Here is a 46,880-nt window from a genome sequence, read left to right on the forward strand (position 1 = left end):
CAACGGTGTCGTGCTGGCAATCCAGCCAGCGCGCTGAACCTGCCCGCATCAGGCCACGCAGCTCACGCTGGCACGGCAATTATTTTTGCCTGCCAGCGAAACCAAATGGAGCGTTTCCAGTCTCAGGAGGTGTGCCGCAAACCGTTGCGGATCAAGGACCTATATCGTGATATCCCGTCTTGCAAGCCTTTCGCTGATCGCCGTTGTCCTGCTCACCGCAGGCTGCCATAGCCATCGCTACCATGACGACGATGATGGCTGGCGGGACCGCGACCATGAGCACCGTCACCACCATCGGCATGATCGCCATGACGACGACGATGATGACGACGATCGTGATTACCGCGGTGACCGCTACTACCGCTGAAGCGTCTTCTCCCCCAGTTCCGCCGCCTGTGCGCGGCACCTTTACCTGATGATTCCTTCGAGGTTCGTATCATGCGTGTGACTCTGCCTTCCCTTGCCCTTGGCCTGCTGCTGTGCCAAGGCGCTTTCGCCGGTGACGGTACTGCCGCCATTGGCGGTGGCCTGGGTGGTGTTCTGGGTAACGTTGTCGGCCAGCAGATCGGCGGCCGCACCGGTGCGGCCATTGGCGCCGGCCTCGGCGGCGCAGCCGGCAGTGCGGTAGGCGCAAGCAAAGGCAACCGTACCGAAGCAGCCATCGGCGGTGGCCTGGGCTCGGCTGGCGGTTCGCTGCTGGGCGGCGCCGTGGGCGGCAAGACCGGCTCCACCGTGGGTGCCGGCCTGGGCGGCGCGGCCGGTGGCGCCATCGGCAACCACCTGGGCGACAATGGCGGCAGCCACCACCGCCGTCACCGCCACTGATCACGATGACCAAGGGGCCGCAATGCGGCCCCTTCTGTTTTGCCAACCCTGCAGTACATCAATACCCCCTTCAGCACAACCCGGCACACTGCCTGCTACTGTCTAACGTGCCCCCGTGTGAAGGAACACCCCTCCCCATGAACCAAGAGCTGCTCTGGGTCCTCGGCCTGCTGGCCATCGTCATCCTCCTGTTCGTCATCAACCGCCCGCGCATGGACGTGGTCGCGCTATTGGTGATACTCGCCCTGCCACTGTCGGGCATCCTTACCGTGGAGCAGGCCCTGGCCGGCTTCAGTGACCCCAACGTTGTGCTGATCGCCGCCCTGTTCGTCATCGGTGAAGGCCTGGTGCGCACCGGTATTGCCTACCGCATCGGCGAGTGGATGAGCGAGCGGGCCGGCAACAGCGAAGCCCGTTTGCTGGTGCTGCTGATGGTGGCCGTGGCGGGGCTGGGGTCGGTCATGAGTTCCACTGGCGTGGTGGCCATCTTCATTCCGGTGGTGCTGAGCATCGCCGCGCGCCTGCAGCTTTCGCCCAGCCGCCTGATGATGCCGCTGGCCTTCGCCGGCCTGATCAGCGGCATGCTCAGCCTGGTGGCCACGCCGCCCAACGTGGTGGTGCACAGCGAGCTGGTGCGCCATGGCGAAGCGGGCTTCAGCTTCTTCAGCTTCACCCCGTTCGGCCTGGTGGTGCTGGTGCTGGGCATCGGCTACATGCTGCTGACCCGGCGCTGGCTGAATGGCGAGGTGCGCAAGGACGGCCGGGTGGAAAGCCGTCGCACCTTGCTCGACCTGGTGCTGGACTACAAGCTCAGCGGCCGTGAACGACGCCTGCGCATCCGCCCGCACTCGCCATTGATCGGCCATACCCTGGGCGAGCTGGAACTGCGTACCCGGCATGGCGCCAACGTGATCGGTATCGAGCGCCAGCACAAGTTCACCACGCGGGTGATCGCCGCCGACTCAGGCACCGTGCTGCAGCAGGGCGACGTGCTGCTGCTGGACCTGTTTGCCAACCAGGACGACCTGCGCAGCCTGTGCCAGGCCATGCAACTGGAGCCATTGCGCTTCAAGGCCGCCTACTTCATCGACCAGTCCCAGGAGCTGGGCATGGCCGAGGTCTCGCTACCGCCAGGCTCGCAACTGATCGGCAAGAGCATTCTCGAGCTGGCTTTCCGCACCCGCTTCGACCTCAACGTAGTCGGCCTGCGCCGCGAGCAGGCAGCGATCGAGGCGCAACTGGTGGAAGAAAAGCTGCGCCTGGGCGACACCCTGCTGGTGGTCGGCCCGTGGAAGGCGGTGCGCCAGTTGCAAAGCCGACCCAAGGACTTCCTGGTCCTGAGCCTGCCGGCGGAAATCGACCTGGTCGCGCCCGCCCGCAGGCGCGCACCGCAGGCGCTGCTGAGCCTGGCAGTGATGGTCGGCCTGATGGTCAGCGGCGCGGTACCCAACGTCATCGCCGCGCTGATTGGCTGCCTGCTGATGGGCGCAGGCCGCTGCATCGACATGAACAGCGCCTACCGGGCCATCCACTGGCAGAGCCTGGTACTGATTGTCGGCATGCTGCCCTTTGCCCAGGCGCTGCAGAAAACCGGCGGCATCGACCTGGCCGTCGGCGGCCTGGTCAGCGTACTCGGCGGTGCCGGCCCTGGCGCCATCCTGGCCTGCCTGTTTGCGCTCACTGCGCTGATTGGCCTGTTCATCTCCAACACCGCCACTGCGGTACTGATGGCCCCGGTAGCCGTCAGCACCGCCGCGCAATTGGGCATGTCACCCTACCCGTTCGCCATGACCGTGGCGCTGGCCGCCTCGGCCGCGTTCATGACGCCGGTGTCCTCGCCAGTCAACACGCTGGTGCTCGGCCCTGGGCAATACCGCTTTGCCGATTTCGTCAAAGTCGGCGTGCCGTTCACGCTGCTGGTGATGCTGGTGACCGTGTTGATGGTGCCATGGTTCTTCAAGCCGTGAGGCGCCTGGCAATCAATGAAGGCAATTTGGCATTATCCCGACCGATCGCGGCAGATTGACATCAAGTCCCCTGACGAAACACACTGGTGCGTCATTGCCCCAGGTGCTTCAAGCCGTTGTCCTGGATTTCGTTTCCGCTTTGCCGGCCGAGCCCATGGTTTTTCCAACCCGATCGCGCTTGCTGCACCTCGTCATTCTGCTGGCCCTGACCTTCATCCTGACGGTGGGCGGTATCCTGGCCCGGCCGATCGAATCCCTGTCGCTGTTCTGGCCGGTCAATGCGGTGCTGGCCGGGGTGCTGCTGCGTTTCCCCCGGCAGGCGAACCTGACCGCCTTCGCCCTGGTCTGGCTGGCCATGGTAGGCGCCGACCTGCTGTGCGGCAGTGCCTGGGTACCGGCCCTGTGGTTCAACCTGTGCAACCTGGGCATGGTGGCCACGCTATGGCTATTGCTCGTGCGCCTACCTCGCCTGCATCGGCGCATGCGCACCCCGCACGGCGTCATCAGGGTGTTTGCCGCCAGCGCCACCGGCGCCGTGGTAGCAGCCATCATGGCCACGCTGATGGCCGCCCCCTGGTTCGACCAATCCTTGCGCGCGACCTGGCTGGCCTGGTTCAGCGAACAGTTCTCGACCAGTGTGCTGGTGCTGCCCGTGCTGCTCACGGCGCCCTCGGCGCGCGCCTTGCTTGGCGGTGGCGCCCAGGCCATCCGCCTGGCGCCGTTGCTGGTGCTGCTGGCCTCGCTGGCGTTCAGCATTGCCTTCGGCGGCCCCGGGGCCATTGCGTTCCCGATTGCCGCGCTGCTGTGGTGTGCCTGGACATACTCACCCTTTCTGGTTGCGCTGTTGACATTGACTACCGGCAGCACGCTGATCGTGGCCGTGGCGCAAAACCTCATGCATTTCATCGTGCCGCAGAGCGAGCCGGGCGTGACCACCCTGGTGTCGGCGCGCCTGGGCATCGCCATGCTGGTGCTCGGGCCGCTGGTGGTGGCCTGCGTCAGCCAGGCCAACCGCAGCCTCATGGCCCGCCTGGCGCACCAGGCCAGCATCGATCACCTGACCGGCGTGCTCACCCGCAGCGCCTTCACCCGCCGCGCCAATGCCCTGCTGGATAGCCGCCAGCAACACGCCGAGGCGCTGCCGCTGACCCTGATGATGCTGGACATCGACCATTTCAAGGCGATCAACGATGCCCACGGCCACGCCACAGGCGACCTGGTGCTGCGCCAGTTCGCCGGCACCCTGCAAGAGCAGTTGCACGAAGGTGAATTGCTCGCCCGCCTGGGTGGCGAAGAGTTCGTCGTGATCCTGCCGGGGCTGGCGCCCGAGCGGGCCAAGTTCACTGCCGAACGCCTGCGCCGCGCCGTGCAGGAGCTGAAGGTGACGCAAGCCGAGCAGCACCTGCAGATTACCGTGAGCATCGGCGTGGCCGGTTGTGCCGCCGACACGCCAGCTCCCAGCCTGGACGAGCTGCTGGCGCACGCCGATCAGGCGCTGTACCGGGCCAAGGCCCATGGCCGCAACCGCGTGGAACAGGCCGAGGCACAGCGCCAGGTGAGCTGAACTAGCCGGCCAGCAAGTCCCACGACAACTTGGCGATCAGCACGCACAGCAGCACCAGGAACAGCCCACGGACAAAACCTGCGCCCTTGCGCACCGCCAGCCAGGTTCCCGTAAGCGCGCCAAGGATGTTGCACGCCGCCATGGGCAAGGCAATGGCATACAGCACGTTCCCCGAGGGTACGAAAAACACCAGCGCCGCCAGGTTGGTCGCGATGTTCACAACCTTTGCCGACGCCGAGGCGTGCAGGAAGTCCAAGGCGAAGAAGCGGATGAACAGGAAGATCAGGAAGCTGCCGGTACCCGGCCCGAACAGGCCGTCGTAAAAGCCGATCGCACCGCCGATCAGCACTGCCAGGCACTGTTCCTTGCGGCCGATCTTCGCGGGTTTGTGCAAGGTGCCGAAGTCCTTCTTGCAAAAGGTATAGATCGCCATCAGCACGATCAGTACCAGTACCGCCGGGCGCATCACGCTGGGCGGTACCAGCGACACCGTGGCGGCTCCGGCGAACGACATGACAAAGGCGCTGAGCGCCGCCGGCACGATCAGCCCCCAGTCCAGGGTCACCTTGCGGATGAACGAACGCGCCGCGAAGGCCGTGCCACAGACCGATGCCAGCTTGTTGCTGCCGAGCAGGGCCGCCGGTTGCGCCGTGGGCAACACGTTGAACAAGGCCGGAATCTGGATCAGCCCGCCGCCACCGACGGCGGCGTCGATCAGCCCGGCGGCGAAGGCGAACACGGAAAGCACAGCGATATCCAACATGATGCGGTTCCAGGCAGTGAAGACGCCCGCAAGGCTAATCAAAGTGCTGCGCTTGTGGTGAAATGCCGCATTGCGAAAACTGCAACAAGGAACAGCCAATGGCATTGGACATGCTGCGGGAGATACAAGCGTTCGTCAGCGTGGCGCACAAGCGCAGCTTCGTCGCCGCCGCCCGCGCCCTGGGGCGCTCACCCAGCGCAGTGACCCGCGCGGTACAGGCCCTCGAAGACAACACCGGCAGCAAGCTGCTCAACCGCAACGCCAGCGCCGTGACCCTGACCGAAGCCGGTGAGCGCCTGCTGCCACATGCCGAACGCTTGCTGGATGTGCAACGTGATGCGGCTGACGAACTGGCCGCGCTCAGCGGCAGTGCGCAAGGCTGGATTCGCTTCGCCGTACCGCAATTGCTGGGTGAACATATGCTGCCCCAGGTGCTGGCCGAGTTTTCCCGCTGCCACCCGCAGGTCACCCTGGACGTGCAGTACAGCGACGGCGCCCTCGACCCATTGCAAGGCAAGTTCGACTTCGTGGTGCGCGGCGCCTTTCCGCAATCGAGCGAGTTGATTGGCTACCCGCTGTGGGATTACCAGCGCCACCTTTATGCAAGCCCGGCATACTTGGCATTGGCCGGCACGCCACAACACCCCGATGACCTTGAAGGGCACGCCTTGATCCTGCACACCGCGCCGCGCATCCTCAAAGCCTGGCACTTCTGTCGCGACGGCCAGATCACCAGCTTGCGCCCCCGGCCGAGGCTGCGCCTGGACTCAGGCCACGCGGTGTACCACAGCACCTTGGCCGGCGCGGGTATCGCTCGCCTGGCTGCCTGGGCCGGCGAAGCACAGGTGAAGGCGGGCCGGCTGGTGCGGGTGTGCCCACATTATCGCCTGACCTCCAGCAGCGGCCAGGACCCGCAGATGCATGCCGTTTACCCCGCTGGCGAGTTGCCGGCGCGGGTACGTGACTTGCTCGGCGCCCTGCGCCGCGCCGGCATGGCCTGCTGAAACCGTCACGGGACGGCTGTTCAAATTCTGCTCAATTTAACAGAGCCCGCCGCGGGCTTGGCTTGCAGCACTTTATCCACAGACCTACCCACGTTTTTTGTGGACAGATTTCTCAGCGTAAAGAACGACTTATCGTACAAATCGACAGGGTCAACCGGCCAAAAGGAACGGCAGCCAGCCCGCCGTGGAACCGGGCAGGCCGCGCATTGGTGGGATGTGCAGTAATCGAGTTCAGCTTGGCGGGATGGTGCCAAGAATACCTATCAGCAGGGTCAACAGCAGAAAACCACCCAGGAACAGCGCGAGCTTGCCCATCGGAACCTCAACAGTGTGGATGCGGGAATGGGCCTATTGTCCGACCTCGACTGATACGGTTACAGATTCAGGTTTATGGAAAAAAAGCGGATCAGATGACCAACCCAGCAGGTCTCGCTGGACTGCGCAACGGCCTGCAGGGCACTGAAGTTCACGCAGGCTGCCCAGTCATCGACGCTGTGCTAGGGTCAACCGCTCAACCTGCCAAGGAGTACCAGCCTGCCATGACCGCTCTCGCCGACAACTCAGTCCTGCTGCTGATCGACCTTCAGGTTGGCATTCACCACCCACGTCTGGGCCGGCGTAACAACCCGGAAGCCGAACTGCGCATCGGCGAGTTACTGGCTGCTTGGCGTCGTTCGGCGCGCCCGCTGGTGCATGTACGCCACCTGTCCCGCTCGGCGGATTCGGTGTTCTGGCCTGGGCAGGCCGGTTGCGAATTCCAGCCTGCGTTCACGCCATTGGCGAGCGAAACGGTGTTCGACAAGCATGTGCCCGATGCCTTCGCCAACTCCGGCCTGGAGCGCTGGCTACGCACTCGCGGAATCAGCCAACTGATCATCGCCGGGGTCATTACCAACAATTCTGTGGAATCCACTGCCCGCTCGGCGGGCAATCTCGGTTTCGACGTGGTAGTGGTCGAAGACGCCTGCTTCACCTTCGACCAGCACGACTTGCATGGCCGGCTGTGGCCTGCCGAGGACGTGCACGCCCTTTCGCTGGCTAACCTGGCCTTGGACTATGCGCGCATCTTGCGCACGGAACAGGTACTGGCTGGCAGCGCGCTTGCAGGCGGCGGCTAATGCTGCGGTTTGTATCTTTATGTGTACAGACCGAGCCCTGATACACAACCACGCGGCTGCACGCCGAGCGGACACATCATCGATACAGCCATCCTCTTTACTGGGCCCATCAACCCGCACCGATGGTTTCGTCAAGGAGATGCCCAATGCCTGCCCGCCACCCAAGCACCGCCCTGCCACGCCGTTTCAGCCGTACGCTGCTTGCCTGTGCCCTGTTGCCGCTTGGCCTGATGGCGGCAAATATCGCCACGGCTGCGCCACAGAAGGTCCAGCCAGCCGCCAGCGTGACGGATGACTTCGGCCCGCTGAAACACATCAACGCCGGCGTGCTCGACGTGGCCTATGTCGAGCAAGGCCCTGCCGACGGCCCGGTGGTGATCCTGTTGCATGGCTGGCCCTACGACATCCACAGCTTCGAACATGTCGCACCTGCCCTCGCCGCCAAAGGCTACCGGGTGTTGGTGCCTTACGTTCGCGGCTATGGCCAGACCCGTTTCCTGTCTGCCGCCACCCCACGCAATGCCCAGCCCGCGGCGCTGGCCAGCGACGTCATTGCTTTCATGGATGCGCTGCACATCCAACGTGCCGTGCTCGCCGGCTTCGACTGGGGCGCACGCACGGCCGACATTGTCTCGGCACTGTGGCCCGAGCGGGTCAAGGCGCTGGTGTCGGTCAGCGGTTACCTGATCAGCAGCCAGGAAGCCGCCAAGGCTCCGCTGCCCCCCAGCGCCGAATTGCAATGGTGGTACCAGTATTACTTCGCCACCGCACGCGGCCAGGCCGGCTACGAGCAGAACCGCCATGCCTTCGCCAAACTGATCTGGCAAACCGCTTCCCCCAAGTGGGCCTTCGACGATGCCACCTTCGAGCGCAGCGCCAAGGCCTTGGACAACCCCGACCAGGTGGCGATCACCGTGCACAACTACCGTTGGCGGCTGGGGCTGGCACAGGGCGAAACACGCTACGACCCGCTTGAAGCCACGCTGGCCCGCTTGCCCAGCATCGGCGTGCCGACCATTACCCTGGAGGGCGACGCCAACGGCGCCCCGCACCCACCAGCCGAAGCGTATGCGCAGCGCTTTACCGGCAAGTACCAGTACCGACTAATTAGCGGCGGCATTGGCCACAACCTGCCCCAGGAAGCACCGCAGGCGTTCACCCAGGCGGTCGTGGATGCGGATCATCTGTAGCTTGGCGTCTGCAATTGCTACATAACATTTCATAAGCATGGCAGGCCCGGGAGGAAGCCGTGTTGATGGCCAGCCCCGCGCAAAAACGGCAGCGGTCAGCCACGACGGGCTGTTGAGGCGGGCCGGAAAGACATGGCTTGAAACGTGGCTTGTAGGATGTTTTTCCAAACAGCGTAAGAAGATTCCTGCCAGCAAGCATTGCCTGTATGAAACATCAGTTTCTCCTGCAAATTCGAGCTGTTACGGTCCAGTTTTCCTACAACGGCACGGACGCCTACAGCGTGAGAAAAGCATGGACCCGTTCAATGCCTCGGCCCTGAAACTGCAAAAAAATCTCCTCAACCTGCGCCTGGAGCGTGATCGCCTGAGAAGGGAGGGCAACGACAAGGAAGCGGATGAACTCGCAGGATCGATCGCACGGATCGAAGAGACATTGCGCAAGCTACCGGAGGGCATGAAGCCGATGACCTTGCAATAGACGCCGCGAAAGGGGCAGCAGGTCGCCAGACCAGCGCGCTTAGACAAGTGCGCCACCGCCTTTATCCCTACCGTTAGTCGGATATATCCGATGGTTCCAACGCGACGGCTAGCCTTCAGCCTAGCGTCAGGGATAACGCTAAACATAGGGTCCAGGAAGGGCCACTCCGCCTCGTCGTCCCGACGCTCTATCTGCTGAGGAGACGACAATGAAAATAACCTTGAAACGGTTGGCGTGCCTGGGTGCAAGCTTTACCAGCGCGCTCGCCATGGCCGATGCGGCCAGCCCCCCGGTGCTGTCACCTGCGATTCCCTTCGATGTCACCGCCACGCCCCCCTTCACCCTGGACAACCTGCAACACGATTTCGACGTGCTGTCGTGGCAGACCTTCGTCGCCCTGAACTGGCCTGCCAATGCCGACGGCAGCGCCAACACCTCGGTGAAGATCGGCGCGCCGGGGCAGACGGTGTGGGAGTCGTGGAAGGAAAGCTACGAAATTTTCCTGCCCAAGGGCCAGAAGCCGGTCGCCTGGAACCAGAAGGCGCCGCTACCCACCGCCTGCCAAGGCAAGGGGGACCTGCCCGTGCTGCAGCAGATGGGCAAGGTCGCTGGCGTGCTCGACGAGTTCATCCAACCGTTCAAGACCGGCCCACTGGTCGACCAGAGTGGCACCTACACGCGCAACGCGATCATGGTCAACCAGCCAATGTTCGATGACATCGTCAACAATGGCCTGTACAGCAAGGAAGGCCAGCAAGCGTTCCTCGGCAAGGCTGACAACCGCATCGCCTTCGCCTGCGGCTCGCAAAATGCCCGGCAGGTGGGCGCGATCATGGTCAAGTCGGCCTGGAAAGTGCTCGACGGCAGCGACAACCCGGCAGAATTCCACGCCGTCGACGCGCTGGTCTACACCCCCGGCAACGCTGACCCGAACAAAGGCGCGGTGATCCCCGAGTCATGCAGCGCGCAGAAAGTCGGGCTGGTCGGCCTGCACATCGTGCACAAGACCAGCAGTGCCCCGCAGTGGGTGTGGTCGAGCTTCGAACACGTACGCAACGTGCCGGAAAAGACCACGCCGATCAACGAGCGCAAAGGCCCCTACCTGTTCTACGACGCCCAGGCCAGCGACCGCCCGGTGAACGAGCCGCCCGCCCCACCGTGGGACCCGTCGAAAAAGGCCACGCCTTCGCAGATCGTGCGGGAAATTCCGCTCACCGCCGCTACCCACCAGCTCAACGCGCAATGGCAAGGCGCGCTGAAGGGCACGGTGTGGGCCAACTACCAGTTGATCAGCACCCAGTGGCCAACCGACCCCGCCGATGACTGCCAGGTACCGTCGGCAACCAACCCGCTGGGCACGCCTGCGCCGAACTTCCTGGCCAACGCCACGCTGGAAACCTACAACCAGGGCACCACGCCGCAGGCGTCATCCAGTTGCATGGAGTGCCACAACAACGCGACCACTCGCGTGACCCAGTCACCGCGCACCAGCTTCGCCGATTTCACCTTCCTGCTTGAACGTGCCCAATCCACCGGCGCCAAGGAGTGATGCCATGAGCGACCCGAACCTGCAGAATTTCATCGAATTGTCCGCTGCACTCACCGGCCTGTCAGCCGACCGGCTGGCGCCTGCCGTCGACCCGATCAACCTGCCACCGCTGTTCTTCGCCACCACCCAGCAAGGCATGGGCACCGCAGCGTTCAGTAATCTGCTGGAGCTGTACGTCAGCCTCAAGGGCCAACCCCCTGCGCAGATCGCCAGCGCCGTACTCGGCAATTCGGACCCGCAGATCGCCCAAGGCGCGCGCTCGATCATGAAGCTGTGGCTGCTCGGCAGTTGGTACCAGCCGTATGACCAAGGCAGCGCGCACAAGGGCGACATCAGCGTGGTGTCCGACCAGGCCTACAAGCAAAGCTGGGCGTGGAAGATCGCCCAGTCCCACCCCATGGGCTACAGCCAGTTCCACTTCGGCTACTGGGCCGAGCAGCCCCCCACCCTCAAGCAGTTCACCGGTGTCGACGCCAAGGAAGGGCAGCAGCCATGAGCAACGTACAGAGCCAAAGTATCGAAACTGCCGATGTGATCGTGGTGGGCGCCGGTATGGCCGGCAGCGTCATGGCCTACCAGTTGGGCCTGGCCGGCTTGAAAGTGTTGGTGCTCGAGTCTGGCCCGGCCATTCCGCCGAACCGCAGCGAGTACCTGGAGCGCTTCTACACAGCCGTGCTCAAGGCGCCCGAGTCACCCTACCCCCCCGAGCAGACCGAGCAGACCCCGGCCACGCAGTTCGCGCCACGGGCAACCATCCAGGACCTGATAACCGCCGGCAGCAGTGACCCGAACAAGGCGCAGAAGAGCTACCTGGTACAGCAGGGACCGCTGCTGTTCGCCAGCACCTATGAACGGGTGGGCGGCGGCACCATGTGGCACTGGATGGGCACGGCCCTGCGCCTGTTGCCCAACGACTTTCGCATGCGCAGCGTGTACCAGGTCGGGGTCGACTGGCCGATCAGCTACGACGACCTGCAAACCGCCTATTGCCGCGCCGAAGAAGAGATAGGCGTGTCCGCCGATGTCGCGTCGCAGAGCTACCTCGGCGTAACCTTCCCGCCAGGCTACAAATACAGCATGCACGGCATTCCTCCGTCATTGGTCGACCAAGGCCTGGGCAAGGCCGTCGATGGCACCCAGTACCAGGGGGTCACCCTCAAGGTACGGCAAACACCAGCCGGGCGTAACTCGCAGAACGACAACGGCCGCCGGGTGTGCGCCGGCAACACCAGTTGCACGCCGATCTGCCCGATCCAGGCCAAGTACGACGCCACCGTGACCATGGCCAAGGCGCTGGATACCGGCAACGTGCGCATCCTTTACCAGAGTGTGGCGAGCAAGGTGCAGGTCGATGCCAGCGGCGTCACCGGCATCGAGTACATCCAGTACCAGAACGACGGCACACGGCAGAACGGCCTGGCCCAGGGTAAACGCTACGTTATCGCCGCCCACGCGATCGAAACGCCGAAACTGCTGCTCAACTCGGTCGGCCCGCACAGCCCCAACGGCGTGGCCAACAGCAGCGGGCAGGTCGGCCTGGGGCTGTCCGATCACCCGGTATACCTGGCTTGGGGTCTGATGCCTGAAGGCAAGCCGCTGTTCCCGTTCCGCGGGCCGCTGTCCACCTCGGGGATCGAGGACATGCGCGACGGCGCGTTCCGCAGCCAGCGTGCCGCGTGGCGTATCGAGATCGGCAACGAGGGCTGGAACTGGTCGGCGAATGATCCGTACACCACGGTCTGCGATTACATCGACGGCACCAACATCGGCGGCGCCAACCCCAACCTGCAGGCGTTGTCCGGCACGGCACTGGTGCAGCAGCTCAACAGCGTGCTGACCCGCCAGTTCCGCCTGGGCTTCCTGGTCGAGCAACTGGAGCAAGATCCGGACAAGGCGATTTGCCGGGTAGAGGTGTCGAAGACGTTCACCGATGGCCTGGGCCTGCCTCGGCCGCAGATCACCTACGACTTCTCCAACTACACCAAGGAGGGATTCAAGCAGGCGCGCCTGGCCGCCACGCATATCATCACCGAACTGATGGGCGCCACCGAACTGACCGACTTCGCGCCCAAGGTGGGCCCGGGGCCGCAGACGGTGTTCGAGTATGACGGCCAGCACTATCCGTTCTTCGGCGCCGGCCACCTGATGGGCACTTATCGGATGGGCACGGACAGCACCAAATCGGTGGTGAACAAGGACCAGCGCAGTTGGGACCACCCCAACCTGTTCCTGGTCGGTGACGGCGTGTTCCCCACCACCGGCACCGCCAACCCGACCCTGACCATTACCGCGCTGACCTTCCAGGCCGCCGACGTGGTTGCCAGCGACCTGCTCAAGCGTACCGTGCAGGTGCAGGCCAACCAGGCCTGGCAGGGCACCGGCGTGCAGGTCAACGGGCAGAGCTGGCAAATGGCAGTGTGCACCGGTGGGCAGTGGACAGCCAACCCGGCCACCGGGATGGTTGGCGCGGCGGGCAACCCTGGGCTCATCGCCAAGCCCGGCTACACCTTGCCGGGCCAACCGGAAGGAGCGCTGATCGGGCGTATCGGTAACAGCGGCGCGCCGTTCCTGGTCGGCAACCAGGCACAGTTGCCGCGTGGCCAGCAGGGCGAGTTGCAGCTGTGCATCAATGACGACCTGGACGGCCGTTATGGGGCTGGCCTGCGCGATAACCTGGGCAGCCTGGCGGTGGAGGTGCGTTTCGGGTCGGTGTAGGCGCGGTCATCACAACCCCACAGGTACACGTCGATGGCGAGGACCTTCACGCATTACGCGAAGTGGGCCAGCGAGCAAGGGCTGGACGTGGTGGGGTTGTTGAACCTGGCGCTCAGGCTGAGCTGAAGAAACGACAAAGGGGCCGCGGAGGGCCCCTTTCTCTTGCCTGCGATTTCCAGGTGTTCCCGAAACGCTTAACGGATAAGCAGTCGTGAACATCAACTGAATCAGGGAGTTATATGGCGGAAGCGTAGAGATTCGAACTCTAGGATAGTTGCCCATCGACGGTTTTCAAGACCGTTGCCTTAAACCACTCGGCCACGCTTCCAGCTCGTTTTGCGGCCGCCATCATACCGTAATGAAACACGCTGTCAAACTCTCTGTGTCGCGGGTTGCGGCGGCTCTGATAGACTCCAGACATCTGAACGTTCGAAACCACAGGTTCATCAAGGAGTGTCGCCATGCGCGAACAGGATTACGCCGTACACCACGGCCAGCAGGTCGAGCAGCAGGAGATCAGCAAGGTCCTGCGCAATACGTACAGCCTGCTGGCGCTTACCCTCGCCTTCAGCGGTGTCATGGCCTTCGTGGCCCAGCAGATGCGCGTCGGCTACCCGAACGTGTTCGTGGTGCTGATCGGCTTCTACGGGCTGTTCTTCCTTACCAACAAACTGCGTGATTCGGCCTGGGGCCTGGTATCCACCTTCGCCCTCACCGGCTTCATGGGCTTCATCCTCGGCCCTATCCTCAACCGTTACCTGGGCATGGCCGGTGGCGCCGAGGTAGTCAGCTCGGCATTCGCCATGACCGCGCTGGTGTTCGGTGGCCTGTCGGCCTACGTGCTGATCACCCGCAAGGACATGAGCTTCCTCAGCGGCTTCATCACTGCAGGCTTCTTCGTTCTGCTGGGTGCTGTCGTGGCAAGCTTCTTCTTCCAGATCAGCGGCCTGCAGCTGGCGATCAGCGCCGGCTTCGTGCTGTTCTCGTCGGTCTGCATCCTGTTCCAGACCAGCGCGATCATTCACGGCGGCGAACGTAACTACATCATGGCGACCATCAGCCTGTATGTATCGATCTACAACCTGTTCGTCAGCCTGCTGCAACTGTTTGGCATCATGGGTCGCGATGACTGATTGAGCGCTGCCTGAAAAAGCCCGCTTCGGCGGGCTTTTTTGTGGAGTGGGTTGCGGGATGCGCTTCGATCATGCCGCCATCGTGCATGCCACTACCCCAAATCCATCATCACCCGTAGAATGCGCTCCTTTTTTCACCGGGGCAGCTTTCAGCCATGAGCTCACATGAACACAGCCCAGGCGCAGCGGCGCCTGCCAATGAACTGGTGCTTGGCCTGGAAGACAGGCCACGGCCGTTGATCGGTCTGCTGGCAGCGCTGCAGCACCTGTTGGCGATCATCGTGCCGATCGTCACCCCTGGCCTGTTGATTTGCCAGGCGCTGGGCGTTTCTGCACGGGATACCAACCTGATCGTATCGATGTCGCTGGTGATCTCCGGCATCGCCACCTTCGTCCAGTGCAAGCGCTTCGGGCCGTTCGGTGCCGGGCTGCTGATCGTCCAGGGCACCAGCTTCAACTTCGTCGGGCCGCTGATTGCTGGTGGCGCGCTGATGGTCAAGCAAGGCACGCCCGTGGAAAGTGTGATGGCGGCAATCTTTGGTGTAGTCATTGCCGGCTCGTTCGTCGAAATGGGCGTGTCGCGCATCCTGCCCTTCGTCAAACGCCTGATCACCCCGCTGGTGACCGGCATCGTCGTGCTGATGATCGGCCTGACCTTGATCAAGGTCGGCCTGATCAGCATGGGGGGTGGTTTCGGCGCCATGGCCAACGGTACCTTCGCCAATGGTGAGAACCTGCTGCTGTCGGGCGTGGTGCTGGCGATCATCGTCGTCCTCAACCGCATCCCGGTGGTGTGGATGCGCAGCTGTGCCATCGTGATCGCCCTGGCGGTCGGCTATGCGCTGGCGGGCTACCTGGGCCGCCTCGACTTCACCGGCATGCATGAGGCCGCGCTGTTCCAGGTACCGATGCCGCTGCACTTTGGCCTGGGCTTCTCCTGGGCGCTGTTCATTCCAATGCTGGTGATCTACCTGGTGACCTCGCTGGAAGCCATCGGCGACGTTACCGCCACCAGCAAGGTATCGCGCCAGCCGGTCGAAGGGCCGCTGTGGATGCAGCGGATCAAGGGCGGCGTGCTGGTCAACGGGGCCAACTCGCTGCTGGCTGGCTTGTTCAACACCTTCCCGAGTTCGATCTTTGCGCAGAACAATGGCGTGATTCAGCTGACGGGTATTGCCAGCCGCCATATCGGTATCTGGATCGCTCTGATGCTGGTGCTGCTGGGCCTGTTCCCGAGCGTTGCCGGGGTGATCCAGGCAGTGCCGGAACCGGTGCTGGGTGGTGCGGCCATGGTCATGTTCGGTGCCGTTGCGGCATCAGGTATCAATATCCTGGCCAGCACTCGGCTGGATCGTCGTGCCCTGCTGATCATCGCGGTATCGCTGGCACTGGGCCTGGGCGTGGCACAGGTGCCGGAATTCCTGGCGCACATGCCGGCGGCGATTCGCAATGTGCTGGAGTCGGGTGTGGCGACTGGGGGGATTTGCGCGCTGGTGCTGAACTGGTTCCTGCCGGAGGGCAAGGAGCAGGCTTGAGTTCACTCAGGCCTTGCCCGGCTTCTGCAGGAGCGGCCGGCATGGGCCTGGAGATTGATGCGCAACAGAAAGCCCAGCCTGCATGCACAAGCGGGCGCGGGCTTTTTTGCTTTATCATGGCACCATTCCTTTTGCATGAGTTACCCATGAAATTCGCTATCGCGGTGTTCTCCCCGGCCCATGCGCCCTCCTCGCGACGCGCCCTGCGCTTCGCCGAGGCGGTGCTGGCTGGCGGACATGAGATTGCCCGGCTGTTCTTCTACCAGGACGGGGTGCACAGCGCCTCGGCCAACGTGGTCGCACCCCAGGACGAAGTGGATGTAGCCGGCCAGTGGCGTGCCTTTATCGAGACCAGGCAGCTGGACGCCGTGGTGTGCATCGCCGCCGCCCTGCGCCGAGGTGTGCTCGACGAGGCCGAGGCCAACCGCTACCAGCGCCCGGCCGTGAACCTGCCCAAGCCGTGGGAGCTGTCAGGGCTCGGCCAACTGCACGAGGCCGCCCAGGTTGCCGACCGCCTTGTCTGCTTCGGAGGCGACTGAAATGGCCAAATCCTTGTTGATCATCAGCCGCCAGGCACCCTGGAACGGACCCTCCGCCCGTGAGGCGCTGGACATCGCCCTGGCCGGCGGTGCGTTCGACCTGCCGCTGGGCATGCTGTTTCTCGATGATGGCGTTTTCCAGCTTGCGCCGAACCAGCAGCCCGCTGCCGTACAGCAGAAGAACCTCGCTGCCAACCTGCAAGCACTGCCAATGTTCGGTGTCGAGGAACTGTTTGCCTGCAGTCACAGCCTCGCCCGCCGTGGCCTGGCCGCCGAAAGCCTCGCACTGCCGGCACAAGTGCTCGACGATGCGGCTCTGGCCGCGCTGATCGCCCGTTTTGACCAGTTGGTAACGCTGTGATGACAACCCTGCATGTAATTGCCCACTCCCCGTTTGGCGACGAGCGCCTGGCCAGTTGCCTGCGCCTGCTCGGCGCCGACGATGCCCTGCTGCTGTGCGGTGACGCGGTATACGCCCTGCGCAGCGGCAGCGAGCCGTACCGACAATTGCAAGCCGCCGGCCTGGCCGAGCGCCTGTTCGCGCTTGAGGAAGATATACAGGCCCGCGCAGTCGGCAATGAACTGGCCAAGGCTGTGGACTACACCGGCTTCGTCGAACTGTCGCTGCATTACCACAAGGTCAACAGCTGGCTATGAATACGCTTACCGTTGGCGATCAGGCGATCGCCCTGGACAAGGATGGCTTCCTGGTCGACCTGCAGGACTGGTCACCTGCCGCTGCCGAGGCGTTGGCCGCGCGCGAGGGCATCCCGCTGACTGCGGACCACTGGGAGATCCTCGAACTGCTGCGCCAGTTCTACCAGGAATACCAGTTGTCCCCGGCAACCCGCCCGCTGATCAAGTACACGGCGCTCAAGCTGGGCCCGGACAAGGGCAACAGCCCGCACCTGAACCGCCTGTTCAACGGCACCCCCGCCAAACTCGCCGCCAAGCTGGCGGGCCTGCCCAAACCGACCAACTGCATATGACCCAGCCACGCCCACTCACCCTGGAAACACCGGCCGAACACCCGTTCGCCGAATTCGTGCGTATTCTTGGCAAAGGCAAGCGCGGCGCGCGTGGCCTGACCCGCGAAGAGGCTCGCGCGGCCATGACCTTGCTGCTGGAAGACAAGGTCGAAGACGCCCAGCTCGGTGCCTTCCTCATGCTGCTGCGACACAAGGAAGAAAGCGCCGAGGAACTGGCCGGCTTCACCGAGGCACTGCGCGCGCACCTGCAGGCCCCGCGCATCGCCGTGGACCTGGACTGGCCCACGTATGCCGGCAAGAAGCGCCATCTGCCGTGGTACCTGCTGGCCGCCAAGTGCCTGGCCAGCCATGGTGTGCGCATCCTGATGCATGGTGGTGGCGCACATACCGCCGGGCGCATGTATACCGAGCAACTGCTCGGCCTGTTGCAGATCCCCCTGTGCCGCAGTTGGGCAGCCGTTGCCGAGGCACTCGACCAGCATCAGCTGGCGTTCTTCCCGCTGCAGGATTGGGCGCCGCAGTTGCAGCGTATGATCGACCTGCGCAATACCCTGGGCCTGCGCTCACCGATCCACTCGCTGGCCCGGGTCCTCAACCCGCTGGGCGCGCGTTGTGGCCTGCAGAGCATTTTCCACCCCGGTTACCAGGCGGTTCACCGCGAGGCCAGCCGCCTGCTGGGTGACCATGCGCTGGTGATCAAGGGCGATGGTGGCGAGATCGAGGTCAACCCTGATGTCATCAGCCATCTTTACGGCACCACGGCAGGCGAGGCCTGGGATGAAGAATGGCCAGCGCTGAGCGAGCGCCGTCACGTCAAGCCGCCCAGCCTGCAAGCCGAGCATCTGCTGGCCTTCTGGCGTGGCGAGGTTGAAGACAGCTATGGCGAGAAGGCTGTCATCGCTACCATGGCCCTGGCCCTTCGCGGCTTGGGCCAGGGCCGCGAAGAGGCGTTCGCAACAGCCCAAGGCTATTGGCAAGCGCGAGACCAATCGATCTAATCGATTATAAACCCCGGATCTTTACGCTATTTTTTCGAACGATTTGGCCTAGACTGGGCTCCAACGACAAACAACTTTGTTTCAGGAGCTCAGCATGGGCCTTTTGATCGATGGCCGCTGGCATGACCAGTGGTATGAAAATGGCAAGGATGGCACCTTCAAGCGTGAAAATGCCCAGCGCCGCAATCCGCTGCCCGCCCCCGAAGCCGGCCGTTACCACCTGTATGTCTCGCTGGCCTGTCCATGGGCCCACCGCACCCTGATCGTCCGTGCCATCAAGGGCCTGGAACCGTTGATCGATGTGTCGGTGGTCAGCTGGCTGATGCAGGACCATGGCTGGACCTTCGACCAGCAGCAAGGCTCCTCGGGTGACCACCTCGACGCCCTGCAGTACCTGCACCAGCGCTATACCCAGGATGACCCGCACTACACCGGCCGCGTGACTGTACCGGTGCTGTGGGACAAGCAAGCCAGGCGTATCGTCAACAACGAGTCGTCAGAGATCATCCGCATCTTCAACAGCGCGTTCAACGAGCTGACCGGCAATACGCTGGACCTCTACCCCGCGCCGCTGCGTCCGACCATCGAGGCACTGAACGAGCGCATCTACCCAGCGGTGAACAATGGCGTATACCGCGCAGGCTTCGCCACCACGCAGGAGGCCTACGAAGCAGCATTCGACGATGTGTTCAACGAACTGGACTATCTGGAAGACCTGCTCAGCCGCAACCGCTACCTGGCAGGCGAATACCTGACCGAGGCCGATGTGCGCCTGTTCACCACCCTGGTGCGCTTCGATGCGGTGTACCACGGCCACTTCAAGTGCAACCTGCGGCGCCTGAGCGATTACCACAACCTGTCAAACTGGCTGCGCGAGCTGTACCAGTGGCCGGGCGTGGCGGAGACCGTGAACATGGAGCATATCCAGAAGCACTATTACCTGAGCCACAAGACCATCAACCCGAACGGGATCGTGCCCAAGGGGCCGCTGCAGGACTTCAGCCTGCCGCATGATCGCGAGCGGTTGCCAGGCGAAGGGATCTGGCAGGCTTAAGGCATTCGGGGCCGCAACGCGGCCCCGGCGATTTCAGCTGTTCTGCGAACCTTCGAACCAGGCGAGCTTGTCACGCAACTGCACCACTTCCCCGACAATCACCAGGGTCGGCGCATGCACTTCATGCCGGGCCACCAGCTCGGGCAAATCCGCCAGGGTACCGGTGAACACCCGCTGATTACGTGTGGTCCCCTGCTGTACCAGCGCTGCCGGGGTAGTGGCAGCGCGGCCATGGCGAATCAGCTCGGCACAGATGGTCGGCAAACCGACCAGGCCCATGTAGAACACCAGGGTCTGCGCCGGTGCCACCAGGTCATCCCAAGGCAGGTTACTGGTACCATCCTTCAGGTGCCCGGTCACGAAACGCACCGACTGGGCATAGTCGCGGTGGGTCAGCGGAATCCCGCCATAGGCGGAACAGCCACTGGCCGCGGTAATGCCCGGCACCACCTGGAACGGGATACCCTGCCCGGCCAGCTCTTCGATCTCTTCGCCACCGCGCCCGAAAATGAACGGGTCGCCGCCCTTCAGGCGCAATACCCGCTTGCCCTGTTGGGCCAGGTCGACCAGCAGGCGATTGATCTGGTCCTGCGGCACGGCATGGTCGGCACGGCGCTTGCCCACATAGATACGCTCGGCATCGCGCCGGCACATGTCGATGATCGCCGGTGCCACCAAGCGGTCGTACAGCACCACGTCGGCCTGTTGCATCAGGCGCAAGGCACGGAAGGTCAGCAGGTCCGGATCGCCCGGGCCCGCACCTACCAGATACACCTCACCACCCTGCTGCACCGGCGCACCGTCTACCATCGCCTGCAGCAGGCGCTCGGCCTCGGCGCCCTGCCCGGCCAGCTGGCGTTCGGCAATCGGGCCCTGGAACACGGTTTCCCAGAAGCCGCGGCGCTGATTGACGTCCGGGTACAAGGATTTGACCTTGTGCCGGAACCGCGCTGCCAGCCCGGCCAGCTCGCCATAGGCCGATGGAATCCAGGCCTCGAGCTTGGCCCGAATCAAGCGCGCCAGCACCGGCGCGTCACCGCCGCTGGAAACTGCAATCACCAAGGGCGAGCGGTCGACGATCGCCGGGAAGATCACTGTGCATAGAGCCGGCGCATCAACCACATTGACCGGCAGGCTGAGGGCCTGCGCATCAGCCGACACCTGGGCGTTGAGCCCGGTGTCGTCGGTGGCCGCGATCACCAGCCGGCAACCGACCAGGTCGGCTGCCTGATAGCCACGCACCAGCACCTCACCGCCACCTTCCCGGGCCAGCGCGGCCAGTTGGCCGTCGACCTCCGGTGCCACCACGCGCAGCGCAGCCCCGGCATCGGCCAGCAGGCGCGCCTTGCGCAAGGCGATCTCACCGCCGCCGACGACCAGCACGCGGCCGCCCTGCAGCTTGTGGAACAGCGGCAGGTAATCCATTTAGCGGATAACCTCGACGCCGCCCATGTATGGCTTGAGCACTTCCGGTACGCGGATCGAACCGTCCGCCTGCTGGTAGTTTTCCAGCACCGCGACCAGGGTACGCCCCACCGCCAGGCCGGAGCCGTTGAGGGTGTGCACCAGCTCTGGCTTGCCTGTTTCCGGGTTGCGCCAGCGGGCCTGCATGCGGCGCGCCTGGAAATCGCCACAGTTGGAGCACGAGCTGATTTCCCGGTACTTGTCCTGGCTCGGCACCCACACTTCCAGGTCGTAGGTCTTCACCGCGCCAAAGCCCATGTCGCCGGTGCACAGGGCCAGCACGCGGTACGGCAGCTCCAGCAGCTGCAGCACGCGCTCGGCGTTGGCGGTCAGGCTTTCCAGGGCTTCCATCGACTTGGACGGTTCGACCACCTGCACCATCTCGACCTTGTCGAACTGGTGCTGGCGGATCATGCCACGGGTGTCACGCCCGGAAGCACCGGCTTCGCTGCGGAAGCACGGGGTGTGGGCCACCAGCTTCAGCGGCAGTTGCTTGGCATCGAGGATCTGACCCGCCACCAGGTTGGTCAGCGACACTTCGGCGGTCGGGATCAGGTAGAAGTCAGCCTCGCCCTCGCGGCTGATCTTGAACAGGTCTTCCTCGAACTTCGGCAGCTGGCCGGTGCCCTGCAGGGCCGGGGCCTGTACCAGGTACGGGGTGTAGTGCTCCTCGTAACCGTGCTCAGCAGTGTGCAGGTTGATCATGAACTGCGCCAGCGCGCGGTGCAGGCGGGCGATCGGCCCACGCAGCACGGCAAAGCGGGCGCCAGACAGCCTGGCGGCGGCTTCGAAGTCCAGGCCACCGCTGATTTCGCCGAGGGCGACGTGGTCCTTGATGTCGAAGTCGAAGCTTCTTGGCGTGCCCCAGCGGCGCACTTCGACGTTGTCGTCTTCGCTGGCACCGACCGGTACGCTGGCGTCCGGCAGGTTGGGGATGGTCAGCAGGATGCCGTCCAGTTCGGCCTGGATGCCATCCAGCTCGGCTTTACCGGCCGCCAGCTCGTTGGCCATGCGCTCGACGTCGGCCATCAGCGGCGCGATGTCTTCGCCCTTGGCCTTGGCCTGGCCGATGGACTTGGAACGGGCATTACGCTCGGCCTGCAGCTGCTCGGTGCGGGTCTGCACCGCCTTGCGGCGCTCTTCCAGTGATTCGATGCGCGCGACATCCAGGCTGAAGCCACGGGAGGCCAGGCGATCCGCCACTTCCTGAAGTTGGCCGCGTAACAGTTTGGAATCGAGCATATCGTTCTCTCGTTATGTGTAGGTGTTGGTTCAGAATCGGGTCAGGGACAGCCCGGCCCAGGTCGCGAGCAGGCCGCCCACCACGCTGATACCGGTATAGCCCAGCGCCAGCGGCACTTGCCCGCTTTCCAGCAGGCGTACGGTGTCCAGCGACAAGGAGGAAAACGTTGTCAGGCCGCCCAGAAAGCCGACGATCAGCCCGGCGCGCAGCTCGATCGGCACCATCGGCTTGTGCAAGAACAGGCCATACAGCAGGCCGATCAGCAGGCAGCCGACCAGGTTGACCGCCAGCGTACCGAGATAGAAGTGCCGTGGCCAGTGGGCAACCACCCAGTTGGAGGTGGCAAAGCGCAACAAGGTACCGGCAATACCGCCCGCGCTGACAGCGGCAATCAATGCAATCACGGTTTTCTCCGCTGTCTGGGGCTGCTGCGGTCGAGGTCCGCCAGATGCCGCAGCTTCTCGCCGATTTTCAGTTCCAGGCCACGCGGCACTGGCTGGTAGTACTGGCGCGGTTCGAGCGCTTCGGGGAAATAATCTTCACCGGCAGCGTAGGCATCGGGCTCGTCATGGGCATAGCGGTATTCGTCGCCGTAGCCCAGTTGCTTCATCAGCTTGGTTGGGGCGTTGCGCAGGTGCAGCGGCACTTCCAGCGAACCATGCTCGGCAGCCTCGCGCAGGGCGGCCTTGAAGCCCACGTACACCGCGTTGCTCTTTGGCGCGCAGGCGATATAGGTGATGGCCTGGGCCACCGCCAGCTCGCCCTCAGGGCTGCCCAGGCGCTCCTGCACATCCCAGGCTGCCAGGCACAGGCTGAGCGCGCGCGGGTCGGCGTTGCCGATGTCTTCGCTGGCCATGCGCACCACGCGGCGGGCGATGTACAGCGGGTCGCAGCCACCGTCGAGCATGCGCGCGAACCAGTACAGCGCAGCGTCCGGGTTGGTGCCGCGCACCGATTTGTGCAGCGCGGAAATCTGGTCGTAGAACGCCTCGCCGCCCTTGTCGAAGCGCCGACGGCTGTCACCGAGCAGGCTTTGCAGCAGCTCGACGCCGATCTCGCCGCCATCCTCGGCCAGATCCGAGGCGTTTTCCAGGAAGTTGAGCATGCGCCGGCCATCGCCATCGGCCGCGGCCATCAACATGTTGAAGGCCTCGTCGCCAACGCGCAGGTTGCGCTTGCCCAGGCCGCGCTCTTCAGTCAACGCGCGGTTGACCAGCTTGCGCAGCGCCGCCTCGTCGAGGCTCTTGAGCACGTAGACGCGCGCACGTGACAGCAGCGCGTTGTTCAGCTCGAACGACGGGTTTTCGGTGGTAGCGCCAATGAACAGCAAGGTACCGTCTTCCACGTACGGCAGGAAGGCGTCCTGCTGCGACTTGTTGAAGCGATGCACTTCGTCGACGAACAGGATGGTCCGCCGGCCATACTGACCGGCCTGCTGCTTGGCTACCTCGACCGCCTGGCGAATCTCCTTCACCCCGGCCAGCACCGCCGACACCGTTTCGAAGTGCGCATCGCAGAACTGCGCCAGCAACCGCGCCAGGGTGGTCTTGCCCACCCCTGGCGGGCCCCAGAAGATCATCGAATGCAGCGCCCCCTGCTCCAGCGCTTCGCGCAGCGGTTTGCCGCGCGCCAGCAGATGCTCCTGGCCGACGTACTCGTCCAGGTTGGACGGGCGCAGGCGGGCGGCCAGGGGCTGGGCGACGGGTTCGCTTCGAAACAGGTCCATGGCGGGCTCTGGTTACTCCTTGATGACGTCCGCGCCTTGCGGAATGTCGAACTTGAACTTGCTGTCCGGCACCGCCTGGTTGGCCTTGACGCCATTGAACAGGATATTGGTGCGCTGGCCGACGCTGTCGATCAGCTGCATGTCGTTGATCAGGCCTTTGCGGAACGACACGCGCAGCGAGTCGAACAGGGTGTCCTTGGTTTTTGGCTTGAGGGTGAAGTCCATCACTTCGCCCTGCTCCTTCGAGGTGATATCGAAGCTCTGGCTGATCTTCGACACGTCACCGGACAGCAGCAGCGCCGGGGTCTGGTTCAGGCGCACGTCGAGCTTCTTGATGGTCGCCTGCTCCAGGTCAGGGTCCCACAGGGTGACGTTCTTGCCGTCGGAGACCACCACCTGCTCTTGCGGGGCGTCGGTGTGCCAGTAGAACAGGCCCGGGCGCTTGACCGTCATCTTGCCGGAGGTTTCCTGCAGGCTGGTGCCACCGGCATCCAGGGTCAGCTGGGAAAAGTTGGCCTCGATGGTCTGCGACTTTTCCAGCAGTTGGGTCAGGCGTTGTACATCTTGCTCACCGCCATAGGCGGAAACCGTGCCCAGGGTCAGGGCAGAAACCAGCAGCATGCGAATCGCGCGCATGGGAATCCTCATCGAGCATTGAAATAGGCCGGACACCACCGTTGGCGCCCGGCAAGGTGTTCATCAGTCGCGCGGGCCGCCCGGGGCTATCACTTCCCGCGAGCCGTTGCTGTTCATGGGGGTGACCACGCCGGCCATTTCCATGGCTTCGATCATGCGCGCCGCGCGGTTGTAGCCAATCTTCAGTTTGCGCTGCACCGCCGAGATGGACGCACGGCGGCTTTCCAGCACGAACTGCACGGCCTCATCATACAAGGCGTCACTTTCCGAATCATCGCCATCGCCGCCACCGCCGCTGCCGCCATCGAAGCCACTGCCGGCCTCCTCGACACCGTTGAGGATGTCGTCGTTGTAGTCCGGGGCGCCGCGCAGCTTCCACGCCTCCACCACACGGTGCACCTCGTCGTCGGAGACGAACGCGCCGTGCACACGGATCGGCAGGCTGGTGCCCGGCGGCATGTACAGCATGTCACCATGACCCAGCAGTTGTTCGGCGCCGCCCTGGTCGATGATGGTCCGCGAGTCGATCTTGCTCGACACCTGGAACGCCATGCGGGTCGGGATGTTGGCCTTGATCAGGCCGGTGATCACGTCCACCGAGGGGCGCTGGGTGGCGAGGATCAGGTGGATACCGGCCGCGCGCGCCTTCTGCGCGATACGGGCGATCAGCTCTTCGACCTTCTTGCCGACGATCATCATCATGTCGGCGAACTCGTCGACGATCACCACGATGGTCGGCAGGGTCTTCAGCGCCGGCGGCTCGTCGTCCATGCTCTCGCGACGGTACAGCGGGTCATGGATGATTTCGCCGGCTTCCTGGGCGTCCTTGATCTTGCGGTTGAAGCCAGCCAGGTTACGCACGCCCATGGCCGCCATCAGCTTGTAGCGCCGCTCCATCTCGGCCACGCTCCAGCGCAGGGCGTTGGCGGCGTCCTTCATGTCGGTAACCACCGGGCACAGCAGGTGCGGAATGCCTTCGTAGATCGACAGTTCGAGCATTTTCGGGTCGATCATGATCAGCCGCGCGTCTTCCGGGCTGGACTTGAACAGAATCGACAGGATCATCGCGTTCACACCCACCGACTTACCGGAACCAGTAGTACCGGCCACCAGCAGGTGCGGCATCTTGGCCAGGTCGGTGATCACCGGCTTGCCACCGATGTCGTGGCCCAGGGCCAGGGTGACCGGCGATTTCTGCTCGTCGTACTGCGGCGTGGCCAGTACTTCGGAGAAACGCACCATCTGCCGGTTTTCGTTGGGGATCTCGATACCCACGGTGGTCTTGCCGGGAATGACCTCGACCACCCGCACGCTGGTCACCGCCAGCGAACGCGCCAGGTCCTTGGCCAGGTTGGCGATACGGCTGACCTTCACGCCAGCCGCCGGCTGGATCTCGTAACGGGTGATCACCGGGCCCGGGTGGATCGAGTCCACCGTCACTTCCACGCCGAATTCCTTGAGCTTGATTTCCAGCAGCTGGCCGACACCGGCGAGCGACTCTGGCGAATACTCGATCTTCTTCTGTTCGGCCGGGTCGAGGATGGAAATGGACGGCAAGGTGCCTTCCACGGCGCTGTCGATGAACAACGGCGCCTGCTTCTCCTTCATCACCCGCTTGCTCGGCTCCGCTGCCCTGGCGGCAGATGGCGGCACGATTGTCGGGGCCGCAGGTTGTTCACGCTGCACCGTTGGCTCGCGTGGCACTACCGGCTCGCGCGCTGCAATGGCCTCGCGCGCCACCACAGGCTCGCGCGACAGGGTAGGCTCGCGTGGCTCGACCGGTTGCGCGGGGGCTTCCTCACGCTTGAACAGGCGCTCTCGCAGCGCCGGCCGTGCCGGCTGCTCGTGCTTGTCGGCTGCCGGTACCGGTGCAGCCTTGAATACGGGTTCGTCCTCGCGCAGTTGCGCCTCCAGGCGCTTGCGCTCGTTGCGGGCTTCCCACCAGCGGGTGGCGGCGCCTTGCATCAGCTCGAACAGGTCGAGGGTGATCTTGCCGGTCAGGTCCATCACCTTGAACCACGACAGGTCGGTGAACACGGTCAGGCCGAACAGGAACAGGGCAATGAACATCAACGTGCTGCCCTGCACGTTCAGCAGGTTGCGCGCCAGGTCACCCAGGCTCTCGCCCAGTGCGCCACCGGCGGAGAACGGCATGCTCGCCGGCGGGTGGAAATGGATATGCGCCAGCGCCGCACCGGACAGCACCAGGAACACCAGGCCGATCAGCCGCCAGGAGAACAGCCAGCCGCTCCAGTCCCAGGGCTGGTGGCGTTCGCGGAAGATCTGCCAGGTCTTGATCGCCAGCAGCAGCGGGAAGATATAGGCGAAGTAGCCCAGCACCATGAACAGGATGTCGGCGAAGTAGGCTCCGGCGCGCCCGGCGGCGTTCTGCACCTGCTCGACGTTGCTGGTGTGGCTGAAGCCCGGGTCCGACGTGTCGTAGGTGAGCAGCGCCATCCACAGGTACAGGCACAGGGCGCCGACAGCGATCAGCGCACCTTCCTTGAGGCGATAATGCAGCTGCTGCCGCCACAGGGGCACGGGCAAGGGAGCTGGGGTTGCGGTGGATTTCTTCAAAACGCGTCTATTCCTGCGCGTGCTGCGCGTCCAATAGTGATCGGCCGGCGGTGCGGCCAATGAACCACTACTTTTAACATTACTGCCCGCCGGCCGCCATGGCGGGGCGCCGTATGGGGGCTTGGCCGGGGACGACTTTCACATAGCTGCAATTTGACCACGCATTGTCTTCTGTGACAAAGGCTTATGCTGTGTTTTTGCACAGGTGTGACAGCAAATGTAGCGGATGGTGCCTGTGCATTGCTGAATGTGTAGGAAATTGCTTTTTTCATCGCCTGTGCCGGCCATTTAGTGGCCATGCCCCTTGCCACGAGCCAGGTGCAAACCGTGATGGCTGCTGGGTTCCCGTGGGAGCGGGCATCCCCGCGAAGCAGCCAAAGAGATTGACCCTGCTTGCCACCCAAGCCATGCTGCCCGCTCCCCTCCCCCACCGCACGATAGACCATGCTCACCTGGCTGACCCGCGACTCGCTGACCTTCCCACCCCTGGAAAAAGCCCTGCACGAGCCCAACGGCCTGCTGGCCGCCGGCGGCGACCTGAGCCCCGAGCGCCTGGTGCAGGCTTATCGCCATGGCTGCTTCCCCTGGTACCAGGATGGCCAGCCGATCCTCTGGTGGTCACCCGACCCGCGCACGGTGCTGTTCCCGGACCAGCTGCACGTTTCGCGCTCGCTGGCCAAACTGATGCGCCAGGGGCGCTACCAGGTCAGCTTCGACACCGACTTCGCCGCCGTGATCACTGCCTGCGCCGCCCCCCGCGACTACGCCGATGGCACCTGGATCACCGACACCATGCGCGCCGCCTATTGCGAACTGCACCGGCGCGGCATCGCCCATTCGGTCGAGGTACGTCAGGACGGTGAACTGGTCGGCGGCCTGTACGGCCTGGCCATGGGCCAGCTGTTCTTCGGCGAATCGATGTTCAGCCGCGCCGACAATGCTTCCAAGGTCGGCTTCGTGACCCTGGTCAACCACCTGCGTCAGGCCGGCTTCGTCCTCATCGACTGCCAGATGCCGACCAACCACCTGCACAGCCTCGGTGCCGCGGCCATCAGCCGCGCCGAGTTCGCCGGCTACCTGGCCCGCCACCTCGACCAGCCCAACAGCGCCACCTGGGTTGCCTAGGCGAGTTCCCATAGCTGGCATACACTTAAAACAAAGTCTCACCGAGGGGGTTGATCATGACAGAGTTGGCGCGGTTGAAGTTCTATGCCACTCAGCCCCACTCCTGCAGCTACCTGCCCGATGAACAGGCCACCACGCTGTTCCTCGACCCCAGCCAGCCGATGGACGTGCACGTGTACGCCGATTTGTCGGAGATGGGCTTCCGCCGCAGTGGCGACCACCTGTACCGCCCGCATTGCCAGAACTGCAATGCCTGCGTACCGGCGCGCATCCCGGCGGCGCGCTTCATTCCCAACCGCCAGCAACGGCGCATCCTCAAGCGCAACGCCGACCTGACCGTGACCGCGGCACGCCCAGCGTTCAAGGAAGAGTACTTCGACCTGTACCGGCGCTATATCGAAACGCGCCATGCCGACGGTGACATGTACCCGCCCAGCCGCGACCAGTTTGCCACCTTCCTGGTGCGCGACCTGCCGTTCTGCTGGTTCTACGAGTTCCGCCTGGAGGGCCGCCTGATGGCGGTGGCCGTGTGCGACCTGCTGCCCAACGGCCTGTCGGCGGTGTACACCTTCTACGAGCCGGAAGAAGAACGCCGCAGCCTGGGCCGCTTCGCCATCCTCTGGCAGATCACCGAAGCCCTGCGCCAGGACCTGGAGGCGGTCTACCTGGGCTACTGGATCAAGAACTGCAAGAAAATGAACTACAAGACGCAATACCGGCCTATCGAACTGTTGATCAATCAGCGCTGGGTTACCCTCAACTGAAAGGCATTGGCTTGACACACAATTTTCGGGCATAATCCACGCCACTTTTTTGCCCGGTGCGGTTATGCGTCGGGCCAACACTGGATCCGAGGGCTCTACTGCATGTCGAAAGAAGACAGCTTCGAAATGGAAGGTACTGTCGTCGACACCCTGCCCAACACCATGTTCCGCGTGGAGTTGGAAAACGGGCACGTCGTAACCGCGCACATCTCCGGAAAGATGCGCAAGAACTACATCCGCATTCTGACTGGCGACAAGGTCCGCGTCGAACTGACGCCGTACGACCTGAGCAAGGGCCGCATCACCTACCGTGCGCGCTAAGCTCAAGCCATGAAAAAGCCCGGCCATGTGCCGGGCTTTTTTGTGCCTGTGAAACTTCAGGCTTGCATCGCACCTTGTGGGAGCGGGCATGCCCCGCGAAGCAGACTCCGCGTGGCATGGCACCGGCTTCGCCGGTGTTCGCGGGGCAAGCCCGCTCCCACTGGGCCCCGCTATCAGGCCACCTCGGCCGTGGTTTCGAAGTCGAACACCAGTTCGCCATCGCGCAGGTCGACGTGCACCACGCCGCCATGCTCGGCCAGCTCGCCAAACAGGATCTCCTCGGCCAGCGGCCGCTTGATCTTGTCCTGGATCAGCCGTGCCATCGGCCGCGCGCCCATCTGCACATCGTAGCCCGAGGCCGCCAGCCAGCCGCGGGCGGCATCGCTGACCTCCAGCAGTACGCGCTTGTCTTCCAGCTGCGCCTGCAGTTCGATAAGGAACTTGTCGACGATGCTCTTGATCGTCTCGTGGCTCAGGCGGCCGAACTGGATGATGGTATCCAGGCGGTTGCGGAACTCCGGCGTGAAGCTCTTGCGGATGACTTCCATGGCGTCGGACGCATGGTCCTGATGAGTGAAGCCGATCGAGGCCCGCGCGGCGGTTTCGGCACCGGCGTTGGTAGTCATGATCAGGATCACGTTACGGAAGTCGGCCTTGCGCCCGTTGTTGTCGGTCAGGGTGCCGTGGTCCATCACCTGCAGCAGCAGGTTGAAGACTTCGGGGTGAGCCTTCTCGATCTCATCGAGCAGCAATACGCAATGCGGTTGCTTGGTGATCGCCTCGGTCAGCAAGCCACCCTGGTCGAAACCGACGTAACCGGGCGGCGCACCGATCAGGCGCGACACGGTGTGGCGCTCCATGTATTCGGACATGTCGAAGCGCACCAGTTCCACACCCAGCGCCTTGGCCAGCTGCCGTGCTGCTTCGGTCTTGCCGACGCCGGTCGGGCCGGCGAACAGGAACGAACCCACCGGCTTGTCTGGCGACTTGAGGCCGGCACGCGACAGCTTGATGGCGGTGGCCAGCGAATCGATGGCCGCATCCTGGCCGAACACGGTCAGCTTCAGGTCGCGCTCAAGGTTGCGCAGCAGCTCCTTGTCGGAACTGGTGACATGTTTTGGCGGAATTCGCGCGATCTTGGCGACGATGTCCTCGACCTGCGGCACGTCGATACGCTTCACCCGGCTGGCTTCCGGCTGCAGGCGCTGGTAGGCACCGGCTTCGTCGATGACGTCGATGGCCTTGTCCGGCATGTGCCGGTCATTGATATAGCGCGATGCGAGTTCGGCGGCGGCGCGCAAGGCTTCGTCGCTGTACTCGATGTTGTGGTGGCTTTCGAAGCGCCCTTTCAGGCCACGCAGGATGCCCACGGTGTCTTCCACCGACGGCTCGCTGACATCGACCTTCTGGAAGCGCCGCGCCAAGGCGCGGTCTTTCTCGAAGATGCCGCGGAACTCCTGGAACGTGGTCGAGCCGATGCAGCGGATTTCACCCGACGACAGCAGCGGCTTGAGCAGGTTGGACGCATCCATCACCCCGCCCGATGCTGCACCGGCACCGATGATGGTATGGATCTCGTCAATGAACAGGATCGCCTGCGGGCGCTTGCGCAGCTCGCCGAGCAGCGCCTTGAAGCGCTTCTCGAAGTCACCACGGTACTTGGTACCGGCCAGCAGCGCACCGAGGTCGAGGGAGTACACCACGCTCTGCGCCAGCAGGTCGGGCACCTGGCCATCGACGATACGCTTGGCCAGGCCTTCGGCGATGGCGGTCTTGCCCACGCCGGCCTCACCCACCAGCAGCGGGTTGTTCTTGCGTCGGCGCGCCAGGATCTGCGCCACGCGCTCCACTTCCTGCTCGCGACCGACCAGCGGGTCGATACGGCCAGCACGGGCCAGCTCGTTCAGGTTGCTGGCATAGGCGTCCAGCGGGTTGCTCGAAGAGGCGGTATCGCCGCCCTCATCGTCCTGCATTTCCTGGTCGTTTTCGGAATGCGAACCATGGCCCGGCACCTTGGAGATGCCGTGGGCGATGTAGTTGACCACGTCGATACGGGCCACGCTCTGCTGCTTGAGCAGGAACACGGCCTGGCTTTCCTGTTCGCTGAAGATCGCCACCAGCACGTTGGCACCGGTGACTTCACGCTTGCCCGAGCTCTGCACATGGAACACGGCACGCTGCAGCACGCGCTGGAAGCCCAGGGTCGGCTGGGTCTCGCGGTCTTCGTCGTTGACCGGAATCAGTGGGGTGGTGGAATCGATGAACTCTTGCAGGTCGTGCTTGAGCTTGTCGAGATTGGCGCCACAGGCGCGCAGAACGGTCGCGGCAGCCTCATTGTCAAGGAGTGCCAGCAGCAGATGCTCGACGGTCATGAACTCATGACGCTTCGAACGGGCCTCCTTGAAGGCAAGATTGAGGGTGACTTCGAGCTCGCGGTTTAACATAGCTTCACCTCATACCCAAGTGGTCGGCTTTTAACCGTCCTTCTCGATTTCACAGAGTAGCGGATGCTGGCTTTCCCTGGCGTATTGGTTGACCTGCATAGCCTTTGTTTCGGCGATGTCACGGGTAAACAATCCGCACACTGCCCGCCCTTCGGTATGGACGGTCAGCATGATCTTGGTCGCCAGCTCGCGGTTCAGATTGAAGAACGTCTCGAGCACTTCGACGACGAAATCCATCGGCGTGTAGTCATCGTTGAACAAAACCACCTTGTACATCGGTGGCGCCTGCAGGATCGGCTTGGCTTCCTGAACCGCAAGACCTGAGCCGTCGTCCTCATTCGATTGCGGGCGATCCTGATTGAATGTTAGTCGAATCTCACTAGGTGCATGCATGGAAAGAATTTCATCATGAGCGACAGGTTAAGGTTGTGGGTTGACTGCAAAAGCCGCCACTGGAGCACGCGCCGCGTGACCTTGACTAACGGCAAAACGGTGTTACAAACAATAAGAACCCACCGTGGTCGATAAAGATCCGCGCAGTCAACCAGATTTTTCGCAAGGTTCGTATGCGGATGAAGTGGATGATACTCCAGTGATGGAGTCCTTTGCAGAGGGACATAGGGATGGCAAGCGGTAAAGTCAAGTGGTTCAACAATGCCAAGGGCTATGGGTTCATCAATGAAGAGGGCAAGACCGAAGACTTGTTCGCTCATTATTCGGCCATCCAGATGGACGGTTACAAAACCTTGAAGGCCGGCCAGGCGGTAAGCTTCGAGATCGTCCAGGGGCCCAAAGGCCTGCATGCGGTGAACATCAGCGACAAGGCCACGACCACCGCCGCCGCCAGCGCTCACTCGGCCGACAGCCCCGCCGACGCCTGACTGCACGTCACCTGCCGGCGCATGAAAAACCGGCCGCCTCCATGAAGCGGCCGGTTTTGCGTTGCCTTACATATGCTTGATCATTTCGTCGCCGAAGCCCGAACTGCTGACCAGCGTGGCACCGTCCATCAGTCGCTCGAAGTCGTAGGTCACCGTCTTGGCGGCAATCGCGCCATTGGTGCCCTTTATAATCAGGTCGGCGGCCTCGGTCCAGCCCATGTGCCGTAACATCATTTCGGCCGAGAGAATCACCGAGCCCGGGTTGACCTTGTCCTGCCCGGCATACTTGGGCGCAGTGCCGTGGGTCGCCTCGAACATGGCCACGGTGTCGGACAGGTTGGCCCCCGGCGCGATGCCGATGCCGCCCACCTCCGCTGCCAGGGCGTCGGACAGGTAGTCACCGTTGAGGTTGAGGGTGGCAATCACGTCGTATTCGGCCGGGCGCAACAGGATCTGCTGCAGCATGGCGTCGGCAATGGCGTCCTTGACGATGACCTCGCGGCCGCTCTTGGGGTTCCGGAACTTCATCCATGGGCCGCCATCGAGCAATTCGGCACCGAACTCGTCACGCGCCACTTCGTAGCCCCAATCCTTGAAGGCGCCTTCGGTGAATTTCATGATGTTGCCCTTGTGCACCAGGGTCAGCGATTCGCGGTCGTTGTCCACCACGTATTGCAAGGCCTTGCGCACCAGGCGCTTGGTCCCCTCGCGGGAGACCGGCTTGACGCCGATGCCGCAGTCCTGGTCGAAACGGATCTTGGTGACGCCCATTTCTTCCTTGAGGAACTTGATCACCTTGTTCGCCTCGGGCGAGCCGGCCTTCCACTCGATGCCGGCATAGATGTCCTCGGAATTCTCGCGGAAGATCACCATGTCGACGTCGCCAGGCTTCTTCACCGGGCTTGGCACGCCCTGGAACCACAGCACCGGGCGCAGGCACACGTACAGGTCGAGTTGCTGGCGCAGGGCTACGTTGAGCGAGCGGATACCGCCGCCCACCGGCGTGGTCAGCGGCCCCTTGATCGACACCACGTAATCCCGCACCGCATCGAGGGTTTCCTGCGGCAACCAGGTGTCCTGGTCGTACACCTGGGTGGCCTTCTCACCGGCGTACACCTCCATCCAGGCGATCTTGCGCTTGCCACCATAGGCCTTCTGCACGGCGGCGTCGACCACCTTGATCATGACCGGCGAGACATCCACGCCAATCCCGTCACCTTCGATGTAGGGGATGATCGGATTGTCAGGCACGTTGAGCGAATGGTCGGCATTGACGGTGATCTTGGCGCCGTCGGTCGGAACCTTGATTTTCTGGTATCCCATGCTTGCACTACTCCGCTGTCGGGTATGTGTGTTTGGACATCTGCAATCCAATGAGACTAAACCACATCTGCCGAGGTGCAAGGCATGCGACAACCGACCACATTGCGGGTACGTCTTTGGTCTTATAAATGGGCCGATATCACTTGGCCTTGCTGATTAGCCCGAATGGTTTGGTATACTGCGCCGCGACCGAAGGGTCATCGGGGCGATCCCTTGGAAAATGCGGACCGCCCTCGGCCATGAACGGCCACTAAGCCTGGGCTGTTACCGCAGTTCAGCACTTGACGCTCGACTGATGCATCCACCATCACCGCTCGCAGCCTCTCGACTTTCCGCTCATGGCGCTGCCAGGGCGATGCGCCTACCCTGCGCACCACGAGACTCGAGCACGCTCAGCACACAGAGAGTTAACCCGCATGCCCACCCGTTCCAAGATCATCTATACCTTCACCGACGAAGCCCCCGCCCTCGCCACCTACTCGCTGCTGCCGATCATCGAAGCCTTCACCGCCTCGGCTGACATCGCCGTCGAAACCCGCGACATCTCCCTGGCTGGCCGCATCCTCGCCGCCTTCCCGGAGCAACTGGGCGCAGAGAAGCAAGTAGGCGATCACCTGGCGGAACTGGGCCAGCTGGCTACCACCCCCGAAGCCAACATCATCAAGCTGCCGAACATCAGCGCCTCGGTACCGCAGCTGAAAGCCGCGATCAAGGAACTGCAAGCCAAGGGCTACAACATCCCTGACTATGCCGACGAGCCAGCTACCGCGGAAGAGAAAGAATCCCGCGCCCGCTACGACCGCATCAAGGGTTCCGCCGTGAACCCAGTCCTGCGCGAAGGCAACTCCGACCGCCGCGCACCGCTGTCGGTGAAGAACTACGCGCGCAAGCACCCGCACAAGATGGGCGCCTGGGCTGCCGACTCCAAGTCGCACGTTGCCCACATGACCCAAGGCGACTTCTACGGCAGCGAGAAAGCCGCACTGATCGAAGCCGACGACACCCTGCGCATCGAACTGGTCGGCAAAGACGGCAGCACCACCGTGCTGAAGGAAAAGACCGCCGTCAAGGCAGCTGAAGTCATCGACTGCGCCACCATGAGCCGCAAGGCCCTGAAAGCCTTCATCGCCGAGCAGATTGCCGATGCCAAGGCCTCCGGCGTACTGCTGTCGGTGCACCTGAAAGCCACCATGATGAAGGTCTCCGACCCGATCATGTTCGGCGTCATCGTCGAAGAGTTCTACAACGACGTACTGGCCAAGCACGCCGCTGCTCTGGCCGAAGTAGGCTTCAACGCCAACAACGGCATCGGCGACCTGTACGCCCGCATCAAGGACCTGCCAGTCGAGAAGCAGGCCGAGATCGAAGCCGACATCCAGGCCCTGTACGCCCAGCGCCCGGCCCTGGCCATGGTCAACTCCGACAAGGGCATCACCAACCTGCACGTGCCGAGTGACGTCATCGTCGACGCCTCGATGCCGGCCATGATCCGTGACTCGGGCAAGATGTGGAACGCCGCCGGCGAACTGCAGGACGCCAAGGCCGTGATCCCGGACCGCTGCTACGCCGGCATCTACCAGGCCACCATCGAAGACTGCAAGGCCAACGGTGCCTTCGACCCGACTACCATGGGCAGCGTGCCGAACGTTGGCCTGATGGCGCAGAAGGCCGAAGAGTACGGTTCCCACGACAAGACCTTCCAGATCAAGGCCGACGGCGTCGTGCGCGTGGTCGATGGCAAGGGCAACGTGGTGCTGGAGCAGAACGTCGAAGCCGGTGACATCTTCCGCATGTGCCAGACCAAGGACGCGCCGATCCAGGATTGGGTCAAGCTGGCCGTCAACCGCGCCCGCCTGAGCAACACCCCGGCCGTGTTCTGGCTGGACCCGGCCCGCGCCCACGACGGCGTGATGATCGAGAAGGTGCAGAAGTACCTGAAGGATCACGACACTTCCGGCCTGGACATCCGCATCCTGGCCCCGGTCGACGCCATCAAGTTCTCCCTGGCCCGCATCCGCGAAGGCAAGGACACCATCTCGGTGACCGGCAACGTGCTGCGTGACTACCTGACCGACCTGTTCCCGATCATGGAACTGGGCACCAGCGCCAAGATGCTGTCGATCGTGCCGCTGATGAACGGCGGTGGCCTGTTCGAAACCGGCGCCGGCGGTTCGGCGCCGAAGCACGTGCAGCAGCTGGTGGAAGAGAACTTCCTGCGTTGGGACTCGCTGGGTGAATTCCTGGCCCTGGCCGCTTCCCTGGAGCACCTGGGCAACACCTACGACAACCCGCGCGCCAAAGTGCTGGCCAACACCCTGGACCAGGCCACCGGCAAGTTCCTCGACACCAACAAGTCGCCTTCGCGCAAAGTCGGTGGCATCGACAACCGTGGCAGCCACTTCTACCTGACCCTGTACTGGGCCCAGGCCCTGGCTGCGCAGAACGACGACGCCGCGCTGCAGGCGCGCTTCGCGCCACTGGCCAAGACCCTGACCGAGAACGAGGAGACCATCGTCGCCGAGCTCAACGCCGTCCAGGGCAAGCCGGCCGACATCGGTGGCTACTACGCCCCGGATGCCGAGCTGACCGCCAAGGTGATGCGCCCAAGCCAGACCCTGAACAGCGCCATTGCCGCCCTGTAAGGTTCGCTTGAAGTAACCGCACAAACCCCGGCCACGCACCGGGGTTTGTGCTTTCTGGACCTTGGGGCTGCCTTGCAGCCCTTTGCGAGCACGCCCGCTCCCACAGGAAAAGTGCTTCCAGCCAGGCTGGCGCATCACTTGTGGGAGCGGGCGTGCCCGCGAAGGGCCGCACAGCGGCCCCCTCAATCGACAAGGAAACAGCAATGACCTGGCAACCCCATATCACCGTCGCCACCATCGTCGAGCAAGACGGCAAGTTCCTCTTTGTCGAGGAATTCAAGGCAGGTGCGCACGTCTTCAACCAACCCGCCGGCCACCTCGAACCCAACGAAACCCTGCCCCAGGCCGCCCTGCGCGAAACCCTTGAGGAAACCGCCTGGGAGGTCGAACTCACCGGCGTAGTCGGCATCTACCTGTACACCGCGCCCAGCAACGGCGTGACCTACCAGCGCATCTGCTTTGCCGCCCGCCCCGTGCGCCACCACGCCGACCTCGCCCTGGACAGCGACATCGTCCGCGCCGTGTGGCTGACCCGCGAGCAACTGCTGGCCGACCCGGCTCGCTGGCGCAGCGAACTGGTACCGCGCTGCCTCGACGACTACCTCAAAGGCCCGCTGCACAGCCTCGACCTGCTGCGCGACTGACGTGGCGCCGCGGGTTTGATAGAATCGGCGCTTTTCCCCCCTGATACACACCGGTAACCATGACCAGCCCAGCACTCAAAGACCCCGCCAAGACCCGCGTCATCGTCGGCATGTCCGGCGGCGTGGACTCTTCCGTCTCCGCCCTTCTGCTCATGGAGCAGGGCTACCAGGTGGAAGGGCTGTTCATGAAGAACTGGGAAGAAGACGACGGCACCGAATACTGCACTGCCCGTGAAGACCTGGCCGACGCCCAGGCCGTGTGCGACCGCATCGGCATCAAGCTGCACACCGCCAACTTCGCCGCCGAATACTGGGACAACGTGTTCGAACATTTCCTCGAGGAATACAAGGCCGGCCGCACGCCCAACCCGGACATCCTCTGCAACCGCGAAATCAAGTTCAAGGCGTTCCTCGACTACGCCCTGTCGCTGGGTGCCGACCTGATCGCCACCGGCCACTACGTGCGCCGCCGCGACACCGGCGAACTCACCGAACTGCTCAAGGGCCTGGACCCGAACAAGGACCAGAGCTACTTCCTACACGCCGTCGGCGGCAAGGAAATCGCCCGTACGCTGTTCCCGGTCGGCGAACTGGAAAAGCCCGAAGTGCGCGCCATTGCGGAAAAGCACGGCCTGGCCACCGCCAAGAAGAAGGATTCCACCGGCATCTGCTTTATCGGCGAGCGCCGTTTCAGCGACTTCCTCAAGCAGTACCTGCCGGCCCAGCCGGGCAACATCGAAACCACTGACGGCGAAGTGATCGGCCGTCACCACGGCCTGATGTACCACACCATCGGCCAGCGCCAGGGCCTGGGCATTGGCGGCCTGAAGGATGCCGGTGACGAGCCATGGTACGTGCTGCACAAGGACCTGGCGCGCAACGTGCTGGTGGTCGGCCAGGGCAACGAACACCCGTGGCTGTTCTCCCGTGCCCTGCTCGCTTCGGACATCTTCTGGGTCAACCCCGTCGACCTGAGCAGCCCGCGCAGGCTGACGGCCAAGGTGCGCTACCGCCAGGGTGACCAACAGTGCACCCTGGAACGCACGGCAAATGGTTATCGCGCAGTGTTCGACGAACCACAACGCGCCGTTACCCCTGGCCAATCGGTGGTGTTCTACGACGGCGAAGTGTGCCTGGGCGGTGGCGTGATCGAGGCCGCCGAGCCGTGGAGCCCTCGCGCATGAGCAGCCTTCAAGAGCAGCTGATCGCATTGGGCGGTGTGTTCCAGGCTGCAGTGCTGGTGGACCGTATCGCCCGTACCGGCCAGGCCAGCGAGGCCAACATTGGTTGCATGCTGGGCAGCCTGCTGGTGCGTGACCCCAAGGACACCCTCGAGGTGTTCGGCGGCGACGACCTCAACCTGCGCGACGGCTACCGTGCGCTGGTCGGCGCCCTGGAACGCGACCCCAGCAGCCTGCAACGCGAGCCGCTGCGCTATGCCCTGTCGATGCTCGGCCTGGAGCGCCAGTTGAACAAGCGCACCGACCTGCTCGAGACCATCGGCAACCGCCTGCCGCAAATCCAGTCCCAGGCCGAGCATTTCGGCCTGGTTCACGAAAACGTCATCGCCTCCAGCGGCGCCTTGTACCAGGACACCCTGAGCACTTTGCGCCAGCGTATCCAGGTGCATGGCGACATGCGCTTCCTGCAGCAGGCCAGCAACGCCTCGAAGATCCGCGCCCTGCTGTTGGCCGGTATCCGCGCTGCCCGCCTGTGGCGCCAGCTGGGGGGCCATCGTTGGCAGCTGGTGTTCAGCCGGCGCAAATTGCTCAACGAACTGTACGACATGATGCGCAGCAGCTGATCCGACGAATTGCATTATCCACTGTGGGAGCGGGCTTGCCCGTGAATGCTGTGCTGGATTTACCGGCCATGCGCGGGCAAGCCCGCTCCTACAGGCAAAATTCATGTATGATATGCGCCCTTCCAAAAGCCTGACTGTCCGAGAACACCCCATGCAGCTCTCTTCGCTCACTGCGGTTTCCCCTGTAGACGGCCGTTACGCCGGCAAAACCCAGGCCTTGCGCCCCATTTTCAGCGAATTCGGCCTGATCCGTTTCCGCGCCCTGGTCGAAGTGCGCTGGCTGCAGCGCCTGGCCGCCCACCCGCAGATCGGCGAAGTGCCGGCGTTCTCCGCCGAAGCCAACGCCCTGCTGGACAGCCTGGCCAACGATTTCAAGCTTGAGCACGCCGAACGCGTCAAGGAAATCGAGCGCACCACCAACCATGACGTCAAGGCGATCGAATACCTCCTCAAGGAGCAGGCCGCCAAGCTGCCTGAGCTGGCCAAGGTCAGCGAGTTCATCCACTTCGCCTGCACCAGCGAGGACATCAACAACCTGTCCCACGCCCTGATGCTGCGCGCCGGCCGTGACGAAGTGCTGCTGCCGCTGATGCGCCAGATCGCCGACGCCATCCGCGCCCTCGCCCACGCCCATGCCGACGTGCCGATGCTGTCGCGCACCCACGGCCAGCCGGCCTCGCCGACCACCCTGGGTAAAGAACTGGCCAACGTCGTGTACCGCCTGGAGCGCCAGATCGCCCAGGTTGCCGCCGTACCGCTGCTGGGCAAGATCAACGGTGCCGTAGGCAACTACAACGCCCACCTGTCGGCCTATTCGCAGATCGACTGGGAGCAGAACGCCCGCGCCTTCATCGAAGACGAGCTGGGCCTGCAGTTCAACCCGTACACCACCCAGATCGAGCCGCACGACTACATCGCCGAGCTGTTCGACGCCATCGCCCGCTTCAACACCATCCTGATCGACTTCGACCGTGACGTGTGGGGCTACATCTCGCTGGGCTACTTCAAGCAGAAGACCGTCGCCGGCGAAATCGGCTCGTCGACCATGCCGCACAAGGTCAACCCGATCGACTTCGAAAACTCCGAAGGCAACCTGGGCATCGCCAACGCGCTGTTCCAGCACCTGGCCAGCAAGCTGCCGATCTCGCGCTGGCAGCGCGACCTGACCGACTCCACCGTGCTGCGCAACCTGGGCGTGGGCTTCGCCCACAGCGTCATCGCCTACGAAGCCAGCCTGAAAGGCATCGGCAAGCTGGAAGTCAACGAAGCCCGCATCGCTGCCGACCTGGACGCCTGCTGGGAAGTGCTGGCCGAGCCGATCCAGACCGTGATGCGCCGCTTCAACATCGAGAACCCCTACGAGAAGCTCAAGGAGCTGACTCGCGGCAAGGGCATTACCCCGGAAGCGCTGCTGACCTTCATCGACGGCCTGGATATGCCAGCCGAAGCCAAGGCCGAGCTCAAGCAGCTGACCCCGGCTACCTACATCGGCAACGCGACAGCACAGGCCAAACGCATCTAAGCTGAGCGTCGCGTTCAACGCCCGGCCTGGCCGGGCGTTTTTATTCACGGACGAAAATTACATTTTTTCAATAGGTTGAACATGAATCCTGATACTCCACTGCAGCTGCTCGGCGGCATCTCGGCCCGCGAATTCATGCGCGACTACTGGCAGAAGAAGCCGCTGCTGGTGCGCCAGGCCTTCCCGGACTTCATCAGCCCGATCGACCCCGACGAGCTGGCCGGCCTGGCCCTGGAAGAGGAAGTCGAGTCGCGTATCGTGCTTGAGCACGGCGCGCACCCGTGGGAGCTGCGCCGCGGCCCGTTCAACGAAGACACCTTTGCCGAGCTGCCGGAAAAGGACTGGACCCTGCTGGTGCAGGCCGTCGACCAGTTCGTCCCGGAAGTGGCCGAACTGCTGGAGAACTTCCGGTTCCTGCCCAGCTGGCGTATCGATGACGTGATGATCAGCTTCGCCGCCCCCGGTGGCAGTGTCGGCCCGCACTTCGACAACTACGACGTGTTCCTGCTGCAGGGTCACGGCCAGCGCAACTGGAAGATCGGCCAGATGTGCAGCAGCGACAGCCCGCTGCTGGAGCACGCCGACCTGCGCATCCTCGCCGCCTTCGAACAGAGCGAAGAGTGGACCCTGGAGCCGGGCGACATGCTCTACCTGCCACCGCGCCTGGCCCACTATGGTGTGGCCGTGGACGACTGCCTGACCTATTCGGTCGGCTTCCGTGCCCCCAGCGCCGCCGAAGTGCTGACCCACTTCACCGACTTCCTCGGCCAGTTCCTGCCCGATGAAGAACGTTACAGCGACGCCGACGCCCAGCCGGTCAGCGACCCGCACCAGATCCAGCACGACGCCCTCGACCGCCTCAAGGCCCTGCTCGACAAGCACATGAGCGACAAGGACCTGCTGCTGACCTGGTTCGGCCAGTTCATGACCGAGCCGCGCTACCCGGAACAGATCGTTGGCGAAGACCTCAGCGAAGAAGAACTGATCGACGCCCTCGAGCAAGGCGCCATCCTGATCCGCAACCCGAGCGCACGCCTGGCCTGGTCCGAGTTCGAAGACGACCTGCTGCTGTTCGCCAGCGGCCGCAGCTGCCCGCTGCCGGGCAAGCTGCGCGAGCTGCTGAAGCTGGTCTGCGCCGCCGACGCGCTGCACATCGACAACCTGGCCGAGTGGCTGCAGGATGAAGACGGCCTGATGCTGGTACAGCAGTTGGTGAAACAAGGAAGCCTGGGGTTTGCCAATGAATAGAATCAGTGTGCGCTTGGCCGACTGGCACAAGGACAACGTCGATATTCGCCGTATTCGCGAAGCCGTGTTCGTTGCCGAACAGCACATTCCGCCGGAGCTGGAGTTTGACTCGGAAGACCAGGAGGCGCTGCATTTCCTGGCCCTGGAAGGCGACTACCCGATCGGCACGGCCCGCCTCCTGGCCGACGGCACCATCGGGCGCATCTCGGTGCTCAAGGACTGGCGTGGGATGAAGGTTGGCGATGCGCTGGTCAATGCGGTGATCGCCGAAGCGCAGAACCGCGACCTGAAGCAGCAGATGCTCAGCGCCCAGGTGCATGCCACGCCGTTCTACGAGCGGCTGGGCTTCCGCGTAGTCAGCGAGGAATTCCTCGAAGCCGGCATCCCGCATGTGGACATGGTGCGCGATTCGCGCGTCTGATCTTGCCCTGCCCCGGCCCCTTCGCGGTTGAACCCGTGAAGAGGCCGGCACAGGCCAGCGACATGCTTGCTGACAAAAAGCTGTACATCCATCCAGATAAAACTTGCGTCCGCGCCCTCGCTTGCGCATCCTAGCGCCCATCACCCCGATGAAGCGTTCCCGGCCATGCGCCTGTTCCTCTGTGAAAAACCCTCCCAGGCAAAAGACATCGCCAAAGTGCTCGGCGCCAACCGCAAGGGCGACGGCTGCTGGCAAGGCACCGACGTCTGCGTCACCTGGTGCATCGGCCACCTGCTGGAAACCGCCCCGCCTGACAGCTACGACGAACGCTACAAGCGCTGGAACCTGGTCGACCTGCCGATCATTCCGGAACAATGGAAGATGCTGGTCAAGCCCAAGACTGCCAGCCAGTTCAAGGCGGTCAAGCGCCTGCTCGGCGAAGCGCGGGAACTGGTGATCGCCACCGACGCCGACCGTGAAGGCGAGATGATTGCCCGCGAACTGGTCGAGCATTGCCGTTATCGCGGCCCGGTGCAGCGCCTGTGGTTGTCGGCACTGGACGACGCCTCCATCCGCAAGGCCCTGGCGCGCCTGCTGCCGGGCCACGAAACCTTCAACCTGTACCACTCGGCGCTGGGGCGCTCCCGCGCCGATTGGCTGATCGGCATGAACATGAGCCGGCTGTTCACCTTGCTGGGCCGCCAATCCGGCTACCAGGGCGTGCTACCGGTGGGCCGGGTGCAAACACCGACCTTGCGCCTGGTGGTCGACCGCGACCGCAGCATCGCCGACTTCGTACCGGTGCCGTTCTGGGCCATCGACGTGCAGCTGGAACATGCCGGCCAAGGCTTCAACGCCCAGTGGCGCGCGCCCGAAGACGCCTGTGACGACCAGGGCCGCTGCCTGAAACAGGACCTGGCACGGCAGGCCGCCGCCGACATCAACCAGGCCGGTACCGCCCGGGCCGTAAAAGTGGCCACCGAGCGCGTGCGCGAAGCCGCGCCGCTACCCTTCGACCTGGGCACCCTGCAGGAACTGTGCTCGAAAAAGTTCGGCCTCGGCGCCCAGGAAACCCTCGACATTGCCCAGGCCCTGTACGAAACCCACAAGCTGATCACCTACCCGCGCAGCGACTGTGGCTACCTGCCGCAAAGCCAGCACGGCGAGGCGCCGGCCATCCTCGCCGCCCTGCAACGGGCCGATGCCAGCCTGGCACCGCTGCAGCCCCACCTGCAGCCGCAGCGTCGCTCGCGGGCCTGGAACGATGCCAAGGTCAGCGCCCACCACGGCATCATCCCGACCGCCGCCGCCAGCGACCCATCGCGCCTGCCGGCCAAGCACAAGGCGGTGTATACCCTGATCCGCGCCCGCTACCTGGCGCAGTTCCTGCCCAGCCACGAATACGACCGTACCCAGGCCGACTTCGACTGCGCCGGCCACGCCCTGCGCGCGGTGGGCAAGCAGATCGTCGAACCCGGCTGGCGCCGCGCCCTGCCCGAGGCGCTGACCCCGGCCAAGGGCCGCGAAGCGCCGCCGGCCCAGGTACTGCCAGCGCTGCGCGAGGGCCAGGACTGTGCGGTGCAAGGCCTGCAACTGAAAGACCTGTGGACCCAGCCGCCCAAGCCATTTACCGAGGGCGACCTGATCAAGGCGATGAAGAACGTGGCCAAGCTGGTGGAAGACCCGCGGTTGAAACAGAAGCTCAAGGAAACCACCGGCATCGGCACCGAGGCGACCCGTGCCAGCATCATCCAGGGCCTGCTCGACCGTGGCTACTTGGTTAAGCATGGCAAGGCCCTGTCCGCCACACCTGCCGCCTTCAGCCTGATCGACGCCGTGCCCCGCGCGATTGCCGACCCCGGTACCACGGCAATCTGGGAGCAGGCGCTGGACATGGTGCAGAGCGGCGAAATGACCCTGGAGGAATTCGTCGCCCGGCAGTCGGCGTGGATGGGCAAGCTGGTGGAGCGCTGCAGTGGTATGCGCATGACTATCAGCGGGCCAGCAGCCGGGGCTGCGCCGCCCTGGAAGAAGAAGCGCCGGGGTGGTGGGAAAAGCAAAGCGGCTGGAAGTAAAGCGGCCGCCAGCAAGCCGCGACAACCCAGGAAAAAGGCCTCAACCTGAAAACCTTTGCACTGCCGTTAGCGGCCTCTGCGCGGGCAAGCCCGTTCCAGGGATCGCACACCGTTCAAGATTCATGCGGCACTGGCACTGCAAGAATCAAAGGCAACAGGAGGAACCTGTGGGAGCGGGCTTGCCCGCGAAGAGGCCGGTACAGGCCGCCCCTTCCAGCCACCATGGAACCCGCCCTGACGCATTGGCACGATGAAATTTAACTGCTAAATTTTCATGAAAATAATCACAATAATTTTCATGGGAACCCTGCATGTTCAAGCAATCCGCCCAGCACGTTGCCAGCTACTACGCCCGAACCTACCCCGCCAGCATTCCCCTGCGCCCTACCCTGCAAGGCAGCCACGACACCGAAGTGCTGATCATCGGCGCCGGTTTCAGCGGCCTGCACACCGCTCTGCGCCTGACCCAAGCTGGCAAGCGCGTGACGCTGCTGGAAGCCAGCCGCGTGGCCTGGGCCGCCTCCGGTCGCAACGGTGGCCAGGCCTTGCTCGGTTGGTCGTGCGATATGCCGCCACTGGAAAAGGCCTTGGGCGTCGAACGCAGCCAACGCCTGTGGACCAGCATGTGCTGGGCTGCCGACGAGATGCGCGAACTGCCCGAGCGCCATGGCTTCGACATCGACTACCGGCTGGGTAGCCTGTGGACCGCCGTGCTGCCGCGGCGGGTGAAGGTGCTGGAAGAAGCCCTGCACGCCGCCGAACACAAATGGGGCTACGACGCACTGCGCCTGATCGGCCGCGACGAGCTGCCGCAATGGATCGACAGCCCGCGCTACCAGGCCGCGCTGTACGACGCCAAAGGCGCCCACCTCAACCCATTGAAGCTGGCCCTGGGCCTGGCCTGCACCATCGAAGCCGGCAGCGGACGTATCTTCGAACAAAGCCAGGTACTCGACTATCAACGGACCGGCAGCGGCTACATCGCCCGCACCGAGCGTGGCGAAGTGCGCAGCGACGTGCTGGTGCTGGCCTGCAATGCCTACATCGACCGCCTCGACCGCAACCTGTCGCGGCGCTTGCTGCCGGTCGGCTCCTACCAAGTCGCCACCGCGCCACTGGATGCCGAGTTCGCCCTGTCGCTGCTGCCACGCAACAGCTGCGTGATCGACAACCAGTTCGTGCCCGACTACTTCCGCCTCACCCCCGACCACCGCCTGCTGTTCGGCGGCGGCTGCACCTACCTCGGGGGTATTCCCAGGGACGTCGCCAGCGCCACCCGCCCCTACCTGGAGCGAGTGTTCCCGCAACTGGCCGGGGTGGCCATCGATTACGCCTGGGGCGGCCATATCGACTGCAGCATGCAGCGTACCCCGGACGTCGGTCGTGAAGGCCAGCGCTACTGGTTGCAAGGTTTTTCCGGGCATGGTGTGCTGCCGACCCTGGCCGCCGCGCGGGCGGTGAGTGACGCCATCCTCGGTGACGATGACCTGCTTTCGCTGTACCAGGGCCTCGACAACGGCCGCTTCCCGGGCGGCGACCTCATGGCCGCACCGCTGGAAGCCGCCGCCAAGGCCTGGTACCGCATGCGCGACCGCATCTGAGGGCATCCGTGTCGCCTACGCAGGCGACACAAAATCCCGATAGCCGCCCAAATCCCGCCTATGCTCATTAGCTCCCTTCGGTTCCTGCCCCACAGGAGACACGACCATGAGCTATGTAACCACGCAGGACGGCGTACAGATCTTCTACAAGGACTGGGGCCCGCGCGATGCGCCGGTCATTCACTTCCATCACGGCTGGCCGTTGAGCGCCGATGACTGGGACGCGCAGATGCTGTTCTTCCTTGCCCATGGTTACCGTGTGGTCGCTCACGACCGCCGTGGCCATGGCCGCTCCAGCCAGGTATGGGACGGCCACGACATGGATCACTATGCCGACGATGTGGCGGCAGTGGTAGCCCACCTGGGTATCCAGGGCGCCGTGCATGTCGGCCATTCGACCGGTGGCGGCGAAGTGGTGCGCTACATGGCCCGCCACCCCGGCGACAAGGTCGCCAAGGCCGTACTGATTGCCGCCGTACCGCCACTGATGGTGCAGACAGCCGCCAACCCGGGCGGCCTGCCCAAGTCGGTGTTCGACGGCTTCCAGGCCCAGGTTGCCAGCAACCGTGCGCAGTTCTACCGGGATGTGCCGGCTGGGCCGTTCTATGGCTACAACCGCCCCGGTGTCGAAGCCAGCGAAGGCATCATCGGCAACTGGTGGCGCCAGGGCATGATCGGCAGCGCCAAGGCCCATTACGATGGCATCGTGGCGTTTTCCCAGACCGATTTCACCGAAGACCTGAAGGGCATCACCCAGCCGGTGCTGGTGATGCATGGCGACGATGACCAGATCGTGCCGTATGAAAACGCCGGGTTGCTGTCGGCGAAGCTGCTGCCCAACGGCACGCTGAAGACCTACAAAGGCTACCCGCATGGCATGCCGACCACCCATGCCGATGTGATCAATGCCGATGTGATCAATGCCGATCTGCTGGCATTCATCCGTAGCTGATGGGTTTGCCAGTAGCGGCCTTTCGCGGGCATGCCCGCGAAAGGCC

General features: G+C 63.8%; 44 protein-coding genes and 1 tRNA gene (1 of these 45 running past the window's edge). 34 read left to right on the forward strand and 11 right to left on the reverse strand.

The window, feature by feature from the left end; translation table 11 throughout:
• The 5 genes from QSV36_RS15890 to QSV36_RS15910 form a co-directional block, all read left to right on the forward strand.
• On the forward strand, nucleotides 1-37 hold the end of the coding sequence (locus QSV36_RS15890; RefSeq protein ID WP_289133122.1) for an RcnB family protein. The gene continues 254 nt to the left of window position 1, outside the view; the window shows 37 of its 291 coding nt (coding positions 255-291); the start codon falls outside the window, past its left edge; it ends in the stop codon at nucleotides 35-37.
• A 132-nt stretch (nucleotides 38-169) separates the two neighbouring features.
• Nucleotides 170-367, forward strand: coding sequence for a hypothetical protein (locus QSV36_RS15895; RefSeq protein WP_289133383.1), 198 nt, complete (start codon nucleotides 170-172; stop codon nucleotides 365-367).
• A 71-nt stretch (nucleotides 368-438) separates the two neighbouring features.
• Complete coding sequence (locus QSV36_RS15900) at nucleotides 439-825, forward strand: glycine zipper domain-containing protein (RefSeq protein WP_289133124.1); 387 nt, start codon at nucleotides 439-441, stop codon at nucleotides 823-825.
• A gap of 137 nt (nucleotides 826-962) precedes the next feature.
• Nucleotides 963-2,792, forward strand: coding sequence for an SLC13 family permease (locus QSV36_RS15905; protein ID WP_289133125.1), 1,830 nt, complete (start codon nucleotides 963-965; stop codon nucleotides 2,790-2,792).
• A gap of 139 nt (nucleotides 2,793-2,931) precedes the next feature.
• A complete protein-coding gene (locus QSV36_RS15910; protein WP_289133385.1) occupies nucleotides 2,932-4,356 on the forward strand; it encodes a GGDEF domain-containing protein in 1,425 nt (474 codons plus the stop codon).
• Nucleotide 4,357: 1 nt separating this feature from the next.
• Here the strand turns inward: QSV36_RS15910 and QSV36_RS15915 are convergent, their stop codons facing one another.
• Nucleotides 4,358-5,119, reverse strand: a complete 762-nt coding sequence (locus tag QSV36_RS15915) for a sulfite exporter TauE/SafE family protein (protein ID WP_289133127.1) — start codon at nucleotides 5,117-5,119, stop codon at nucleotides 4,358-4,360.
• A gap of 98 nt (nucleotides 5,120-5,217) precedes the next feature.
• Here QSV36_RS15915 and QSV36_RS15920 point away from each other — a divergent pair, with 98 nt between their 5' ends.
• The 7 genes from QSV36_RS15920 to QSV36_RS15950 all read left to right on the forward strand — a co-directional run bounded on the left by QSV36_RS15920 (nucleotide 5,218) and on the right by QSV36_RS15950 (nucleotide 13,173).
• Nucleotides 5,218-6,123 carry a LysR family transcriptional regulator gene (locus QSV36_RS15920; RefSeq protein WP_289133129.1) on the forward strand — a complete coding sequence of 302 codons (906 nt, stop codon included), beginning with the start codon at nucleotides 5,218-5,220 and terminating at the stop codon, nucleotides 6,121-6,123.
• 539 nt (nucleotides 6,124-6,662) lie between these two features.
• Nucleotides 6,663-7,241, forward strand: coding sequence for a cysteine hydrolase family protein (locus tag QSV36_RS15925; RefSeq protein ID WP_289133131.1), 579 nt, complete (start codon nucleotides 6,663-6,665; stop codon nucleotides 7,239-7,241).
• A 146-nt stretch (nucleotides 7,242-7,387) separates the two neighbouring features.
• Nucleotides 7,388-8,431, forward strand: a complete 1,044-nt coding sequence (locus QSV36_RS15930; RefSeq protein ID WP_289133132.1) for an alpha/beta fold hydrolase — start codon at nucleotides 7,388-7,390, stop codon at nucleotides 8,429-8,431.
• Between the two features lie 292 nt (nucleotides 8,432-8,723).
• Nucleotides 8,724-8,909, forward strand: a complete 186-nt coding sequence (locus QSV36_RS15935) for a hypothetical protein (protein WP_289133133.1) — start codon at nucleotides 8,724-8,726, stop codon at nucleotides 8,907-8,909.
• A gap of 208 nt (nucleotides 8,910-9,117) precedes the next feature.
• A complete protein-coding gene (locus QSV36_RS15940; protein WP_289133134.1) occupies nucleotides 9,118-10,458 on the forward strand; it encodes a cytochrome C in 1,341 nt (446 codons plus the stop codon).
• A 4-nt stretch (nucleotides 10,459-10,462) separates the two neighbouring features.
• A complete protein-coding gene (locus QSV36_RS15945) occupies nucleotides 10,463-10,954 on the forward strand; it encodes a sorbitol dehydrogenase (RefSeq protein ID WP_289133135.1) in 492 nt (163 codons plus the stop codon).
• Entirely contained in the window at nucleotides 10,951-13,173 is a 2,223-nt protein-coding gene (locus QSV36_RS15950; RefSeq protein WP_289133136.1) for a GMC family oxidoreductase, read from the forward strand. Before QSV36_RS15945 ends, QSV36_RS15950 begins: the two co-directional genes overlap by 4 nt.
• A 240-nt stretch (nucleotides 13,174-13,413) precedes the next feature.
• Here the strand turns inward: QSV36_RS15950 and QSV36_RS15955 are convergent.
• Nucleotides 13,414-13,501 (reverse strand) — tRNA-Ser (locus QSV36_RS15955).
• A 133-nt stretch (nucleotides 13,502-13,634) separates the two neighbouring features.
• Here QSV36_RS15955 and QSV36_RS15960 point away from each other — a divergent pair.
• The 8 genes from QSV36_RS15960 to QSV36_RS15995 all read left to right on the forward strand — a co-directional run bounded on the left by QSV36_RS15960 (nucleotide 13,635) and on the right by QSV36_RS15995 (nucleotide 19,421).
• Nucleotides 13,635-14,306, forward strand: a complete 672-nt coding sequence (locus QSV36_RS15960) for a Bax inhibitor-1/YccA family protein (protein WP_003251184.1) — start codon at nucleotides 13,635-13,637, stop codon at nucleotides 14,304-14,306.
• Nucleotides 14,307-14,461: 155 nt separating this feature from the next.
• Entirely contained in the window at nucleotides 14,462-15,841 is a 1,380-nt protein-coding gene (locus QSV36_RS15965; RefSeq protein ID WP_289133137.1) for a nucleobase:cation symporter-2 family protein, read from the forward strand.
• A gap of 146 nt (nucleotides 15,842-15,987) precedes the next feature.
• On the forward strand, nucleotides 15,988-16,380 hold the full coding sequence (gene tusD, locus QSV36_RS15970) for a sulfurtransferase complex subunit TusD (protein ID WP_289133138.1): 393 nt from the start codon (nucleotides 15,988-15,990) through the stop codon (nucleotides 16,378-16,380).
• Nucleotide 16,381: 1 nt separating this feature from the next.
• The gene (tusC, locus tag QSV36_RS15975; protein WP_289133139.1) at nucleotides 16,382-16,741 is read left to right on the forward strand and encodes a sulfurtransferase complex subunit TusC; all 360 of its coding nucleotides are present in this window, start codon (nucleotides 16,382-16,384) and stop codon (nucleotides 16,739-16,741) included.
• Nucleotides 16,741-17,037, forward strand: a complete 297-nt coding sequence (tusB, locus tag QSV36_RS15980; protein WP_289133141.1) for a sulfurtransferase complex subunit TusB — start codon at nucleotides 16,741-16,743, stop codon at nucleotides 17,035-17,037. Before tusC ends, tusB begins: the two co-directional genes overlap by 1 nt.
• Nucleotides 17,034-17,369: a TusE/DsrC/DsvC family sulfur relay protein gene (locus QSV36_RS15985; RefSeq protein ID WP_186687011.1), complete on the forward strand. Its 336-nt coding sequence runs from the start codon at nucleotides 17,034-17,036 to the stop codon at nucleotides 17,367-17,369. Before tusB ends, QSV36_RS15985 begins: the two co-directional genes overlap by 4 nt.
• Nucleotides 17,366-18,367, forward strand: coding sequence for a glycosyl transferase family protein (locus QSV36_RS15990; RefSeq protein WP_289133145.1), 1,002 nt, complete (start codon nucleotides 17,366-17,368; stop codon nucleotides 18,365-18,367). The genes QSV36_RS15985 and QSV36_RS15990 overlap by 4 nt, the downstream gene beginning before the upstream one ends.
• A 94-nt stretch (nucleotides 18,368-18,461) precedes the next feature.
• The gene (locus QSV36_RS15995) at nucleotides 18,462-19,421 is read left to right on the forward strand and encodes a glutathione S-transferase family protein (protein ID WP_289133147.1); all 960 of its coding nucleotides are present in this window, start codon (nucleotides 18,462-18,464) and stop codon (nucleotides 19,419-19,421) included.
• Between the two features lie 33 nt (nucleotides 19,422-19,454).
• On the opposite strand, the gene cysG is transcribed toward QSV36_RS15995, so the two are convergent.
• The 6 genes from cysG to QSV36_RS16025 all read right to left on the reverse strand — a co-directional run bounded on the left by cysG (nucleotide 19,455) and on the right by QSV36_RS16025 (nucleotide 27,067).
• Nucleotides 19,455-20,846 (reverse strand): siroheme synthase CysG, encoded by a 1,392-nt coding sequence (gene cysG / locus QSV36_RS16000; RefSeq protein WP_289133148.1) that lies wholly within the window; start codon nucleotides 20,844-20,846, stop codon nucleotides 19,455-19,457.
• The gene (serS, locus tag QSV36_RS16005) at nucleotides 20,847-22,127 is read right to left on the reverse strand and encodes a serine--tRNA ligase (RefSeq protein ID WP_289133151.1); all 1,281 of its coding nucleotides are present in this window, start codon (nucleotides 22,125-22,127) and stop codon (nucleotides 20,847-20,849) included.
• A gap of 30 nt (nucleotides 22,128-22,157) precedes the next feature.
• A complete protein-coding gene (crcB, locus tag QSV36_RS16010; protein WP_289133153.1) occupies nucleotides 22,158-22,532 on the reverse strand; it encodes a fluoride efflux transporter CrcB in 375 nt (124 codons plus the stop codon).
• On the reverse strand, nucleotides 22,529-23,854 hold the full coding sequence (locus tag QSV36_RS16015; protein ID WP_289133156.1) for a replication-associated recombination protein A: 1,326 nt from the start codon (nucleotides 23,852-23,854) through the stop codon (nucleotides 22,529-22,531). The genes crcB and QSV36_RS16015 overlap by 4 nt, the downstream gene beginning before the upstream one ends.
• A gap of 12 nt (nucleotides 23,855-23,866) precedes the next feature.
• Nucleotides 23,867-24,490, reverse strand: coding sequence for an outer membrane lipoprotein periplasmic chaperone LolA (gene lolA, locus QSV36_RS16020; RefSeq protein WP_289133159.1), 624 nt, complete (start codon nucleotides 24,488-24,490; stop codon nucleotides 23,867-23,869).
• A 63-nt stretch (nucleotides 24,491-24,553) separates the two neighbouring features.
• Nucleotides 24,554-27,067 (reverse strand): DNA translocase FtsK, encoded by a 2,514-nt coding sequence (locus QSV36_RS16025; protein ID WP_289133161.1) that lies wholly within the window; start codon nucleotides 27,065-27,067, stop codon nucleotides 24,554-24,556.
• Between the two features lie 444 nt (nucleotides 27,068-27,511).
• Between QSV36_RS16025 and aat the strand changes: the two genes are divergently transcribed.
• The 3 genes from aat (at nucleotide 27,512) to infA (ending at nucleotide 29,277) form a co-directional block, all read left to right on the forward strand.
• A complete protein-coding gene (aat, locus tag QSV36_RS16030; RefSeq protein WP_289133163.1) occupies nucleotides 27,512-28,192 on the forward strand; it encodes a leucyl/phenylalanyl-tRNA--protein transferase in 681 nt (226 codons plus the stop codon).
• Between the two features lie 56 nt (nucleotides 28,193-28,248).
• Nucleotides 28,249-28,956 (forward strand): arginyltransferase, encoded by a 708-nt coding sequence (locus QSV36_RS16035; protein ID WP_225778392.1) that lies wholly within the window; start codon nucleotides 28,249-28,251, stop codon nucleotides 28,954-28,956.
• Between the two features lie 102 nt (nucleotides 28,957-29,058).
• The gene (gene infA / locus QSV36_RS16040; RefSeq protein ID WP_002553999.1) at nucleotides 29,059-29,277 is read left to right on the forward strand and encodes a translation initiation factor IF-1; all 219 of its coding nucleotides are present in this window, start codon (nucleotides 29,059-29,061) and stop codon (nucleotides 29,275-29,277) included.
• A gap of 173 nt (nucleotides 29,278-29,450) precedes the next feature.
• Here infA and clpA read toward each other — a convergent pair whose 3' ends face one another.
• Together clpA and clpS are read right to left on the reverse strand one after the other, a co-directional pair.
• Nucleotides 29,451-31,721 carry an ATP-dependent Clp protease ATP-binding subunit ClpA gene (clpA, locus tag QSV36_RS16045; protein ID WP_225778393.1) on the reverse strand — a complete coding sequence of 757 codons (2,271 nt, stop codon included), beginning with the start codon at nucleotides 31,719-31,721 and terminating at the stop codon, nucleotides 29,451-29,453.
• A 30-nt stretch (nucleotides 31,722-31,751) separates the two neighbouring features.
• Complete coding sequence (gene clpS, locus QSV36_RS16050) at nucleotides 31,752-32,114, reverse strand: ATP-dependent Clp protease adapter ClpS (RefSeq protein WP_013973290.1); 363 nt, start codon at nucleotides 32,112-32,114, stop codon at nucleotides 31,752-31,754.
• Between the two features lie 230 nt (nucleotides 32,115-32,344).
• Between clpS and cspD the strand changes: the two genes are divergently transcribed.
• The gene (gene cspD / locus QSV36_RS16055) at nucleotides 32,345-32,602 is read left to right on the forward strand and encodes a cold shock domain-containing protein CspD (protein ID WP_289133166.1); all 258 of its coding nucleotides are present in this window, start codon (nucleotides 32,345-32,347) and stop codon (nucleotides 32,600-32,602) included.
• Nucleotides 32,603-32,668: 66 nt separating this feature from the next.
• On the opposite strand, the gene icd is transcribed toward cspD, so the two are convergent.
• Complete coding sequence (gene icd / locus QSV36_RS16060) at nucleotides 32,669-33,925, reverse strand: NADP-dependent isocitrate dehydrogenase (RefSeq protein ID WP_225778395.1); 1,257 nt, start codon at nucleotides 33,923-33,925, stop codon at nucleotides 32,669-32,671.
• A 416-nt stretch (nucleotides 33,926-34,341) separates the two neighbouring features.
• On the opposite strand from icd, the gene QSV36_RS16065 reads away from it, so the two are divergent.
• The 10 genes from QSV36_RS16065 to QSV36_RS16110 all read left to right on the forward strand — a co-directional run bounded on the left by QSV36_RS16065 (nucleotide 34,342) and on the right by QSV36_RS16110 (nucleotide 46,834).
• A complete protein-coding gene (locus QSV36_RS16065; protein ID WP_289133170.1) occupies nucleotides 34,342-36,567 on the forward strand; it encodes an NADP-dependent isocitrate dehydrogenase in 2,226 nt (741 codons plus the stop codon).
• Between the two features lie 203 nt (nucleotides 36,568-36,770).
• Complete coding sequence (locus QSV36_RS16070) at nucleotides 36,771-37,211, forward strand: NUDIX hydrolase (protein WP_289133173.1); 441 nt, start codon at nucleotides 36,771-36,773, stop codon at nucleotides 37,209-37,211.
• A gap of 59 nt (nucleotides 37,212-37,270) precedes the next feature.
• Nucleotides 37,271-38,395, forward strand: coding sequence for a tRNA 2-thiouridine(34) synthase MnmA (gene mnmA, locus QSV36_RS16075; RefSeq protein ID WP_289133176.1), 1,125 nt, complete (start codon nucleotides 37,271-37,273; stop codon nucleotides 38,393-38,395).
• Complete coding sequence (gene hflD, locus QSV36_RS16080; protein WP_289133178.1) at nucleotides 38,392-39,015, forward strand: high frequency lysogenization protein HflD; 624 nt, start codon at nucleotides 38,392-38,394, stop codon at nucleotides 39,013-39,015. The genes mnmA and hflD overlap by 4 nt, the downstream gene beginning before the upstream one ends.
• Before the next feature lie 151 nt (nucleotides 39,016-39,166).
• Nucleotides 39,167-40,537, forward strand: a complete 1,371-nt coding sequence (purB, locus tag QSV36_RS16085; protein ID WP_289133182.1) for an adenylosuccinate lyase — start codon at nucleotides 39,167-39,169, stop codon at nucleotides 40,535-40,537.
• A gap of 81 nt (nucleotides 40,538-40,618) precedes the next feature.
• A complete protein-coding gene (locus QSV36_RS16090; RefSeq protein WP_186686986.1) occupies nucleotides 40,619-41,785 on the forward strand; it encodes a ribosomal protein uL16 3-hydroxylase in 1,167 nt (388 codons plus the stop codon).
• Nucleotides 41,778-42,206 (forward strand): GNAT family N-acetyltransferase, encoded by a 429-nt coding sequence (locus QSV36_RS16095; protein ID WP_289133184.1) that lies wholly within the window; start codon nucleotides 41,778-41,780, stop codon nucleotides 42,204-42,206. The genes QSV36_RS16090 and QSV36_RS16095 overlap by 8 nt, the downstream gene beginning before the upstream one ends.
• Before the next feature lie 165 nt (nucleotides 42,207-42,371).
• Entirely contained in the window at nucleotides 42,372-44,330 is a 1,959-nt protein-coding gene (locus QSV36_RS16100; protein ID WP_289133186.1) for a DNA topoisomerase III, read from the forward strand.
• A gap of 262 nt (nucleotides 44,331-44,592) precedes the next feature.
• Nucleotides 44,593-45,882, forward strand: coding sequence for an NAD(P)/FAD-dependent oxidoreductase (locus tag QSV36_RS16105; RefSeq protein WP_289133188.1), 1,290 nt, complete (start codon nucleotides 44,593-44,595; stop codon nucleotides 45,880-45,882).
• Nucleotides 45,883-45,988: 106 nt separating this feature from the next.
• Entirely contained in the window at nucleotides 45,989-46,834 is an 846-nt protein-coding gene (locus tag QSV36_RS16110) for an alpha/beta fold hydrolase (RefSeq protein WP_289133191.1), read from the forward strand.
• The last annotated feature ends 46 nt before the right edge of the window (nucleotides 46,835-46,880 follow it).

This window comes from Pseudomonas sp. BCRC 81390, from assembly GCF_030341915.1.
In the GTDB taxonomy this organism is placed as follows: domain Bacteria; phylum Pseudomonadota; class Gammaproteobacteria; order Pseudomonadales; family Pseudomonadaceae; genus Aquipseudomonas.

Excerpts from the sequence above, each read along its gene's own strand:
- hflD (WP_289133178.1), top strand. The coding sequence starts at position 38,392 with ATGAGCAGCCTTCAAGAGCAGCTGATCGCATTGGGCGGTGTGTTCCAG.
- tusD (WP_289133138.1), top strand. The coding sequence starts at position 15,988 with ATGAAATTCGCTATCGCGGTGTTCTCCCCGGCCCATGCGCCCTCCTCG.
- QSV36_RS15925 (WP_289133131.1), top strand. The coding sequence starts at position 6,663 with ATGACCGCTCTCGCCGACAACTCAGTCCTGCTGCTGATCGACCTTCAG.
- QSV36_RS16105 (WP_289133188.1), top strand. The coding sequence starts at position 44,593 with ATGTTCAAGCAATCCGCCCAGCACGTTGCCAGCTACTACGCCCGAACC.
- QSV36_RS15950 (WP_289133136.1), top strand. The coding sequence starts at position 10,951 with ATGAGCAACGTACAGAGCCAAAGTATCGAAACTGCCGATGTGATCGTG.
- QSV36_RS15960 (WP_003251184.1), top strand. The coding sequence starts at position 13,635 with ATGCGCGAACAGGATTACGCCGTACACCACGGCCAGCAGGTCGAGCAG.
- QSV36_RS15935 (WP_289133133.1), top strand. The coding sequence starts at position 8,724 with ATGGACCCGTTCAATGCCTCGGCCCTGAAACTGCAAAAAAATCTCCTC.
- QSV36_RS15995 (WP_289133147.1), top strand. The coding sequence starts at position 18,462 with ATGGGCCTTTTGATCGATGGCCGCTGGCATGACCAGTGGTATGAAAAT.
- QSV36_RS15915 (WP_289133127.1), bottom strand. The coding sequence starts at position 5,119 with ATGTTGGATATCGCTGTGCTTTCCGTGTTCGCCTTCGCCGCCGGGCTG.
- QSV36_RS16095 (WP_289133184.1), top strand. The coding sequence starts at position 41,778 with ATGAATAGAATCAGTGTGCGCTTGGCCGACTGGCACAAGGACAACGTC.
- QSV36_RS15985 (WP_186687011.1), top strand. The coding sequence starts at position 17,034 with ATGAATACGCTTACCGTTGGCGATCAGGCGATCGCCCTGGACAAGGAT.
- QSV36_RS15900 (WP_289133124.1), top strand. The coding sequence starts at position 439 with ATGCGTGTGACTCTGCCTTCCCTTGCCCTTGGCCTGCTGCTGTGCCAA.
- QSV36_RS16100 (WP_289133186.1), top strand. The coding sequence starts at position 42,372 with ATGCGCCTGTTCCTCTGTGAAAAACCCTCCCAGGCAAAAGACATCGCC.
- icd (WP_225778395.1), bottom strand. The coding sequence starts at position 33,925 with ATGGGATACCAGAAAATCAAGGTTCCGACCGACGGCGCCAAGATCACC.
- QSV36_RS15905 (WP_289133125.1), top strand. The coding sequence starts at position 963 with ATGAACCAAGAGCTGCTCTGGGTCCTCGGCCTGCTGGCCATCGTCATC.
- lolA (WP_289133159.1), bottom strand. The coding sequence starts at position 24,490 with ATGCGCGCGATTCGCATGCTGCTGGTTTCTGCCCTGACCCTGGGCACG.
- QSV36_RS15930 (WP_289133132.1), top strand. The coding sequence starts at position 7,388 with ATGCCTGCCCGCCACCCAAGCACCGCCCTGCCACGCCGTTTCAGCCGT.
- serS (WP_289133151.1), bottom strand. The coding sequence starts at position 22,127 with ATGCTCGATTCCAAACTGTTACGCGGCCAACTTCAGGAAGTGGCGGAT.
- clpS (WP_013973290.1), bottom strand. The coding sequence starts at position 32,114 with ATGCATGCACCTAGTGAGATTCGACTAACATTCAATCAGGATCGCCCG.
- QSV36_RS16070 (WP_289133173.1), top strand. The coding sequence starts at position 36,771 with ATGACCTGGCAACCCCATATCACCGTCGCCACCATCGTCGAGCAAGAC.
- QSV36_RS16090 (WP_186686986.1), top strand. The coding sequence starts at position 40,619 with ATGAATCCTGATACTCCACTGCAGCTGCTCGGCGGCATCTCGGCCCGC.
- QSV36_RS15920 (WP_289133129.1), top strand. The coding sequence starts at position 5,218 with ATGGCATTGGACATGCTGCGGGAGATACAAGCGTTCGTCAGCGTGGCG.
- clpA (WP_225778393.1), bottom strand. The coding sequence starts at position 31,721 with ATGTTAAACCGCGAGCTCGAAGTCACCCTCAATCTTGCCTTCAAGGAG.
- infA (WP_002553999.1), top strand. The coding sequence starts at position 29,059 with ATGTCGAAAGAAGACAGCTTCGAAATGGAAGGTACTGTCGTCGACACC.
- tusB (WP_289133141.1), top strand. The coding sequence starts at position 16,741 with ATGACAACCCTGCATGTAATTGCCCACTCCCCGTTTGGCGACGAGCGC.
- mnmA (WP_289133176.1), top strand. The coding sequence starts at position 37,271 with ATGACCAGCCCAGCACTCAAAGACCCCGCCAAGACCCGCGTCATCGTC.
- QSV36_RS15940 (WP_289133134.1), top strand. The coding sequence starts at position 9,118 with ATGAAAATAACCTTGAAACGGTTGGCGTGCCTGGGTGCAAGCTTTACC.
- QSV36_RS16110 (WP_289133191.1), top strand. The coding sequence starts at position 45,989 with ATGAGCTATGTAACCACGCAGGACGGCGTACAGATCTTCTACAAGGAC.
- QSV36_RS15945 (WP_289133135.1), top strand. The coding sequence starts at position 10,463 with ATGAGCGACCCGAACCTGCAGAATTTCATCGAATTGTCCGCTGCACTC.
- cysG (WP_289133148.1), bottom strand. The coding sequence starts at position 20,846 with ATGGATTACCTGCCGCTGTTCCACAAGCTGCAGGGCGGCCGCGTGCTG.
- QSV36_RS15965 (WP_289133137.1), top strand. The coding sequence starts at position 14,462 with ATGAGCTCACATGAACACAGCCCAGGCGCAGCGGCGCCTGCCAATGAA.
- aat (WP_289133163.1), top strand. The coding sequence starts at position 27,512 with ATGCTCACCTGGCTGACCCGCGACTCGCTGACCTTCCCACCCCTGGAA.
- QSV36_RS16065 (WP_289133170.1), top strand. The coding sequence starts at position 34,342 with ATGCCCACCCGTTCCAAGATCATCTATACCTTCACCGACGAAGCCCCC.
- purB (WP_289133182.1), top strand. The coding sequence starts at position 39,167 with ATGCAGCTCTCTTCGCTCACTGCGGTTTCCCCTGTAGACGGCCGTTAC.
- tusC (WP_289133139.1), top strand. The coding sequence starts at position 16,382 with ATGGCCAAATCCTTGTTGATCATCAGCCGCCAGGCACCCTGGAACGGA.
- QSV36_RS15990 (WP_289133145.1), top strand. The coding sequence starts at position 17,366 with ATGACCCAGCCACGCCCACTCACCCTGGAAACACCGGCCGAACACCCG.
- QSV36_RS16015 (WP_289133156.1), bottom strand. The coding sequence starts at position 23,854 with ATGGACCTGTTTCGAAGCGAACCCGTCGCCCAGCCCCTGGCCGCCCGC.
- cspD (WP_289133166.1), top strand. The coding sequence starts at position 32,345 with ATGGCAAGCGGTAAAGTCAAGTGGTTCAACAATGCCAAGGGCTATGGG.
- QSV36_RS16035 (WP_225778392.1), top strand. The coding sequence starts at position 28,249 with ATGACAGAGTTGGCGCGGTTGAAGTTCTATGCCACTCAGCCCCACTCC.